This window comes from Undibacterium sp. TJN19 (genome assembly GCF_049339485.1).
Taxonomy (GTDB): Bacteria; Pseudomonadota; Gammaproteobacteria; order Burkholderiales; family Burkholderiaceae_D; genus Undibacterium.
On record NZ_JBMPPL010000002.1, the window covers coordinates 170,163 to 227,546 of the forward strand.

The window sequence follows — 57,384 nt, forward strand, 5'->3', positions numbered from 1 at the left end:
AAACTGGCAGAAGCCATGACCGCCAATATCATCCCCGGTCAGCTCAGCCTGTTTCAGTTTCCCATGCTGGGCTTGAAACCAGGATTTGCATGCCAGGTGCTGGGCATATGCTGATACCTTATTTATCGTGATGGACGGAAATCTCATGCGGTGCATTACAATGCAGCCTTGTCGTGCCAGCTAACCGGAGCTCAGAATTGAAAACCATCATCAAAACACTGACGGTCATTTTTGTCTTATTGTTGTCGCCCATCATCCAGGCACAATCCCTCACACCCGAAATGAAAAAGGCATTGCACGACTTTGTCGCCATACAAAATCTGGATAAGCTGTGGGCCACCATCATTGATGGTGAGGCAAAAAACGGTATCGAAGGAATAAAAAGGGGCGCGATAGAAAAGCTGGAGCAAGCCAGTTCCCTGACCGATGCGCAACGCGCCAATGCAAAAAAAATCATGATCGAACTGGCGCCACAGCTCGCCGATGAAGTTACTGCCATGCATAAAAAAATAGATATCGTCAGCCTTGTTACGGACATGACAGAAACGATCTACCCCAAATACTATACCGTGCAGGAAATTCGCGATCTAAGCAATTTCTATGGCAGTATGGCGTTTCGTAAAACGGCAGTATTCGGGCAGGAGGTTGCCGCAGAAAGCAAGCGTACTGGCGAAAGCAAAGAAATGATCTGGCGTAATTATGAATACCGTTTCAGCGAACAGGAAAGGCAATTCATGCTCGATTTCAACAATTCAGCAACCGGGAAAAAGCAAAAAACGATAGGCGCGAAAGTTAACGCCGAAAGTATGGATTTTTTCTATAACCGCACCATGCCCGCAATGGACAAGATCGCCGATCACTATGGCGAAATGCTGACGAAGCGGCTTAAAGAGACATCGTCAAACTAAAGGCGAATCGCTGCTTTCACTGGCTTGCCTTACTCTCACCGCATGAAGAAAATCTTTCAGCCATCTATGCTGACATCAAAGTCATTCGTCAAACTGATATTGACCACTGCTGCCTTCGCTTATACCTGCACCGTGACAGGTGCAGACAAGTCGCCAGTGCTTGCGAAACAAAGCGATCCACTAGCCCTTTGCCGCCTGCCAGAGATGGGTATCAGAAGCGATGTCGGCCTGGGTTTTCCGCGCATTACCAATCGCTTGCCGACTTTGGGTGATGTCCGTATCACGGTACTGTTCGTCGACTTTAGTGATGTGCCAGCGACTGCTACACCTCAGCAAGTGATGTCCATCATTTCGCCCGAAGCTGAAAAATATTTTGACGCCGTATCCTATGGAAAAATGCACTTGCGCCTGCTGCCCAGTTATCAATGGCTGCGCATGGGCAAGAGTTCGGTGGATTACCATTTTGGCCGTGGTGCCTCGTTTGAAACGCAACGCAGCTATCTGCAAGAAGCGGTCAACCGTGCAGGCAAAGGCATTGATTATAGCCAGACTGACGCGGTGCTGGTGATTGCCAACCCGGCAGTCAAGGCCATAGACTGGGGGCCTGCGTTTACCGCCAGGCCAGGTCTTGGCATACAGGCAGGCGGGCGTGAAATACTGAATGGTGCGACCTCAGGCGGCGACCTGAACATACTGGGATGGTCGTGGTTCAACCATGAATTCGGCCACGTCATGTCGCTGGTCGATCTGGCCGGGCCGCTGCCCAGTACGCAAGAATGGCATACCTATGTCGGCGACTTCAGCGTCATGGGGAACCCCGCTGGCAAGGGACGTGAGCTATTGGGCTGGGAAAGATGGCAACTGGGCTGGCTGGCCGACAGCCAGGTACTCTGCGCAAATACTGCCCAATTGCAGGCCAGGCTCAGCCCTATAGAACGCCGCGCTGACACGGATGGCAGCAGCAAGATCATCATTGTCCCTACCGGCAAGACAACTGCCATCATCGTCGAAAGCCGCCGTGCCGAAGGCTATGACAGCAGCATCCCCCAGCCTGGCCCATTGGTCTATACCATAGACACCCGTCTCAGTTCGCACGATGGCGCAATCCGCATCCAGCCTGTCAATGACAAGGACACCCGTCACCTGCAAGCCACCATGAAACCTGGCCAGGTCATATGGGTTGGCAAGACCACAATCCGTTTCGTCAGCACTGATGTGAGCGGGGATTTGATGCACGTGGAAACGGATGGATTTTAAACGCCTGCATCTGGTGAAGAATGACAGGTCAGCTAAGATGGTTCACCATGATAGCGCTGATAGAGCGAAAAATCTCAACGTGGGCCAAGACCTATAGCGCCCCCCAGGTTTTTGATTTGTTCTGATTTTTTCAAAGCGGCGAGAGCTAGCTGATATTTCGCCTCTTTCCGCAGCGCTTCGGAAGGCTCATCAGCACCGCGCATTGCGAACATCGCCATCAGGTTACCGAACAGTGCCGCTGGGGTAAATATAAATCCCCACGGTATTCCCCACCATCCTAGAAAAAAGCTGATCAGCATAGATTTTCGGTTGTCTTTTCTGGCACAGGTGAGGCAGCAGATTTTACTCTTGGTCTCGTAATTGCTCATAAAAATAACGGAAACCACTGTGTAGTGAGAGCGCACTTCAACTGGCGTAGTCCTGTTGTCACAAAGCGGGCACGCGCCTGCGCGTATCTTTCCGGCGGCCAGCTCGATCTCGACCTGTGTCAAATCCACTGCTGCCTCGCTTAGCCTGGCCTTGTAAAGGCAGGTTGTGGAACAGAAACGCTGCCCTTCATCAAGAACCGGATTCCGCCTTGCAGATGCAGTGCAATATTCGCATGCCGTAGCCCCATGTATTGCCTTGTATTCTGCTCTATGCGCCTCCTTACTCAAGCGTGTAATTTCTGTGACCGGCGTACCACGCGCCGCCAGAATGTCCCTGATCGCTGCCTTGGCGTTGTCCACCAGTTCATCACTGGATAGCTTGACCAGCAAATCTTCAGTATCAATATCAGAAAATTGTTCGATAAAAAATTGTTTTGGATACATGGGGCAAAATAGCAGCAGGGTTGGACAGGTCAGCCAGCTTGTGGCCCGTATTGATTTGCACAGCGTCTGCATTATCCCTGATGTGGCTACGTTTTGAAAAGCCAAAGCGCCTTCTAAGTGCATTTTCAAACCCGCGTTTGTAGCCGCTTTGGCAATTACAGGTAAAATCAACTTTTCTCTATTGATGGCCTTTTTGGTATCAGGCTAATGCACATGACAACGATCAATCCCAACGACATCCTGTTCAGCGTCCCCACTTTGTCGAATGAACTGGCAAGCCTATTGCCTGTGACAGCGCAGCCGACAGAAACAGATTTTCTGCTGCATGAAGATGAATGGGAACAAGTGGAATTTTTCCCCGGCAACAGGCTGGAAGAAATACAGGCCATGCTGGCCGAATACAAAAGCTTCGAAGCCACCCACCGTACCGAAGCTGGCTGGCGCAAAGCCTATGTGCGCGACCTGAAAAGAAGCAGCGTGCTTGATACCGACGTGCCAACGCTGGCCACCTTATTGGGATGTAGTATAGGCCCGGCCCCCATGCTGTATTACGGCAACACCCTCAGCGGCCAGGTGCAAAATGGCTTCAGCCTGGCGCTGGGTGGCAATGTCAGTCTCTATGGTTTTGCTGATGACCACGGCATCCCGGTGCTGGCTGTCAGCATGGGGCCGCAGGCCGAAAATGCCAGACTGATGGAGGCCTTCGCAAAATTAAACGCCAGCCACGGCCTGATCATGGTGGACTGGCGCTCGCAATTGCTGGTGCGCGCGGTGAATGCAGCAGGGCAGATGGATGTGTGGCGGGCTTGAGGTGCGTTGTAGCGTATTCAAATTTGCCCATGCTCCTAGTTTGAGATGGCGCGTGGGGCTGGGTAGCTTCCACTGGTTTTGCTATCCAGTACCGTAGGTTGGGCTACGGTTTATCAGCCCAACACTGGACGTTTGAATGACGAATGCTTCTAATAAAATCTAGTATTGATCTTGTTAATGTATATCGGCTTGATCAAAGGCTGAGTGTTGGGCTGGTGAAGCGTAGCCCAACCTACAATGTCTTAATTCATCACGCTGTTTTTTACTCCAGTTCAGGCATCGCCATCAAAGAAGCTATGTCACCCCAACCAGGATCGATCATTCCCTGAGCAATGAATTTATGCAGAGATGAATAAGCCCATGCGCTGGCTCGATCTGCATACCCATGCTTGACGGGATTGTAATGGACATAGGCGATGTGCTTTTCAAGATCATCGTCATCACGGATCATATGCTCCCAAAAACGGCGTTGCCAGATACCGCGTTCGCGTTTTTTCTCGCGGCTGATGCTGATGGCTTCCTGTTTGGGCAGGGCTTTGGAAAAAGTGGCCTTGATGAGTGACCAGCGCATTGAAAAATCAATATCACCTTCAGGTAATTGCCAAATAGCATGCAGATGATCAGGCATGACTACCATGGCGATGATTTCGAAGGGGTATTGGGTTTGCACTGTGCGAAATGCACTTCTTAATGCACCAATATGTTCGGTCAGTAGCTGGCTTTTCCGGTCTTGTAGATTGACCGTGAAAAAGTAAGTAGCACCTGGGACATTGGCGCGTCGGTAGCGCATGGTTTTAATTCGAGAGAAAATTAAGGGACATCAAATTATCGCAGATTTTTGGTATGGCGTAGGTTGGGCTACGATTTATCAGCCCAACACTCGGCGCATAATTAGCTTTGGCTTTCACCTTGCTGGGGAACAGATTTAATCAACCCTGTATTCCCCCACATACGTAATTCACGGCCCTGCTGGCTTTCTTATTAAAAAATGTAATAAGGTCTGACCGACACAGGTACCATTGAGAATCCAAGCGCAATAGAAATATAGTATCGATGAAAACCATCACGCACTGCCATGCAGTTTGAATTAGATTCAAAATATACTTCCAAAGCTGGAAGAGCAACACCTGAAGTAATCGCTTGCAAAATAGCGATTGTACGTTTTTCTCGAAGTCCTTCAACACCCGGATCGCGCCTTGGAGCGGCGACCTGCGATATTGCAACAACTTTAGTTGGCCATTCTGTAATCGAAGATGCAAAAAAAGATTTACTTTTCAGATCAAATTGTAGTGCATTACCTGCAATCCACCAGTCATCTGGTATTTCAAAGTCAAAGTTTTCAGAAGGATGAGTGAATTGCACAGTACTTGATCTACTTTAGTATTTTGGAGTCTATCTTCTCTAGACACTGGGTCATAAGAATTCGATAGAGAAAATATATTTATAGTATTCGCAAATCGAAAAAAATAATACTATACGACGTGTTACATAAGTTGTGCTACGGGGTATCAGTCCAACACTCGGCTTTTCAATAACGTATATGCTTATCAAAGGCCCAGTGTTGGGCTGATGATGCGTAGCTCAACCTACGAAAGATGACGACTTTAGCTGCCTCAATGCGCCTCTTCCCAATTCCCGCCCACACCTACTTCCGCCAATAGCGGCACATCCAGCTTGGCAACATTCGCCATCAGTTCAGGCAATTTCTGTTTGACCAGTTCCAGCTCGGCCTGTGGTACTTCGAGTACCAGTTCATCGTGTACCTGCATGATCATTCTGGATTGCAGCTTGTCTGTTTCCAGCCAGCCTTGTACCGCTATCATGGCGAGTTTGATGAGGTCGGCTGCGGTGCCCTGCATGGGGGCGTTGATCGCTGCGCGTTCGGCACCAGCGCGGCGGGGGCCATTGGGGGAATTGATTTCGGCCAGCCACAGGCGGCGGCCAAAGACGGTTTCTACATAGCCGTGTGCTTTGGCCTTGGTGCGGGTGTCGGCCATGTACTGGGCGACGCCGGGGTAACGCTGGAAGTATTTGTCGATATAGCTTTGCGCGGCAGAACGTTCTATGCCGAGGTTGCTGGCCAGGCCAAAAGCGCTCATGCCATAGATGAGGCCGAAGTTGATGACCTTGGCGTAGCGGCGTTGTTCATTGGTCACTTCGGTCAGTGCTGCGGCAAAAATCTCCGAGGCAGTGGCGCGGTGGATGTCTTCACCATTGGCAAAGGCGGCCAGCAGGCTGGCGTCGCCCGAGATATGGGCCATGATACGTAATTCGATTTGTGAATAATCGGCCGAGATGATGACGTTGCCCGGCCCAGCCACAAAGGCTTCGCGTATGCGGCGGCCTTCGGCAGTACGCACGGGGATGTTTTGCAGGTTGGGGTCATTCGATGCCAGGCGGCCAGTAACAGCTACGGCTTGCGCATAATTGGTGTGCACGCGCCCTGTCGTGGCGTTGACCATTTTGGGCAGCTTGTCGGTATAAGTCGATTTGAGTTTGGCCAGGCCACGGTATTCCAGCAAGACCTTGGGCAGAGGGTAATCTTCAGCGAGTTTTTGCAAGACTTCTTCGTCGGTCGATGGGGCGCCGGATGGCGTTTTCTTGACAACGGGCAGGCCCAGTTTGCCAAAGAAAATTTCGCCCAGTTGCTTGGGTGAATTCAGGTTGAAAGGCTGCTCTGCCAGTTCATAGGCTTTTTGTTCCAGTTCCAGCAGGCGTATGCCGATTTCATGCGATTGCGTTTCGAGCAGGTCTTTATTGATGTGCACGCCATTGCGCTCTATCTTTTGCAGCACGACCGAGGTTGGTAATTCTATGGTCTGGTAGACGCGCAACAGGTTCGCATCCGGTTCAATTTCTGGCCACATGGCCAGGTGCAGTTGCAGGGTGATGTCGGCGTCTTCTGCGGCGTAGGCAGTGGCGCGTTCTATATCGACCTGGTCAAAGCCGATCTGGCTGGCACCCTTGCCACAGACTTCTTCAAAACTGATGGTCTTCTTACCCAGGTGGCGCATGGCCAGGCTGTCCATGTCATGTGATTTGTGGGATTCAAACACATAGGATTCAAGTAAGGTGTCATGCGCGATGCCGCGTAATTGCACGCCTTGGTTGGCGAAGATATGGCTATCGTATTTGAGGTTCTGGCCGACCTTGACTTTGCTGTCATCTTCCAGCCAAGGCCTGAGTTTGTCCAGCACCAGTGCCTTGGGTAATTGATCGGGCGCGCCAGGGTAGTTGTGGGCGACCGGGATGTAAGCCGCATGACCCACTTCGCAACAAAGCGAAATGCCGACCAGTTGTGCTGTCATCGGTTCCAGTGACGTGGTTTCTGTATCCACCGAGGTCAGTTTGGCGGCGTTGATGCGGGCCAGCCATTCGTCCAGGGCAGCCTCTGTCAACACTGTCTCGTAATTTTGAACGACAGGGTTCGCGGGGTGATCAAGGTCTGTTGCATCGTCATTGAACAAACCCGCCTGCACTGAATTACTGCCACTGGTTGCTGCTTTGGCGGCAGGCAGAGGGGTCGCGCCAGCAGTGGCGTCGCCAGTCAGTTCACGCAGCCAGGTCTTGAAGCCCCAGCGGCCAGCGAAGCTGACCAGTTCTGCCTTGTCTTCTTCTTTTGCTACCAGGCTGTCCTGTATGGACGTGTAATGTCCTGCCAGATCGCAATCCGTCTTCACGGTGATCAGTACACGGCCCTGTGGCAGCCATTCCAGCGCACTGCGCAGGTTGTCACCAACCACACCCTTGATCTTGTCGGCATTGGCGATGACGCCATCCAGGCTGTCATATTCTGCCAGCCATTTGACGGCGGTCTTGGGGCCGCATTTAGCGACACCTGGCACGTTATCGACAGTGTCACCTATCAGTGTCAGGTAATCGATGATGCGGTTGGGTGGCACGCCAAATTTGGCCAGGACACCGGGTTCGTCGAGCTTTTCATTGCTCATCGTATTGATCAGGGTCACATTGGCATTCACCAGTTGTGCCAGATCCTTGTCACCGGTAGAGACGATGGTGTTCATGTTCAGTTTGGTGGCTTCCACTGCCAGCGTCCCGATGACGTCATCAGCTTCAACCCCTTCTACCATCAGGATAGGCCAGCCCATGGCCTTGACGGCAGCGTGGATGGGTTCTATCTGCAGGCGCAAGTCATCTGGCATGGGCGCACGCTGGGCCTTGTAGTCGGCATACAGGTCATCGCGGAAGGTCTTGCCTTTTGCGTCAAACACACAGGCAATGTAGGCTGCCGGGTAATCCGTGCGCAAACGGCGTAACATATTGATCATGCCATGTATGGCGCCTGTCGGTTCACCCTGGGCATTACGCAGGTCGGGCAGGGCGTGGAAGGCGCGGTACAGATAGCTGGAGCCATCAACTAACAAGAGAGTATTTTGCATATGAACGAAAACCGGAAAAATGTGACGAAGTTGCGCCAGATTATCGATCAGGAAAAGGCAACTTCGCTGAAAGCGCGTGAATCATGGCATATGTTCACGATTATGGCAGAATTTATCGAGTCTACCGAGCGCCTTTCAACTATCCGCCCTGCCGTGACGATTTTTGGGTCTGCCCGCATCAAGCCAGACGACCCTTATTATGAAATGTGTGTGGATTTGTCGCGCCGCCTGTCAGACGCGGGTTTTGCCGTTATTTCCGGCGGTGGCCCTGGTATTATGGAGGCTGCCAACAAGGGTGCCTTCGAAGGCACCTCGCCATCCGTGGGCCTCAACATTGAATTACCACATGAACAAAGCAGCAATCCCTGGCAAAACATCAGTTTGACCTTTCGCCATTTTTTTGCCCGCAAGGTGGCGTTTGTCAAATATGCCGATGCCTACGTGGTCTTTCCTGGCGGTTTCGGCACGCTTGATGAACTCAGCGAAGTATTGACGCTGATCCAGACCGGCAAGACCCGCCACATTCCCGTCATTCTGGTAGGCACGACGTTCTGGAGTGGCCTGCTTGACTGGATACGCATTCAACTGGCGGGCAAGGGCATGATCAACCCGGATGATCTGAATCTGGTGCAACTGATCGATGAACCCGCCAATATCGTCGATGCGATTTTTGCGTTCTACGAAGCCAGGGATATTGAACTGTCGGAAGCGGACAGGCAAAAGAGCATGTATTTGTAGGCAAATACGATGGCCCTGGATCGAGGGCGAAGCGCATTCGCATTTACAATGGCAGGTATATCATCCCTGTTCAAGCCACCACTATCATCCATGCCACATTTACATTCTGTGCCTGCAAGAAATCAAACACTGCGCCACGGCTTCATGCTGTGGCTGTTTTGTCTCAGCCTTGTGCTTGCTTTGCCACCACAAGCAGCACTAGCCCAGACCAATGCCGACCCCAGGCTATTGCACTTGCTGACGCTGATGCAGCAGCGTCTGGTGCTGGCAAAAGATGTCGCCATGTATAAGTGGAATGCCAAAGTTGCCATTGACGACCCCGTGCGTGAACAGCAAATACTGGATGCGCTGGCAAAACAGGCGCCGCAATACGGTTTGACACCAGACATGGCGCAAGGGTTTTTCAATGCGCAAATCGTGGCTGGCAAGATGATACAGGTAGCCTTGTTTGCTGACTGGCAAAAGCAGCAGCAAGCCAGTTTTGCCAAGCCACCCGACCTTAAAACCCAGATACGCCCGGCACTTGATCAATTGACGACGGCGTTGCTGACCGCCCTGGCTGACGCCCGGCCGGTGCTGCAGTCAACAGCTGGGCAGCAGGCGCTGGAGCTGGCGGCTCAGGCAGCAACATCGCAAGCTGAGGGGCAGGCTGCTATGCCAGGCTACGCCAAGGCATGGCAATATGTGCTGGATGACTTGCGAAAAACTGCGGTACCCTAAACTGCGGTACCCTAGAATGCAGGTTTACGACATGAATATTATTACTACGCCAGCTTGAGTTGCCTGATTGCGCTGATCCAGCTACGCCAAATAATTCACCCGCTCAAACTTCGCTCTAAAATCTTCAGGCATTTCCACTACGCGACCAGCCTTGTAATCAAAAAACACGAAGCCTGACTTTGCCATGGCGATCAATTTGCTGTCGGCAGGGCGGGTGATGCGGAAGGTGATGTCGCCACCATACTGATTGAAATCCATCACGCCGACTTCAAACAATAACTGGTCGCGGGCATGGGCTTCTGCCTTGTAGGTAGTGGCCAGGTCAGTGACGATGATGCCGCTGCCACCGTGAGCAGTTTCGCGTATGCCAAATTCGTATAGAAAGCGCGCCCGTGCTTCTGAAATCATCGAGATCATGGAATCATTACCCAGGTGATTTGCGCCATTGATGTCGGTTACGCGCACTGTCAGTTGGGTGGAGTAGTAAAACTGGTCTTCAGGGAAATGCAGTTGCAGGCGTGCCATGATGGGTGAAGATAAAAGCGGGGAATGCCAACATTTTACTTGGATTGTTGTGTCCAGTCACTTTGCTGTGCCTGGCAATGCATAGTGCGCGATGGGGGGAGAGGCGGCACATGCCTGTCGCCGCTGAGGTGCGATGTATTACACCTTATTGCCCAGCTTGCCAACTGGGCAATAAATCTTACCCCAGACTTTCGTATAGTGATAAAAAAATAAACAGCATGATAGCCTGACAATGTTGCCTGTCTATGCCTCCCTTGATGGTGCAGACAGGTAACTCCCCCTTGTATTGAGCAGGAGTTTACCTGGCACGGGATAAGTCCTGTGCCAGGTTTTTTTGTCAGAGAGATGCATCCAGCGTCCTGGCGCCGGCAATCACCGACGCACTGTGTATCAGGCCGTCTTTGACTTCATAAATGGCGATCATTTCCAGTTGCCCTGTGCCTTCGGGAAAAGTGCGTGTAATGTCTTCATAGTCAATGACCAGGTGACCGATCACTTCCCGGCGCACCAGCTTTGCATGAAGGTTATTTTCCAAAAAACGCTGTGCCATGCGCACACGGATTTCATCATGTCCGCTGGCGACCAGTTTGCCGGGAAATTCAAATTGCCGTGCGTCAGGCGCATAGGTTGTCAATATGGCGTCAACGTCACGGGCGTTATAGGCGTCCAGTTGACGTTGCACGACAATTTCTGGAGAGGGGTAGAGCTGGCTCATGGTTCTGCCTGAAAAGAGGAGTAAAAGGATTTATGGCGTGACTGCGGCATTGTGCAGATCAGCATCTGGCAAATTGTCCATCACCAGTTCGACGGTAGCACATTGCTGCAGGACCTCGACAATGACTGGATGTGGCTCACTCCAGATCTGGCGGCCATCCTGCTCATGTGGCGGGCGCACGGCAAATGCCAGTTGTTCTCGTGGCGGGCAGAACGCGGCATCCACGCCGGGTTTGTTGCCGCGCGCATCAATACGGTACCAGCCATGCGCAGGCAGGTACACGGCATTCAGGCCATGCAGGCAAAACGGCGGCACGTCGGTGATCGTCAGGCGCTGGTAACACAAGCCAGCAGGTATCTGGTTGGCACGCAGCAATGCCGCCAGCAAATGGCTTTTGGCATAGCAATACCCCGTACCATGCGCCAGCACATCAGATGCCTTGCAAGTGACCGGGTTTTGCCGGTAATCCCAGCTATGCCTGATCTCATCACGGACAAATTCAAAACAGCGGCGGGTGATTTCTTCTGCATCATCTGTGCCTGCGGCAAGTGCCCTGGCCTGTTGCAATACGGCAGGGTGTTGCCAGTCAATATAGGTGCTGCTAGCGAGAAATTCTTCCATGCTATTCATTGCCTGCATCATGTCTGTTGCCATATTTAAAGTGTCAAAGTGGTTTAAGTTCGCTAGCGTACGGATGTCCGTTCTCTACAAGTATATCTTTAAGCCAGTTGCTGGGCAGAGCCCAATGATGAAAAAATACTTCGGGGCTAAAAGCTTGTCATCTATAGAAAAAGGAAAATATCATGACACATATTATCGCTGGACGATTTCAAGAACAGCAACAGGTGCAGCAAGCTTTTTCGCAGCTAACGGCGATGGGCTTTGCGCGTGAGGAGATGACTTCGTTTTACCTGAACCCGCCAGGCCAGCATGACAGCTATCCTATCGGTGGTGACCGCGACGATTCGCCGGGTGCCAAAGATGCCGCGAATGGCGTGACAACAGGCGCTGCTACAGGTGGCGTTGTCGGTGCTGTTATCGGCTCGATAGGCATACCATTGACCGGGCCTATCAGTACGGCGCTTGGTGGCCTGGTTGGTGCGCACATTGGTTCGCTGGTGGGTAGCCTGTCGCAAATGAAAGAAAAGGGCGATGGTAATGAAGATGCAGAAAACGCTCATGCCGTGCGCAAGTCTGGCATGATCGTGGCCGTCAGCGTCAAGTTGCCTGCCAATGAAGAGGCCGTCGCCGCCTTGCTGAAAGGCGTTGGTGCTGATCATATCGAAATCGGCGAAGGTAATATTGTCGCGGGCCATTGGGATGATTTTGATCCCCTTAAACCACCCACCTTTGTGAAGACAGGCAATGAACAGCCTGGTGATATTTCACTTGCACAAAACACTGTCAGCGCTGTGCCTTCCGCACCTGCTGTCGTGATACCCAAGGTGTGATTGTCATGAATAAACCAATCCCGTCCACCCACCCGGCAGGCAACAAGGCCAGCCAGGCAGAAGTCAGCACTGATCAGCAGCCGCACGCCGATGATATCAAGATGCCGCATGAACGCGACGAAAGTCCTGAGCATGCAGCGCCACCGCGCAAGGAAATCAAACAGGCGCATGATGATCTCGAAAGCGGGCAAGTCGATACCGATATGCGCGGCCAGCGCGGTGCTGAAGCCGCAGTCAGTGGCAATTCAGGTAGCCACGGGGCGGACAAAGCAGCTGCGAAATCAGTGACGAAGACGACTGTAGCTGCCACTGACAGGCAAGCAGGCAAGACAGCAGAAAGTGTTGCACCAGTGAAGAATAAAACCGGCCATTGAAATGGACAGACTTTATCCATCTATGTTCGGTATCGAACTGATATTTTCAGATCTGCTGCGCATAATGACTCCTCAACTCACCCTGAAGGAAATGAACATGATTAATCAAGAACTCGATAGTTATGGCTTGACCGGCCTGAATGGCGGCAACGATCATAAAGGCCCCGGCCCCGAACTGATGGGCGCGAAAACACTGACTGGCGACAATGTTGTCAACCATGCTGATGAACATCTGGGCGACATCAAGGAAATCATGCTGGATATGCGTACTGGCAAGGTAGCGTATGCAGTCGTCGCTCACGGCGGCATATTGACCATCGGTGAAAAACTGTTTGCCGTACCCTGGTCTGCGTTGACGCTGGATACGGTCAACAAGCAATTCATTCTTAATATCGACAAGGAACGCTTTGAAAATGCGCCTGGCTTTGATAGCGATCACTGGCCAAACATGGCAGACCAGACCTGGGCTGACAGTGTGCATAGTTACTACCATCCACCGCTGTAATCCGCATCACGGGAAGTTCAGTGCGGTGGCATACGCTGTCGCATGATAGGAAGTAGCCGACCGCAAGAGGCTGTTGCGAAAATCAAGCTGGTATCATGACTACACTGACCAGCTTGATTTGGCAGCAGCTTCCAGCAAGTCGGCGTGTGACGGTCTGAAAAGGCCTGAAAAATAAAAGATAGGGAGATGATCATGGACTACACGGAAATGAATTTCGCTTTAAAGATTTATGAAAAAGCAGTATTGATCCGTAACCGGCATTTGTTCAGGACGCCAGAAGTGCAACGTGATGCCGAAGCAAAAAAATACACGCTGGAAATGGCCATCAATGAAATCGTTGCAGAAATCAAGAAAGTTGCTACCGTCATCAAAGCTAACGGCAATTAATGTTGCTGCTGAAAAAGACAAATCAAAAGTAAAAGCAGACGCCAAGCGATCATTGTGCCTTCGTAATGTACAAAGGCAAGTCAACTATAGTCACTGATTTTCAGCTGAAATTTGCCAGTGTTCCCGACAACTGTGCTAGATCAATCGGCTGACGAAGTGATGTTCAAAAACAGCTGTTTTGGAAAGCAAGCTGTCATATACTTGCCCTCATCCTGTTAATGCCATCAGCAATAAATATTCAGTCCTGGTATTGGCGCGTAATTGTTTTGCCAGTCCATAGCCATCCAAATCTGGCAAGCCCATATTGAGTACGATGACCTGGATATCTTCCTTTGCGACTCTGTCAAAGGCATCTTCGCATAGACTGCGACCATTACGTGACAACCCAGGGTTTCCAGTATCGCCATAAGCAAGATGGCCATATCTTCATTGTCGTTGATGATCAACAGCCGGCTTGCTTTGCCTTTACTGAGTGCCTTTGCATCCGGTACTTTGGTTGACTGTATGGTATCAGGGCTAGCCAACGGTAGCGAGATGGTAAAAGGCTAATTTGCCAGACCCTGGCTATGCGCAGATAAAATCATCCATGCAAGTTGCAGATGCCCCTGATCAGTGTCTCAGGCGCAAGCCACACTATCTAAGATCTGGCGTATTTTCAGCCGGGTGTCACGCAGGCAGCAGAAGATCTGATTGAGTTTCTGGTCAATAAGCCCGGGGACTCTGGCGCAAAAGTCACGCAATCAGGCAAGTAATAAATATACAATTATAGATATTGGCCGCTTCAAGTCTCCTGATTTGCAAAACAGCGAGCCCAGGGACTCGCTGTTTTGCTCTTACCGCATTCTGTATCTGCAATCAGCCTTTAGCAGGCCGGTCATACATTAAACCAGACCCAATATGGCAGTTTCTCCAGCCACCTTTATTTCACCTTGCGTTTAAAGGTCTTGCCTGGTGGTGGGGCGACAGGCGCTACCTTGGCATCAGCCAATAAATTTGTACAATCACTCTCTTTATCTGGCCCGGTATTGATCAGCGGCAGCAAAGCTGCAAATGGTGCCACCACGGCCAGGGCCACTGCGCCACCTGCACGCATGGCCATGACAGTTTTATCGATGCTGACTTTAGGGTGCATGAAGCTACCTTTTATATACAGGGGAGAACGCAGAGAGAACACCCGCAAACCCTTGCTGTTTGGCTTGATAGTCAAATTCAGTTGTTCCTGCGCCATATTCATGCTCCCACTGATATCGAGTATGGCTGCATCGGTATCGACCACGAAGCTGCGTATATTTGCCACGCCATTGCTGACTTCAAAATCACTGACCATACAATTCAGTTTGACTTGTTTGTCACCTGACAGGTGCGCCAATATCACATTACCTATATTCAGGCCCATTTCTTCAAGCAGCAATTTGCTGATGCTGCCGTGATTGATCACAGTCTTGATTTCACCATTTGATGCGCCCAGCAGGCTGGCAACAGAATTGCCGGTGGCAGACAAGGAAGCATCACCGTTAATTTCACCGACAGTGACTTCCAGTTTTTCCATTGAAGGGAACAATTGCTTTAACTTGATGTGGCGCGCCCCAAGCTGCATGACCGCCTTGATCGCATTGGCACCACTGCGGCCACTTCCATCTAGCTTGATGTCAGCGCTGATATGACCGCCAGCCAGTTCAAAATCCAGTGGTTTTAAAGTCATCACTCCATCTTGCATGGAAAGTCGGGTATGCAAATTTTTTATGGGTAATTGTTTTTCACGGATGAATTTCTCTGCGCTGAAATCAACATCGGCATCAATGCTGCGCCAGCGTTCGGTACGGAACGGTTCGACTGGCAAGAGCCTGTCACCTGGTTGCACCGCTTCAGCACCACGCTTGAGTTTGTTGGCGTTCGAGTCGGCACCAATCAATGGGCCAAGATCAACAAATTGCAAGGTGTGCGAGACGATCTTGCCCGACAATAAAGGCCGTGGTTGCCTCGACAGAAAATCCAGGTCGCCACCAATATCACTAGAGCCGACCTTGCCACTGAATTTTTCATATTTCCAGTGACTGCTGTGCTTGCCCATACTGCCAATTAAATGACCTTCAGTAGAAAACGGCGGTGTTTCCGGAAACGCGATACCGCTTAAGGCATATAAACGCGCCATGCTGATGCCAGACAATTTCAGACGCATATCCAACGCTGCCAGATCGCTGGGTTTGGTCAACGTACCCTCAACCGAGACCACCGTCTTGCCCATCTGCAAGTTTGCCATGATGGGGTAAGGCGCGGTCTGCTGTTGCAAGGATAAAATTGCCCCCGCCTTGCCCCCACCGGTAATGGTTTCATTATTGAGCTTGCCCTGCAACGTCCAGCTTACGCCATAGCCGGGGTCAGCATCGACGGTATTGATATCCATGGTGACATCGGCGTGACGCAGTGCATCTTGAAAATGCAGGCTACCCTTGCTGAAGACAATACGTTGTAATTGAAGCTGCCAGGGCGATTTATTTGCATCATGCTCAAAGGTCCAGTTATTCCTGCCGTCTGCTAGACGCAGCAAGTGAACGCTGGAATTGTGAAAGCGCAAAACCGGAATAGCAATTTTCTTTTCAATTAATGCCAGTGGGTTAAGTGAAAAACTGATTTCTTCTATCGACGCCATATCGCCGGTGACAGTAGTTGCAGGTTTGCCTGCTGCTTGTTTTGCGTCCGGGCTTGAAGTGACTTGTTCCGGCAAGGGTGAAAGTGTCGACGGTTGACCGACATGCACATCTTTGGCTAGCAAGTGCGGCCACGGGATGAAGGATTGCCAGCCCCCCGTCTCTGGTCCCGCATATTGTTTTTCCCAGGTCAGGCTCAGGTTACCCTGAATGGCAAAGGGCCGCCCCAGTGCCGCACTGGTGCGTGTATTGAGCCAGGGTTTGGCCCGGTTCCAGTCCATGTTCAGCAAGATTATCAATGCCACTGACAGTGTGACCAGAATGCTTGCCAGTAAAACCAGCGTTATCTTCAGTGCCTTGTTTTTCATTTATTTGGTTATTGGTGAGCGCTGACTTGAGCGCTTTATTACAGTATGACGCAACTCTTTTTCTGCCTGTCAGCATACCTGAATTTGTGCATCACCAATGTACGTTGGCGTACGAAGCTATTTTCAGATCGCCGGAAAATTGCCACTTATGTACGTTAGCGAACCGATTCAACTTGGTTTTGAGCTTATAAAGTAGGTACTGCCATATTTGGCGATAGCTGCTGGAGTTGATACTCCTTTACCGATGACCACTCATTCGAAAGCACATCATGCACGACGATAATAAAGTAAAACATGGCCTTGATACTGCCGCCATACGCGAAGCTGCAAGAAACATGGACCAAGGCCCCGTAACCGCGGGCTATCAGGCTAACCGCCAGCAAATCATCGATATGCTCAACGGAGCATTAGCCACGGAACTGGTCTGCATCTTGCGTTACAAACGACATTATTACACTGCATCAGGCTTGCAAAATGGCCCGATCAAGGCCGAATTTTTGCAGCACGCCATCGAAGAACAGGCGCATGCCGATCTGCTGGCAGAGCGCATCGTTCAGCTGAACGGCAAACCTGATTTCAATCCTGCCCATCTGACTGAAAATAGTCATGCTGAATACGATGATTCTGAGGATATCCAGGCCATGATCAAGGCTAACCTGATTGCTGAACGGGTTGCCATCGAATCCTATCGTCAGATGATCGCGCAGATCGGTGATACTGATCCGACCACGAAACATATGTTGATCGGGATCATGGCGATGGAAGAGGAACATGCGGATGACATGCGGGATTTACTGGAGTAGAAATGGATTGGCTGTTGACTCAGTCGACCTTTGTGAAGCCAATCCGGGTTTTGGCGCGGCGACCGAGGTATTTTCTTTGTTTTGACAAAGAAAATATTCAAGGAAAGGCAGCCGCAGACTTGTTCCCTTGGGGGGAAGCGTTTATGCAGTGTAAAAAATGGTGCAGTCCCAAGCGGGGCAAGTCAAAAATCGCAGCAACAGCAACATCAAATTCAGTGCAGCAATCGTAGCAGTCCTAACAATCGTAACAATTGCAGCACCAAAAAGTGACACCAGAAAGCAGTAACAGCGCGGCGCTTTTCTTATCTGCGTCGCTGAATCCGTAATCAACCAAAATAAAGGAAATCATCATGCTCGAATCAAATTTGCAAGCGGTCAATAACGATGTCAAAGTATTGCTTAAAGATGCGCAGGCTCTGCTGGCCTCCGCAGCGTCGCTGACTGGCGACAAGGCTGAAGAAGCGCGTAACCGTGGCATGCGTTTGCTGGAAGCAGCACTGTCCAAGGCGCAAGATGCACAAACCAGTGCCATCGCCGCAGGCAAGCAAATGGCCACGTCAGCCGATGACTATGTCAAAGAAAACCCATGGCGTGCCATTTCTGTTGCTGCCACAGCCGGCGTGCTGGTGGGCATGCTGTGCAGTCGCAAATAATCAGGTAGCCCGCCATGCCGGTTACCGGCTATTGATGCACCAGTACCAGCCTGATCTTCGCTTGTATCACAGCGTTTTTGGTTTGCGTGTCAGAAAAACCAGAATCCCTGCTACCAAAGAAGCAGCTGCCAATCCATACAGGCCACCCTGTATGGAACCGGTTTTCTGTTCCAGAAAACCGAAGGTCGCAGGTGCTACGAAGCCGCCGAGGTTGCCCAGTGAATTGATCAGGGCAATCACGGCGGCAGCGACACGACTGTCGAGATAGGCTTGTGGTATCGGCCAGAACAGCGATGATGCCGCCTTGAAGCCTATTCCAGCGAAACAGATGGCGACAAACGCGAATACGGGGCCACCTACAGTTGACGCCAGCATGCCGCAGGCTGCAATCGCGAGGGCTATGGCGACCCACATTTGTTGGTGCTTGAAACGCACTGCCAGCAAGGCAAAAAGATACATGGCGGCAATGGATATCAGCCAGGGTATGGAATTGAACAAGCCAACCTGGAAATCACTGAAATGCCCCATTTTTTTGATAATGCTGGGCAGCCAGAATGTGGCGCCATAAATTGTCAGTTGAATGGCAAAATAGATGAAACAGAACAGGGCAATGCGGCTGTCACGCAGCAGGGTGAAAGAGCTGACATGACCAGGCTTGCTGGCATCACGCTCTTTTTGTTCTTTGGTGATGACGGCTGTCAAGGCATTACGCTCTGCGTCGCTCAGCCATTTTGCGTCACGTGGATGCGAATCCAGAAAAAACCAGACGACAAAGCACAAGGCAATCGATGCCAGACCTTCGATAATGAACATCCACTGCCAGCCATGAAAGCCACCACCTTCTATCTGCAACAAGGCACCTGACAAAGGGCCGGATAAGACCGACGCCAGTGCCGACCCGCTCAGAAAAATCGCCATCGCCTTGCCGCGTTCGCGGTTTGGCAACCATTGCGTGAAATAATATACTGCACCCGGGAAAAATCCCGCCTCAGCCACGCCCAGCAAAAAACGCATGATATAGAACGAGGTTTCACCCTGCACAAAGGCCATGCCGGTGGCGACAATGCCCCAACTGGCCATGATACGTGTCAGCCAGGCCTTGGCACCAAAGCGTTGTTGCAGGATATTGGAAGGCACTTCAAACAGGGCGTAGGCGAGAAAAAATATACCTGCGCCAAAGCCAAAAGCAGCTGCGCCTATGCCCAGATCTTTTTCAAGATGGCTGCGCACGACCCCGATATTGACGCGATCTATGTAATTGGCGATGAACATCACCACAAACAGGGGAAGGATGCGCCATTTAATTTTGCTGACGGCACTGTCTAGTTCGCCTGATGCAGGCGCCGCCTGATCAGCCGTGGGAAATACGGTATGCATGTTGCTGTCTCCTGATTTCTTTCGATCGTCTTGGTTGCCTGTGGTCGCTTTTGTTTTTTTATCTGACCAGGCAAGGCATCTTGTTATTGAATTTCCAGTTGGGTATCAGGTATTGCATGGCGACGGCATCGTCGCGTGCGCCCAGTCCCATGCGCAGGTAAAGCTGGTGTGCGGCCTCAACTGCTTCCATGTCCAGGTCTACCCCCAGGCCTGGTCTGGTTGGTACCTGCACCATCCCGCCTTCTATCTGTAATGGGTGCTTCGTCAGAGCCTGACCGTCCTGCCAGATCCAGTGCGTGTCAATCGCGGTGATCTTGCCTGGTGCCGCAGCGGCCACATGGGTAAACATGGCAAGTGAAATGTCGAAATGGTTATTGGAATGCGAACCCCAGGTCAGGCCCCATTCATGGCACATCTGCGCCACCCGCACTGAGCCCTGCATGGTCCAGAAATGCGGGTCAGCCAACGGTATATCTACCGATTGCAAGCTTATTGCATGACGCATTTCGCGCCAGTCTGTAGCGATCATGTTGGTCGCAGTGAGCAAACCTGTGCTACGGCGAAATTCTGCCATCACCTCACGACCTGAATAGCCGTTTTCAGCGCCGCAGGGGTCTTCGGCATAGGCCAGTAACTCATGTTTATCACGGCATAGACGGATTGCGTCTTTCAGCAACCAGCCACCATTGGGGTCAAGTGTGATGCGGGCGTCGGGAAAGCGTTCAGCCAGCGCCGTGATGGCTTCCATCTCGACTTCACCACGAAATACGCCACCCTTCAGTTTGAAATCATTGAAACCATAGCGCTGATAGGCAGCTTCTGCCAGGCGCACCACGGCTTCTGGCGTCATTGCTGCTTCATGGCGCAAGCGCAACCAGTCGCCGGGGTCGTCGGCAGAGCCAGATGGCGCTGCTAGATAGGGCAGGTCTGTGGCTTTGCGGTCACCGATATAAAACAGGTAGCCCAGCATTTCCACCGCGTTGCGTTGTTGCCCTTCGCCCAGCAGGGCCGCGACTGGCACACCCAGGAACTGACCTGCCAGATCCAGCAATGCTGCTTCCAGTGCGGTGACAGCGTGCACGGCAATGCGCAAGTCAAAAGTCTGCAAGCCGCGCCCGCCAGCGTCGCGATCAGCAAAGGCAGCGCGCGCCTGGTTCAATATGGCGTTGTACTGGCTTATGGGTTTGCCAATCAGCAGTTCACGCGCATCTTCCAGAGTTTGCCGTATTTTTTCACCACCTGGCACTTCGCCGACGCCGGTATGACCGGCGCTGTCGGTCAGGATAATGATGTTGCGGGTGAAGTAGGGGCCATGCGCGCCGCTTAGGTTCAGCAACATGCTGTCATGGCCAGCGACGGGTACGACCCGCATGGACACAATGCGCGGGGTGTCGCCCCCGGCGGGGATTGCTTGTTCAGTTGACATCTTGACGTCCGGTTAGTGGAAATGAAAGAGGTGAAGTAAAAATGATTGCGCTGTCATTTTTAATGTTAGCGCTATCATTTGAAAATATCAAACTTTATTTTGTTAAGAAATGGACTGGTGATGAAAGTTGCCGGATCTTTTGATCTCTGGGGAATTAGTTAATTATCTATGAAAATGGGGCTTTTATATCGAACTTCATGAAGTGATAGCCAATTCCCTTACCGGGAAAAATGTATGTGTTTTTTTGCGCACAAGTTTTCTTTGATTATTTTTTCTTGTCATAAATCATATGAAATGCTATGTTTAAATAAAATAAACATCATTTTCAATCATTTTAGAAATAATAAAATGAATGGGGCTGACAGCGTTTTTCATTACTGACGACGGGAAAAGCAGCAAGCGATAGTGCGCGCCTTGTAAAATGGTGTCCAGCAATGATGAGCGCCATCCGGCAAGCCATCACCAGGGAAAGCATATGGAAAAAAAGAAAAACGATTTGCCGGAATTGCGTACTTTACGCACACAGAATGATGATGATCTGACCGTCAGTGGTGCCACCCTGATTGATGTCGCCAAGGTCGCTGGCGTATCACCGATTACCGTATCACGGGCGCTGAACCAGCCGCAACTGGTTCGCCCCAATACCGTCGCCAGGGTGCAGGCAGCGGTGCAGCAGACCGGCTATGTCAAAAACATGATGGCCGGGGCGCTGGCGTCCAACCGCAGCAAACTGGTGTCCCTGGTGCTGCCTACTATCTCCACCCCCATATTTGCCGACATGGTGCAAGCCGCCAGTGACCATCTGACGCAGCATGGTTACCAGGTGCTGCTGGGCTTGTCCAGCTATGAAGTGTGGCGCGAAGAAATTCTGGTCGAAACCATTCTCAGCCGCCGCCCTGACGGCATTATCCTGACCGGTTCTGTCCACACCGACAGCACGCGCCGTCGCCTGCAGGCAGCACGTGTGCCCGTGGTGGAAACCTGGGACATGACAGCATCCCCCATCGACATGATGATAGGTTTCTCGCATGAAGATGTAGGCCATGCCATTGCCCAGCATTTGCTTGAACGCGGTTATCGCCGTATCACCATCCTGACCATGCCAGACCCGCGCGCCACCCGCCGCAATCAGGGCCTGCAAGCCGCCTTGGCCAAGCAGGGCATACAGGTTGCCGCTGTGCAGGTAATGCCATTGCCATCGACCTTCCAGCTGGGGCGGGAAGGCGCTGCAACCCTGCTGGAAAGCTGTCCTGATCTCGATGCCATCGTCTGTAGTTCAGACACCCTCGCGCATGGCGTACTGACCGAAGCCATCAGCCGCGGTCTGCAAGTGCCTCAGCAAATCGCCGTCATGGGATTTGGCGACCTCAACTTTGCCGCGCATACGCATCCACCTCTGTCCACGGTCAGGGTCGATGGCAGCAACATCGGCAGGCTGGCGGCACAGGCGATTCTCGACAGGGTCGATGCTGGCAACAAACCCGTCGCGTCGAAAGTGACAGACACCGGGTTTCAATTGATACAGCGTGGCAGCACCTGACTGGTACGTGAAGAGGCGGGTTGGGCATGCCCTAATGTCGCCGTTCACCCCTCTGCCTCTGTCTTTTGAAATGAGCTCTGAACAGGTGCGATGCGCATGACTGCTTCACTTGGTATGATGTGCGCATGTCCAGATCGGAACGTCTATTCAAACTCTTGCAAGTACTGCGTCGCCACCGACGCCCGGTGAGTGGCATTACGCTCGCGGGTGAAGTGGGCGTCAGCATACGCACCCTCTATCGGGATATCGCCACTCTGCAGGCGCAGGGCGCTGGCATCGAAGGCGAACCAGGCATAGGCTATGTCATGAAACCCGGCTTCATGTTGCCACCCATGATGTTTGGTGCGGAAGAACTGGATGCACTGGTACTGGGCATACGTCTGGTTGTGCAGCGGGGCGACGCCACGCTGGCCCAGGGTGCATTGCTGGCGCTGTCAAAGATCAATGCCGTCCTGCCGGCAGAACTACGGCATGAACTGGAAGGATCTGGGTTGCTGGTGGGGGCTGGCGAACAGACCTTGCAACACGAGGTGACGCCGGCACTGTTGCGGCAGGCCATACGCTACGAGCGCAAGCTTTTGATTACCTACCTTGACCCGGCAGGTGTGCAGACCCAGCGCACAGTGTGGCCATTTGCACTGGTTTATTTTGACAAGGTGCGGGTGCTGATGACCTGGTGCGAACTCCGCCAGGGCTTTCGTCATTTTCGATCAGACCGCATCAGCCAGGCTGAAATCCTTGACCAGCGTTACCCAAGGCATAAACAGGCGCTGTTACGCGAATGGCGCAAGACTGAACACGTCGTCGGCCAAAGCCTACTGCCAGAAACTGACAGCATCTCTGGATAGAATGAAGTTCCATTCACCTGAGAAAGAACATCATGTCAGTCAAAGCAATCCCCCATCTGAACTTCCGCAACAGTGCCCGCCAGGCGCTGAGCTTCTATCACACCGTTTTTGGCGGCAATCTTTCCATCATCAGCTATCAGGATGCGGGCAATGTCACCGACCCTGCCGAGGCCAACAATGTCATGTGGGGCCAGGTCGTATCCGACAGCGGCTTTCGTGTGATGGCCTATGATGTGCCTGGGCATACCACATGGGAACAAGGCGACAAGTCTGTCTTTGTGGTCGTCGAGGCCGATACCGCAGAAGAGATTACCGCCTATTGGGAAAAACTCAGCGGCGATTCCACCATCCTGCAAGCCCTGGCACCCGCCCAGTGGGCGTCGCTTTATGGCATGCTGAAAGACTGTTTTGGCGTGGTCTGGGTGATGAACGTAGTCAGCCCTTACCAGGCATCGTGATCGGTGATCAAGGCAAGGTCATATTGACCTGCCCATATCGCTGAATGAAATGAGCTCATGTATGTAAGTTGTGCATGAGCTTGTCTTGCGTGTCGAGTCATTCCGACTATAACAATTGATTACAGCGTGTTTTGCTCGTAAATCCAATACACGCATTCGCACCAGATATTGCGCATGGCGGGAAAAGCATTTAAGCTCGGTAAAATATCTTTAGCTTCAAATCAGGGAGAGTTTGCTAATTGAGAATATTGCAGAAAATGTTTTTCTTTACCCTCGCGGGGCTTTGCTTTTTCGGGCATAGCATTGCTCAGGACAAAATCATCATCGATCATGCAAAGCCAATAGCTGCAAAGTTCCGCATGTCTGCAGCTGAATTTAAGATAAGTTATCTGGCCTACAATGAAATGATTAAGTTTCTGAATAAGAATAGTGAGGACATAGAAGACGCTTATCGTCACATAGATAATCATGATGTTGACATCGTCATCAAGAAATCTTCCTATGAAGTTATTTTTTATCGTCATGCATGGAATGGTTTGGCGGCGATGTGACCTTCAAGTTCAATAAAAATACATTCGCGCTTGAAGATGCAATAAGGATGAAATAATCTTGAAAATCTGATTTGTGAGGTCGTTTGTATTTCTGCAAGGCTTGGTAATAGGTATTTCAGATAAACGCAGATAAAAAATCTCAATACGCGTTTCTTATCTGGTTGACTGCGATTGCTATACTGCCTTTTGCAGTTCATTTTATTGCCTTGCAAAGTGAAGAATTCAAGGCTGCAAAAGATTATTTGTCCACTTCAAAAAAGCTCGCTGAAATAACAGGCGAGTCATTTCCTGCCATCGACCTTGGTTTGAAGAGTTTTACCTGAGACAAGGTAATACTGAAAAAGAAGCTTTGAGCAAGGCTTTCCTTACGATGTCCGTAAAAACAAATTCTGCCGAAATATTGGTCTACACAAATCTTGAGTTTGACGCCGGTGTCTGGGCAGTAAAATCTGCCCGAGTCAACAACAAGACGAAGCCCGATCTTGAATTATTAGATTAGCCAGGTTGGAACTCTTCAAAAAGCGTAAAAATGATATGAAAGTTTTTTTCGAATTATTGAAAGGCTTACACGCTGTTTTGTTGTTTGGTTTATGTGTGTATATACCCTTTGCGTCCCTGAAAAATACCTTATTGGTGGGACTATATTTTATTTTAGTCGACGCCTGCTCTAGAGTGAAAAAACATATGTCTGCTCCTGAGAAAAAATAGACTGGCTAGGTGACTGATAGTGGCTGTGAATGCATTGCCTTATGTGGCATGCTAGTTCTAATATTTTTCCGGCAGCATTTTCATGTTGACTTTCAATAGCATTATCGCTGGTTCGGTGCGTAACGTCGCTCCCTATTAAACCACCGATGAATTGATTGCGCAGGGTATGACTAGCTTGTTTTACCTAATCGCTTGGGAATGCTGATATCAATCACGCCATCGGGTAACTCTGAATAAATTAGTATTAGCACAGTGTGTCGTTAACTTCGGGGCTAAAATGAAATATCAGATCGTGGCACAGTCACTTTACTCTAAAGGGTTTTCAAGGACGTATTGCGACAAATCAAATTCAGATACGCCAGGAGCACCTGCTTCTAACCACGCTGAAAAATCTTCGGGGAACGAGTTAAACCATTTTCCATCCTTCCGAAGGGAGCCAGATTTGTTGCCAAATTCGGCGACAAATCTTAGGTGATGAATTGTCATCACCCACAAAGTACCTAACTCACGATCTGTAGGTGAACCTTCAGAATTTGGACTGTTATAGCTTGATTCACCTTCCATGATCATCAGCAAATCTAAGGCTCTACCGTTTTCCAACATTTTTTTTATTAGCTCAATTTTTTCCATCAGGACGATCACTTAATAAGAAAACGTAGCGGTATATGGTCATCCAATTGGATGGTAAAGAGTTGGGTGCAGTCTTATCCCTCACATCAGGGCAGCACGGCCATAGCATCGCCATGCAGATATACCGTGAAAAATTTTATGCAAATTAAAGAGTACTTGAATGACTGAGATTTTTCTTTTTTTAACACCCCCACAACGGTGGCGTTATTACAATAGCCGTAGTGGCCTCCCGCCAATCCTGGAATTCTCGGCGCCATGTATTTCTCTAAATCTGGGTAATCTATGAATATCGCTTCATCGATATTATCTCTGCAATCCTTGGATTCGATGAAGTATCCGACGCCACGCTTCATGACGAATATGCCATCAATGCTTACCTCTGTATCTATTAGCAAGGAACTGTTTTTTAAAATCTCACTCACTTTCATGGCTACTCCGCTAAGACGACTTGGCATATGTTACTTGTTCGATGATTTCTTGTGCGAACTCTTCAGTAGATAAAATACTAAGTAACAGTGTCCAAATCAGCCTGCATAGGCATGTGCATGATTTCCGACCTGCTTCGGTGTGGCAGGGGAACTACTCCTGGCAACAGTACCCGGCAACATCCTGTAGAGGCCATGGAAACCCGGCACTCATGAGCTATATTCATATGCTTATGCGGATTATCTATCTTATCAACACAGCTGATCTGCTTTATGATCTGTCACGTCCAGTGTCTTTGGTGATGATGCCGTGCGGCCTGGTTTTTCTGTAATTTCCCTTATTTTCCAGCTACCGGGGCCTTTTGGCCTCAGGCATCGGAGTTGAATGTGCTGATTGATGCTGTCCGTGTCGCCTTGCGACGTCCTTATACTTTCGTCGTGATGGCGCTGGTCATCCTGATCGTTGGCCCGCTGGCTGCCTTGCGCACGCCGACCGATATTTTCCCTGAGATACGCATGCCGGTGATTGCCGTGGCCTGGCAATATACGGGGCTACCGCCGGATCAGATGGCGGGGCGGATTTCCACGTTATTCCAGCGCAGCCTGACGACCACGGTCAATGATATTGAGCATATTGAAGCCAATACCTACCTCGGTGTCAGCGTGGTCAAGATTTTCTTCCAGCCGGGGGTGAATATTGCGGTGGCGAATGCGCAGGTCACGGCGATTTCGCAAGTGGCCTTGCGGCAGATGCCTGCCGGGACGACACCGCCACTGATCCTGAACTATAACGCGGCGACCGTGCCCATCCTGCAACTGGCTCTGTCTGGCTTGGGCATGTCTGAACAAAGTCTGTTTGACCTGGGCATGAATACCGTGCGTACCCCGCTGGTGACTGTGCCTGGTGCAGCGATACCCTTGCCCTACGGCGGCAAGCAGCGCCAGGTACAGATTGATCTGAAACCTGCGGCTTTGCAGGCGCGCGGTCTGTCAGCGCAGGATGTGGCAACCGCGCTGGCGGTACAAAACGTGCTGGTGCCAGTCGGCACGCAAAAGATAGACAGCTTCGAATATACGATACAGCTCAACAGTGCGCCGTCTGCGCTGGAAGAGCTGGCGCGCATGCCAGTCAAGGTCATCAACGGCAGCACCATTTATCTGCGTGACGTGGCCGATGTGCATGACGGTAATGCACCGCAAACCAATATCGTGCATGTGGATGGCGGTCGCTCCGTGCTGATGTCGGTCTTGAAGAACGGTTCGGCTTCGACTCTGGCGATTGTGGATAATATACGCGCCAAGCTGGTGACGCTGAAACCATCGTGGCCCGACGCTCTGAAGGTAGTAGCCATCAATGACCAGTCGCTGTTCGTACGTGCGGCCATCCGTGGCGTGGCGCTGGAAGGCGCGATTGCGGCAGCCCTGACCAGCGTGATGATCTTGTTGTTTCTGGGGAGCTGGCGTTCAACCGTCATCATCGCGATTTCCATCCCGCTGTCTATCCTGGGTTCCATCATTGCGCTGGCCGCCTTTGGTGAAACCCTGAACCTGATGACACTGGGCGGCCTGGCGCTGGCTGTGGGTATCCTCGTCGATGATGCGACGGTGACGATAGAAAACATCAACTGGCACCTGGAGCAGGGCAAGGATGTGGAAACCTCCATCCTTGATGGTGCGCAACAAATCGTCACACCAGCCTTTGTATCGCTGCTGTGTATCTGCATCGTGTTCATTCCCATGTTTTTCCTGGAGGGGGTATCGCGCTTCCTGTTCGTGCCTATGGCAGAAGCAGTGATTTTTGCGATGGTCTGCTCCTTCATATTGTCGCGTACCCTGGTGCCGACAATGGCGAATTACCTCTTGCATGCCCATACTGCTGATGACGTCCACGGTGAACATGGCGTGCCTTCGCGCAATCCGCTGGTGCGTTTCCAGCGTGGCTTTGAAGTGCGTTTTGAACACCTGCGTGAGGGTTATCGCGGCTTGCTGCAAAGTGCCGTAAACCGTCGTCAACCTTTTATCGTGGGCTTCCTGGCGGTGGTGCTGCTGTCGTTTATCCTGTTGCCTTTTATCGGTAGCAATTTCTTCCCGTCGGTGGATTCCGGGCAGATATTGATGCATGCGCGCACGCCAGTTGGTACACGGGTGGAAGAAACCGCCGCCCGCTTTGGCCGTATCGAACAGGCCATACGCCGCATCATACCGTCAGAAGAAATCATCACGATGGTCGATAACATCGGCCTGCCACCGAGCAGTATTAATCTCACTTATAACAATACCGGTGTCATGGGTTCGCAGGATGGCGATTTCCAGATTGCGCTGCGCGAAGGTCACAGGCCCACGGCAGAATATGTGCGTGAACTGCGTGAAGCGCTGCCACGTGATTTCCCTGATACGACCTTTTCTTTCCCACCCGCCGATATCGTCAGCCAGATCTTGAACTTTGGCGCACCGGCACCGATCGATGTGCAAATACGCGGCAACAATATTGACGGCAATTTCGCCTATGCGCAGCAAATGCTGAAGCGCATAAAAGCGATACCTGGTGTGGCCGATGCGCGTATCCAGCAATCCAACAAGGCACCGGTATTCAATGTCAATGTTGACCGTACCCAGGCACAGTTGCTGGGCCTGACGACACGCGATGTCATCAACAGCCTGGTTGTCAACCTTGCTGGCAGCAGCCAGGTGGCACCAACATTCTGGTTGAACCCGGTCAATGGTGTCAGCTACCCTATCGTCATGCAGACCCCGCAATATGAACTTGGTTCGCTGGCATCGCTCGCCAACCTGCCAGTCGGCAATGGTGTGACTGCCGATGCTGCCACCCTGGGCGGGCTGGCCAGTTTCGAGCGGGATACCGGCAGTGCGCTGGTCAGCCAGTACGATGTGCAAAACATGGTACAGATCCACGCTGCCACGCAGGACCGTGACCTCGGTGCGGTTGCCGATGAAATCCGTCGCACCGTGGCAGACATGGCGGGCAGTGCACCCAAGGGTACGACCGTGCAGTTGCTGGGTCAGGCGCGTACGATGGACCGCGCATTTTCTGGCCTGCTGTTTGGTTTGCTGGGTGCGATTGTGCTGATCTACCTGCTCATCGTCGTCAACTTCCAGTCTTGGCTGGACCCGGCGGTTATCGTGTCCGGCCTGCCGGCGGCATTGGCCGGCATAGTCTGGATGCTGTTTGCCACCCACACCACCCTGTCGGTGCCTGCATTGACCGGCGCCATCATGTGCATGGGCGTGGCGACAGCCAACAGCGTGCTGGTGGTCAGTTTTGCGCGTGAACGCCTGGCTGAACTGGGCGACGCCACAGCAGCGGCGCTGGACGCCGGTTTTGTACGCTTCCGCCCCGTATTGATGACAGCACTGGCGATGATTATCGGCATGTTACCCATGGCACTGGGCCTGGGCGAGGGCGGCGAGCAAAATGCACCGCTGGGCCGCGCCGTTATTGGTGGTCTGATCTTCGCCACCGTTGCTACCCTTGTTTTTGTTCCCGTGGTCTTCAGCCTCGTGCATGACCGGGAATCCCGCCGCGCTAAATCCTTGCCATCAGCGCCGCCACAAACTGTTGCCGGAGTTTCTTATTCATGAAAACTGATTCATCATCCCCTCGCTCACCAGCTTCTTATAAACTGCTGGGCATCTCGCTAGCCGTGATTGCCGTCATTGTTGTCGTGGCTGGCGTGGCAACCCGCCGCTCACAAGCCGGGCAAATCAAGGAGCGCGCAACGGAAGCCACCGTGCCAACAGTGTCGCTGGTGTCCAGCGCCAACAACGGTGCAGCCAAATTTGAACTGCCAGCCCGCATTGAAGCCTGGGCCCGCGTGCCCATCTATGCACGCGTTAGCGGTTACCTCAAAAACTGGTCTGTCGATATCGGCGGCACCGTCAAGGCTGGCCAGCTATTGGCAGAAATCGATACCCCCGATCTTGACCAGCAATTGCTGCAAGCCCAGGCTGAGGCCAATAATGCGCGCAGCAACCTGGCACTGGCCACCAGCACCGCCAAACGCTGGCAATCATTGCTGGCCAGCGATGCCGTATCAAAGCAGGAAGCCGATGAAAAAGCCGGTGACCTGGCAGGCAAGCAATCCGCAGTCAATGCCTTGCAGGCCAATGTAGAAAGAGTGCAGGCATTAAAACGCTATACCCGCCTGACTGCGCCGTTTGCCGGCGTCGTCACGGCGCGCAATACCGATACCGGTGCGCTCATCAACGTTGGTGGTGCACCCGGCAGCGAATTGTTTGTGGTGTCTGATATCCAGCGTTTGCGCGTGTATGTCAACGTCCCGCAAAGCCAGGTCGCGATGGTGCATGTGGGTGGTGTGGCCCAACTTAGTGTGCGCGAAAGACCGGGCCGTACCTATGCCGCGACGGTGCAGTCTCTCGCGCAGGCGATTGATCCGCGGTCAGGCGCCATGCTGGTACAGCTCGCAGTAGAAAACCAGAACAAAGAGCTGCTGCCAGGTGGCTTTGCCACCCTCAGCTTCGAGACTGCCGTCAACACCAACAGCCTTAACTTGCCGCCAGCTGCGCTGATTTTTGGCAAGAATGGTACACAGGTCGCTACGCTGGGCAGTGATAACCGGGTCTTGCTGAAACCGGTCACCATCGCCCGTGATTTTGGCAGCCTCATCGAAATCGCTGGTGGCATAGACCGCAATGACCGCGTCATCAACAGCCCGCCGGATGGCATCAGCACTGGTGAACTGGTACGCTTGTCTGCCGATAGCGGCAAGGCAGCAAATATACCTAACACGCCCAACCCCGCAAAGGCCAAGCCATGAGGTGCTACATTGTCGCTGCCCTGTCGGTCTGGGGTGCGGGTTGCACTCAGCTACCCACAGTGCAGGCACCTGTGATGCCGGTGGCTGCAAGCTATAAAGAAGCCCAGGCCTCCACAGCGGCACTGACAGCAGAAACTGCCCAGCCCTCGCAAGACTGGTGGTTACTGTTTAATGATGCCGAACTCAATGGCTTGCAGCAGCGCCTGATCGCCAACAGCCCTGATCTGGCCAGCGCACTGGCACGTTATCGCCAGGCGCAGGCTGCCACCGCGCAATTGCGTGCCACTGAATTGCCAACGCTGACGACGTCCTTGAATGTGCAACGTGACCGCCAGTCTGAACGTCGCCCTCTGCGTGTGCTGGGCCCGACTTCACCCAATGATTACAATAGCGCCACGCTGGGGTTCGATCTTGAATATGAAATCGATCTCTGGGGTCGTGTACGTGAACAGGTCAATGCCGGTGTTGCTGAAGAAAAAGCCGCCAGGGCTGACCTGGCCGCCGCCCGCCTGTCACTCCAGGCCACGCTAACAGATTCTCTGATCGCCTTGCGCGGTTTTGATGAAGAAGCAACCATGCTCAACGACACCATGGCTGCTTACAGCCGCGCTGTTGACATGATCAACCGCCGCCATGATGAAGGCATTGCCTCTGGCCTTGATGTAGCCCGCGTACAGGCGCAACTGCAATCAGCACGTTCACAGGTACAGCAAGTGCAGGCACAACGTGCCGTCATGGAGCATGCGATCGCTGCGCTGGTGGGCGCGAATGCATCCAGTTTCAGCATCGCACCCCGCGTCGTGCCGGCGGTGACGCCAGCGATACCCCTGGGCGTGCCATCGGCCTTGCTGCAACGCCGTCCGGATATCGCAGCCGCGCAATTGCGCGTGGCCGCCGCCGGGGCCAAAGTGGGCGTGGCGCAAGCGTCGTTTTTTCCGGCACTGACCTTAAGTGCCCTCGGTGGTTTTCAGAGCAGTGACATGGCGAAGTTCATCAGCATGCCCAATCTGTTCTGGGCAGTTGGACCGACACTGGCAACCAGCCTGTTTGATGGTGGCCGTCGCAAGGCCCAGGTCGCTGGCGCCGAAGCCGTCCTTGACGAAGCAGGGCAGCGCTACCGTATGACCGTGCTGGGCGCTTTCCAGCAAGTCGAAGACCAGCTTGCCCTGCTCAATCATTATGGTGAAGCCGCCAAAGAAGAAAGCCTGGGCGCATTAGCCGCGCAGCGCGCGTTGGACCTCGCCGATATCCGTTATAAACAGGGTGCCGTCAGTTACCTCGACGTCATTGTCGCCCAGACCAATGCCTTGCAAGCCCAGCGCAGCAAGCGTGATCTCAATACCCGCCAGCGCCGCGCAGCAGTACAACTGGTCAGGGCGCTGGGTGGTGGCTGGTCAGTGACGGCGGAATAGGAGAAGTCCGGGTAACGGCAATCTCAAGACCCAAAAGTACGCCACGGAGAAACAGGACACAGAGAAGTGCGGCGATAAGTTTGCTTTACGCCACATTTCGATGTGGCCCTGGCTTCCAAAGTGAGCGGTGTGTCAGTTATTTTAAGCTTCATATGCGAAGGATAGCCATCATTTATTTTGTACGTTAATACAGAATTTCTCTGTGCCCAGGTTGTACCCCAATTCCTCTGGGTTTTCTGGCATTCAACTCGAATACACGCCCGTCATTTCTTGCTTCGTCCCGCTACCGCTTCGCTACAAAATACCGCCAGATCTGCCACCACTTTTTGCACCGCCTGATTGCTGGCAACGACGCCGCCATACGGGTCGTCGCTGGGCGCAGCAATGCGGATGTCAAATTCACGCCAGGCGACAATATCGCGACTGGTGGCGGTAGATAAATAGGCGCGCAGTGTGAAATGGATCTGACTTGGGCTGCTGAAAAATTCCTGTTGCAGACGTTTCACTTCCAGGTCCAGCCGGTAATCGGCATTGGCGATACTGGGCGCCTGCATGACCGCCTTGAAGCTGCCGCTGCCTTCCAGCGCTGCCACGACCAGCGGCGGCAACATTGCAGCCGGTGGTTTGATCCACTGGCTTTCACGGAAGTACTCAAGCTGGTGCGCAGTGCGTACGTAGATCATCTGCGCACTGTCAAAACCGGCGTCGGCATGGGGGGTACTGACGATGATGCTGGGCGCATTGGCCGCTACCGGCGCTGGCGTAGTACTGCTTAGCCTGGTAGCAGCTTCATCAAGGGTATAGATGGAAGACGGCGGCACATTGGCCGGTTGCAATGCCGAGCAGGCGCTTAACGTGCACAGCAACAGGGCGGCAGCGGCAGTGCTGGTCATGCTGCGTAAGGATAAATTGATCATGGTGTTTTCTTCTCTCCTGGTCCATATGGTACGGGCTGGCGGCCCCGTATCAGGCTGCTGGGGTTTTGTTCGGTCTGTTCTGCCAGACGTTTTAAAGAGGTGGACAGGGCATTCATTTCTACCAGCAGACGGTTCAGTTCTGGCAGGGTGTCGCCGGTCAACTGGCGTACGCCACCACCCAGGTCATCCACGGTTTTCTTCGCGCTGTTGCTGGCGGCGCCGGCTTCTTTCGCCATCTTGTCGACGGAATCCGCGGCTTTGCCGATGCGGGCAATGACGGCATCCAGCTGGTCCGTGGCACGCGCTGTGTTTGCAGTCGTTCTTGCCGCATTGGAGATGCCCGTGCTCATGGCGTTTTTCTGCGCTGCCAAGGTACTCATCACTGTAGATGTATCAATCAATATCTTGCTTAAGGCCGTGCGGTTTTCCACATTCAGGATGGCGTTGACATTGGCTGCCGTGCGGTCTACGTTGGCCAGCACAGAACTCAGCACATTCTCCAGCCGTGCACTGAGTGATGCCTTGGTACGTATCAGCGGGTAGGGATGGTCATCGGTGGCGACCAGCACAGCGGCGTTGCGAGAGCCACCGCTCAGTTCCACATAGGCGATACCGGTCAGGCCCTGCGTCTTCAGCACTGCTTCGGTATCGGTCTTGACCGGTGTGCCTTCTTCAATGGCAAATACCAGGTGTACCTGCTGCGGGTTGTCAGGGTCAAGTTTGATGGCTCGCACTTTGCCTACATCCACGCCCAGGTATTTGACTGGGGCATCCACATTCAGGCCAGCCACCGATTCATTGATGACAGCCAGGTACAGCGCATAATGTTTTTGTTTCCCGAGTCCTACCGACAGCCACAAGATGCCTGCCACCAGCAAGGAAGCAAGCACCAGTACAAAGGCACCGACAGCAGCATAATTGACTTTGGTTTCCATAATGTTTCTACTTTTTCTGAGATGGTGTTGACGTGGGTGCTAAAGTTACTGCCGGCTCTGCGGTAGGCGTATGACTGGCTGCCTGTTCCTGCGCCGCACGCCCACGTGCCCCATCAAAATATTCCCGGATGATAGGGTGTTCCAGTTTTGATAATTCTTCCATTGAGCCTATGGCCAGCACTTTTTTCTCTCCCAATACAGCAACTCGGGTGGTGACCTGCCACAGCAAATCGAGGTCATGGGTAATCATTACTATCGTTGGCCGGTATAAGGCATGCAGGCTGCGTACCAGTGTATCCAGGCCAGTCGCGCTTGCCGGGTCCAACCCGGCGGTGGGCTCATCAAGGAATAACAATTCAGGGTCCAGCGCGAGCGCGCGTGCCAGTGCGGCGCGCTTTAACATGCCACCACTCAGTTCGGCCGGGTAGCGCTTGCCGGCCGCCGGTTCCAGCCCGCTCAGAGACAATTTCCAGGCAGCGATTTCGTCTATCAGTTGCTCATCCAGATCAGTATGCTCGCGCAGTGGCAAGCCTATGTTTTCCAGCACCGTCAGGGTGCTGAACAGGCCGCCTTTCTGAAACATCACGCCGCAGCGCTGGCGTAACAGGTTGGCACCGTCGTCGGATACCTGCGCCAGGTTCTGGTCAAACACGGTGATTGACCCTGAATCTGGTGTATGCAATAAAATCAGTTCACGTAGCAGTGTGGACTTGCCTGAGCCGCTGCCACCGACGATGGCCAGTATTTCGCCGCGGCGTATATCGAGGTCCAGATCCTGGTGTACGACCTTGTCACCAAATCGGGTGCAAACCTTGCGCATTTCTATGACATTGTCTGCATTCATTACAAATCCAGGAGATTAAAGATGACAGAGAAGACCGCATCAAGCACGATGACGGTAAAAATTGCCTGCACCACGCTGCGGGTGGTCTGGCGGCCTACACTGTCGGCGTTGCCTTCGGTACGAAAACCCTGGTAACAACCGATGATGGCGATCACCAGCGCGAACACCGCCGATTTGCCAACGCCCAGCAGCAGGGTCTTCAAGGGTATCTCGCTGGCGAAGCGCTCCAGAAATTCATGGAAACCCACTCCCAGTTGCGAGCTGGCCATGACCATGCCACCAAACACGCCTATCAGGTCGGCAAAGACAGTCAGCAGTGGCAACGCCACCATCAGCGCCAGCAATTTGGGAATGACGAGCAAATCGATAGGGACGATGCCTATGGTCTGCATGGCATCGATTTCTTCGGTCACCACCATCGTGCCTATCTGCGCCGCATAGGCTGAACCAGAGCGCCCGGCAATGATGATGGCCGTAATCAACGGTGCAAATTCGCGCAGCATGGAATAGCCGACCAGCTCCACCACAAAAATGTTTGCACCATAGTGCTTGAGCTGATCGGCGCCCTGATAAGCGACTACGATGCCCAGCAAAAATGCGGTAACGCCGACGATAGGTAAGGCTTCAAAGCCAGCTACCTGGATATTGTGCAGGATAGTGCGGCCACGCCAGCGGCGCGGATGCCGCAATACACTCAGCAAAGTGACGCTGATCTGTCCAATAAAACTTAACAGCGCCAGCTGCTCTTGAATATTTGTGACGGCAGTTTTGCCCAGTCTTTCCAGCAGCGATGGCGGCTTGATGACGTCAGTGGCCGGTGCCACTGGTACCTCGCTGACATTGTCCAGCAATTTCTGGTGACTGGCAGGCCAGGACAGCAGTTTGATTTTCACCCCTGAATCACGCAGTTTCTTCAGGCGTGCCTGCAAGATCCATGCACCTACGGTATCGATTTTCTGTATCTGCTGACCATCGAGTTGCAAGATGGTTTCATCATGCGCATGACGTAGTAATAAAGTATCGAGCTGCCGGTTGATGCGACCCAGATTGCGCGCTGTCCAGCTGCCTGACAGCGTCATGACGCCGGAGGAAGCCTGGGTAATCGCAGCAGGGGTATTCGGTATGGATGGCATGCCGTGCGCAGTCGAATGATAGTGACGCCAGCGTATCCCCGTCCTTTTTTTTCATCTGTACGTCAGCGTACAATAGATGGCTAATATATGAATAATAGCTGAAGATTTTCAGATATTTTTTCAGGTTTTTGATAATGGCAAAAATTCTGCTACAGAAAATCTGTCATGAATGACCATCATATGACAGAGACGGAAAACAGGTTTTTATATGGAGCAGGAAGTGACTATGATGCGCATCAATTAAAAAATCCTGTTGCGCTCAATCTTGTCATTCTTCAACTCGCGTGAAAAGGCAGTGATTTGCAGGGATAGGCTCTTATATGTAGGCCTGTAGATGACTATCTGAACAAAGTGACCAACGCATTGCACAGCAGCGTCGCATGTGTTGCCCAGCTTCTTGCTAACACCACATTCACACAAAACCACTCCAGCGACTTAACAGTAACAACAGTAACTTGCCGTAACTTTAGGTAACTGTAATGCCTCGCCGCGCCGTAGCATGCCAGAACGGTTTTGTGTCAAGGCAGTATCTATTATTTGTCGTTATGATGTCGCATGCAAGAAAACATTTCTGTGCGTTAGCGTACGAACATTCACAAAATTTGCACCGTCCAGTGATTGGAAACCACACTCGATATGGGAGTGCCTCATCTTGTTGTCTGGAGGTTAATAGCTCACGCCAAGCTCACGACATAGCCGACTACATAACTGCTGACAGTGGGCCTCAATACAAAAAATTGCCACAGCCCTACTAATGTGTGTTGGCGAACAGACTCTTTGCTGCAAGATGTTCAGAATCGAAGTCGATTGCATAGGTGTTTGGTGGGAGATAAAGCCTTGTGCAAGCGCTGTTTTAACAGGACAAAAAAAGCTGTGCCAATAAAAATATCTGCACTGCTTTTTGCAGCTTGTAATCATCGTAATGACAGTCATATGACTGGTATGACGCTCTGATAACGCAAGCAGTTAAGTCTTTAACCACTTTTTGAAAGAAAAATCATGCTCTATACAATCGCTGTCGTCTTAATCATTCTGTGGCTGCTTGGCATGGTGTCGGCTTATACCATCGGTGGCTTTATCCACGTCTTGCTCGTTATCGCGGTCATCATGATTCTGTTGCGTCTGATCAGTGGTCGAGGGGTCTGACGAGTGTGCCAGGCAATTTTGTACCTTTGTTAAGCAGTAAACTGCGTCCACCCGCATCAATGCGTTTGATGTGGGGGATGGTCAGCCGAACCATAGAAGAGTGGTTGCGCCATCGGGCATCCAGCAAGGGTGCGGCGCTGGCGTTTTATACCCTGTTTTCAATGGCCCCCATCCTGGTGTTGGTGTTGGCTGTCGCGGGCTTCTTTTATGGTAAGCAGGCTGCCCAGGGGGAATTGTTTAGCCAGATACAGGGTCTTGTTGGCCGCAGTAGTGCGGAGGCCATACAGGCTTTGCTGGCGGGTGCGCGCAACCCGGCTGACGGTAGGCTGGCAACCATCGTTGCCAGCCTGTTGTTGCTGGTGGGCGCGACCAGCGTGTTTGCCGAGCTGAAAGACAGCCTTGACGAAATCTGGCAAGTACCACCGCGCAGTACGGCCGGCTGGTGGCGCTTTTTGCGTACTCGCCTGCTGTCTTTCGGGCTGATACTGGTGCTGGCTTTTTTGATGCTGGTATCACTGGTGATCAGCGCCGTATTGGTCGCACTGGAAAACTACTGGGGTGGCAGCCGTGTGGCCGTGGCGTTGGTGTTTTTGCCTTTGTCGTCGATGCTTAGTTTTGCCGTCATTGCCTGCCTGTTTGCGGTGATCTTCAAGATGTTGCCCCAAGTGCGCCTGTCATGGCACGATGTTTGGACAGGGGCGCTGGGTACTGCAGGGCTGTTTTCCATAGGCAAATATGGCATTGGTGTCTATATCGGCAATAGTGGGGTCGCCAGCAGCTTTGGTGCGGCTGGTTCTATGATTGCTTTATTGCTATGGGTTTACTATTCTGCCCAGATTTTTTTGCTGGGTGCTGAGTTCACCCGGCAATATGCCTATACCCTGGGTAGCCTCAAAAACCAGGCCAAATTGCCACCTTAGAAACGAAGCCAGCTAACAATCTGTGATAGTTGACTTCGCCATTGTCAGTCTGACATATGGTAAATTGTTGTTGGTGCAATTGATGGAATCCGGTTTGGCAGGTTTGGTGTTTTAGAAAACACACAGGAAAGCGCAATGAAAGGCTTGGTTGACAAGTTAGAGACTGCTGTAAAGTCGGCCAGTTCCGCCTCAGGGTATGGGCATGCGCATGGCACCCGGTCTGTCCGGACCTATCTGCTGATGCTGGTGCTAGTGGTGTCGTTGCCGCTGGTGCTGGCGGTGGGCTTTGGCATTTATCAGGATTTCCAGCAATCCATCCGCAATACCAAGACATCGCTGAACAGCATGACCAACGTCATGTTGAAAAATACACATGCCAAACTGGCCCACGCGCGTCAGACATTGGAAGGGATAGCTAGCTTGCCCCTGGTGAGACAACTGGAATTGCAAGAATGTCCCGCCAAGCTCACTGATTTCGCCCGCCTCAACCCTGAATATGCGCACGTCACCATCAGTAATCTGGACGGCAAGCTATTATGTTCCGTACAAGGTAGCAGTAGCGATACCAGCCAGGATGTCAAGCAGGAACGTAACCGCCTCGAAGATATACAAAACACCATACGGCAAAAAAGCCTGACCATCGCCGCACCGCGCCACACGGAGTCTGCCGAAGCCTGGTCAACCACGCTCAGTACGCCAGTTTGGGATAGCCGCCAGCAGATGGTAGGCGTGGTATCCATGTCGCTCGATGTTGGCTTTTATGATCCCAATATCCCGGCCCAGTTCTTGCCAGAATCGAGCCGTTATGGTTTCTTTCGCGATGATGGCATTCTTGTATGGCGCAATCTGGACCCGGAAAAAGTGATAGGCATCCGGCCTGATGCAGACGCTGCCAGGCGCATCGTGGCCATCAAAAATGGTGAATTTGAAAGCCGTGCCGTTGATGGTGTGGTGCGCTTCTTTTCTGTGTCTGCTCTGCCTGAATATGGCCTGGTCTGTTTTGTCGGCGTACCGGCTGATACCATTTTTGCCCAGGCCAGGGAAAGGGCAGTGCAATCCATCGCCTTGACCCTGGTCATGATCGTCTTGCTGATCTTGCTGGCCCTGGCTCTGGCCCGCCGCATTACCAAACCAATTATCGCACTGGCCAGCACGGTTCGCGCCGTGCAGCGTGGTGACCATTTGGCCAGGGCACACATTAACGGCCCTGCTGAACTGCAGGCAGTGGCGCTGGAATTTAACCGCATGCTCAGCGCGCAGCAACTCAACGATTTGCAGTTCCGTGCGTTTCTTGACAACAGCGCCATCGTCGCATGGATCAAAGACAACAGCGGCCGCTATCAATTCATCAGCGATAACTTTACCCGCCGTTTTGCCCTGACGCGTGCACAGGTGATAGGCAAGACCGACCATGACCTGTTTCCCGCCAGCGTTGCAGACAAATACCATAGCGATGACATGCAACTATTGGCAGACCGCCATCAGCATGAAGCCATCTGGCCAGGGCAAAATGCCGATGGCACCAGTAGCTGGTGGCTGGTCAACAAGTTCGTGTTTATTAGTTCTGATGGTGTGCCACAGCTGGGGGGGCTGGCAGTAGATATTACTGAACGCAAACGCGTCACCGACCTTGACGAAATGATATTGCAAACTGCCATGGATGCGTATTGGCTGCTGGACAAGAATGGCGACCTTAAAGATGTCAACCAGACGGCCAGCAAGATGATGGGTTACAGCCGTGAAGAAATGTTAAGCATGAACGTGGCGGACATTGATATCGTCGATGAAGCACGTGGTAAAGAAGTCCCTGATAGGCTCAACAGTGTACGTGCGGCTGGTAGCGAACAATTTGAAACCCGTCACCGCTGCAAGGATGGTCGCATCATCGACGTCGAAGTGTCGGTACGCTATTTGCAGGGTCAGGAACTGTTCCCTGCCTTTGTACGCGACATTACTGAACGCAAACAGGCAGAACAAAGTCTGCACCTGGCGGCTACCGTGTTTGAGTCGCATGAAGGCATGTTTGTCACCAATGCCGCCAAGGTCATCCAGCAGGTCAACCGTGCGTTCACCGAAATCACAGGTTATAGCCGAGAAGACGCCATAGGAAAAACTCAGGGCATTTTAAAATCGGGCCGCCATGATGCAGAATTTTTTGCCAGCATGAACCGCCAGCTCGAAACCGAAGGCAATTGGCAGGGGGAAGTCTGGAACCGGCATAAAGAAGGCCATATCAGCCCGCAATGGCTGACCATTACCGCCGTGCGTGGCCGTAATAATGAACTACTGCATTATGTCGGCACCCTGGTCGACATTACCATGCGCAAAGCTGCTGAAGATGAAATCAAGACACTGGCATTTTACGACCCGCTGACCCGCCTGCCCAACCGCCGCCTGCTGACTGACCGATTGCAACAGGCCTTGCTATCGTCAACCCGTTCAGGTCGCAAGGGCGCGCTGATGTATATCGACCTCGACAACTTCAAAATATTGAATGATACCCAGGGCCATTACAAGGGTGACCTGCTGTTGCAGCAAGTGTCAGAACGCCTGATCAATTGTGTGCGCGATGATGATACCGTGGCCCGCATTGGCGGTGATGAATTTGTGCTGCTACTGGAGAATCTCAGCGTCACCGCTAGCGAAGCTGCCGCCCAGATAGAAATGGTCGGCAAGAAAATTCTGGTCGCGCTGAACCAGCCTTACGATCTGGCCGGTTATGAATGCCATAGCACACCCAGCATAGGCGTCACCCTTCTCGCCAATCATGAAAATGGTTTTGATGAACTGATGAAACAGGCTGACCTGGCCATGTATGCCGCCAAGACCGCTGGCCGCAACACCCTGCGCTTTTTTGATCCTGGCATGCAATCAGTAGTGACCGCCCGTGCCGCCATGGAAAAAGAATTGCGCGAAGGTTTGCGCAGCGGCCAGTTGCGCCTGTATTACCAGGCCCAGGTCGGTCGCCATGGCGAACTGATTGGTGTCGAAGCCCTGGTGCGCTGGCAGCATCCGCAACGCGGCATGATTTCACCTGCCGAGTTTATTCCGCTGGCAGAATCCACTGGCCTCATCCTGCCACTGGGACACTGGGTCTTGCTGACTGCCTGCCTGCAACTGGTCTGCTGGGCGCAACAAGAAGACAGTGCCCACCTGACCATCGCCGTCAACGTCAGCGCCCGCCAGTTCCGTCAGCCCGATGTCGTGGAACAGGTACTCGATATCATCAATCAGACCGGTGCCAACCCGCGTCTCTTGAAACTGGAACTGACTGAAAGCCTGCTTGTTGATGATGTGGAAGACATCATCCAGAAAATGATTGCCCTGAAAGCCGCTGGCCTGTGTTTTTCGCTGGACGACTTTGGTACCGGCTACTCCTCATTGACGTATCTGAAACGCCTGCCACTGGATCAATTGAAAATCGACCAGTCCTTCGTGCGCGATGTATTGACCGACCCCAACGATGCCGCCATCGCCCGCACCATCGTCGCCCTGAGCCAAAGCATGGGTCTGTCCGTCATCGCCGAAGGTGTGGAGAGCGCCGAACAAAGAGACTACCTCGCCAGCCAGGGCTGCCATGCTTACCAGGGCTATTATTTTGGTCGACCCATGCCGATAGGGGAATTTGAGACGATACGGATGAAGGAAATCTGCAAGGTGCCATGAGTTGTGTGACTTGGGTATCTTTGAAACCTCTTTCGTCTGGAAAATATGAAGTTCGAGAATCAGCGAAACCCATTATTGATGGGGATGCTATCTGCGTTACGATTAGCCTTAATTCATTCATCAGCGTAAATTCCATTGAAAAATTTAATCTTTCTTAGCCTTTTATTCGTGATTTCAGGACATGCTTTTTCTAACGGCGAAGCTCCGGCGAATGCGGCGGATTTGGCAAAAAAACAGACAAAAAAGATTTTAAAGAACCGGACTGTTGGTCCCATGTATCTTTCTAAAAGTGAAATCGATACCTTGATGACAGATGCGCTAAACGGCAATGGTATTGCTGCAAACAAACTGGGTATGTATTTTGATGTAGGTGACCGGAATTATGAAAAATGCTTGTATTGGTTAGGCATGTCCGCTGAATTGGGAAACGCGGTAGGTCAATATAATTACGGTTATGTCCTGTTGCGGACAAAAACTAAGAATAATGTGGAACAGGCATTAAAGTGGCTGGAATTGGCACAAAAAAATGGTCAAAGCTATGCGGAAGATGGAATAACAAGTGCGAAAGAATGGATCGAAAAAAATAAAAATGACTTTACCTCAATAGAACCAGCCATTGAGAAACCTTAATTGGAAAATGATAGTTTTTCTGTTGATGAAAGCTTTTTAAAGACGACTTCTATTCGTGATTGAACGCAAAAAGCGCTGCGACTAATCGCATCGCTTCCCGTTGAAAAAAGCGGTAACACAGCGAACTGATAATAAGCAATTTTCTCCGCGCTCCTCTGAGCCTCAGTGTCTCAGTGGCTCTGTGGTGAGGTTCTTGGTCTTCAAGTTGCATGTCAGTAGTTGCTATCAGCCGCACCACAAGCCACGCGATCAAGGCGTCGTCTTGGGCGTCACACGCCAGATGATATTGCCTACGTCATCGGCCACCAGCAATGCACCTGCGCTATCCACGGCGACGCCTACCGGCCTGCCGTTGGCGGTGGCAGCAGCGCTTAAAAAGCCGGTCAGCACGTCTTGTGGCTGTCCGCTGGGTTTGCCGTCAGTGAAGGGGACGAAGATAACCTTATAGCCGCTATGCGGTGTGCGGTTCCATGAGCCATGCTGGCCAACGAATGCGCCATTGGCATATTGCGCAGGCAGCAGTTTTCCGGTGTAGAAGGTCAGGCCCAGTGAGGCCGTATGCGCACCGAGTGCGTAGTCAGGTATCAACGCAGTGGCAACCAGGTCAGGGTGCTGTTCTTTCACACGGACATCGACATGCTGGCCGAAATAGCTGTAGGGCCAGCCATAGAAACCGCCATCCTTGACTGAGGTCATGTAATCGGGCACGAGGTCATTGCCCAGTTCATCACGTTCATTGACAGCTGCCCACAGTGCACCGCTTTGCGGTTGCCAGGCGAGGCCATTGGCATTGCGCAAGCCGCTGGCAAAGATGCGCATATGGCCGGTGGCGAGGTCAACTTCATGAATGGCAGCACGGCCGGCCTCTGCTTCCATGCCGTTTTCTGCGACGTTGCTGTTTGAACCGACGGATACATACAGGAACTTGCCATCGGGGCTGGCAACCAGATCCTTGGTCCAGTGATGGTTGATTTTGCCGGCTGGCAGATCCACCAGTTTGACGCCGGGTGCAGTGATGCTGGTCTGCCCTGCCTTGTAAGGATAGCGCATGATGGCGTCGGTATTGGCGACGTACAGGTAGTCACCCACCAGCGCCATGCCAAAAGGTGAATGCAGGCCGCTTAAAAAGACCGTGCGGGTACTCGCATTGCCGTTGGCATCAAGCCCGCGCAAGAGCGTGATGCGGTCTGCACTGGGGGCAGATGAGCCAGCCGATCTCATCACTTTTTTCTGTACCCAGTTTTTCACGGCCTTAATGCCGCCGGTTTCATCATGCGGTTTTGGCGTATCGCTTTCTGCCACCAGCACATCGCCATTGGGCAAGACATGCAGCATGCGCGGGTGCTTCAGGCCAGCGGCATAGGCATTGACTTGCAAGCCCAGAGCTGGCGTCGGCTTGGCACCTGTCGTCCAGCCCTTGGCGGGGGCAATATTGACGGTGGGCAGCAAATTGCTTTCTGGCTCTGGCAGCTTGGGGTTGGGGCCAAAACCTAGGGTCTTGTCATCTGCTGGTGTCGCCACTGCGCATGCAGCGAGACTGGCCAGCAGCATGGGAAAAACCAGTTTACGGGTAAACGGCAGGGAGCGGTGTGGTGTCATGTTTTTCATCTTGTTATCCCGATTTGTATCTGTTTTCTTATTTGTGGCTATGGGTGTAATTTTGACTACAGTAAGGACCTGTCATCGCGTCCAATAGTCCTGCCTTGTTTCATGTCAGCACTTGCGCATCCAGCGTGACGTTGGCCGTTACCAGTCTGGATACCGGGCAGTTCGTCTTGGCCTCGGCAGCGAGTGCTGCAAAAGCGGGTTTATCGGCATTGGCTATGCGGGCACGCACCGTCAGATGGATAGCGCTGATGACGAAGCCTTCTTCCAGTCTTTCCAGCATGACGGCAGCAGTGGTTTCGAGGTGGTCGGCAGTCATGCCGGCTTCATCGAGCTTGCATGCCAATGCCATGGTGTAGCAGCCTGCGTGGGCTGCGGCGATCAGTTCTTCGGGGTTGGTACCTGCGCCGCTTTCAAAGCGCGATGCAAAGCCATAGGGCGCCTGCTTCATTACGCCACTTTCGCTGGAAATATGCCCCTTACCGTTTTTCAGGCCGCCAGTCCAGGCGGCAGATGCGGTACGTATCATGATGGTTCTCCTTCGCGCAGAGAAGCGCGTACCCCTGTACCATAAGTCCAGTTCTTGTCAACGTCTGTTCGCAGGCGTACATAACGGACACGGCAGCTAGGGCAGATAGCCGGTGGGCAAGATGGGCATATCGATGAAGTGCTAGAATGTTTAGCGCTGGTACCCGGTTTTAGCAATGGAGAAACAAATGACTGAACCTATTCAACACGGCGTCAACAGCGCCGACAGAACAGAGCGTGATTCTTTTGGCGATATTGCAGTACCGGAACAGGCATTATGGGGTGCGCAAACCCAGCGTTCCCTGCATCATTTCGCCATTTCGACAGAAAAAATGCCCGATGCGCTGATCACCGCACTGGCCCGTGTCAAGCGCAGTTGCGCCCAGGTCAACAATGAACTGGGCTTGCTCGACGGCAAGCTGGCCGCCGCCATACAATATGCGGCCGATGAAGTGCTGGCGGGCCAACATCCGGATGCTTTCCCGCTGTCGATATGGCAGACAGGTTCCGGCACGCAAAGCAATATGAACATGAACGAAGTGCTAGCCAACCGCGCTTCAGAATTACTGGGTGGCAGCCGTGGCATGAGCCGTCTGGTACACCCAAATGACCAGGTCAACATGGGCCAGTCATCGAACGATGTCTTTCCCACCGCCATGCATGTCGCCGCCTGCGCCAGCATCATTCACGACCTGCTGCCTGCACTGGATGATTTGCACAGCTGTCTTCATGCCAAGTCCGTCGCCTTTGCTGACATTGTCAAAATCGGCCGCACTCATCTGCAAGACGCCACGCCGCTGACGCTGGGGCAAGAAATTTCTGGCTGGGTTGCCCAGCTGGCCCATGCAGGCAAGGCTATCAGCGCCACATTGCCCGCCCTGCATGAACTGGCCATCGGCGGCACGGCGGTCGGCACCGGCCTCAATACCCATGCAGAATTTGGTGAGCGCGTGGCTGCCAGCCTGGCAAACGATACCAATATCCATTTCGTCGCTGCGCCCAACCGCTTTGCTGCCCTGGCATCGCATGACGCCATGGTCAGCGCGCACGGGGCACTAAAAACCCTGGCTGTCGCTCTCATGAAAATCGCCAACGACATCCGCTGGCTGGCATCCGGCCCCCGTAGCGGCCTGGGCGAATTGCAGATACCAGAAAACGAACCCGGCAGTTCCATCATGCCCGGCAAGGTCAACCCCACCCAGTGCGAAGCTGTCACCATGGTGTGTTGCCAGGTCATGGGCAATGATGTGGCCATCAGCATAGGCGGTGCCTCGGGCAATTTTGAACTCAATGTCTTCAAGCCCATGATCGCCCACAACTTTTTGCAAAGCGTGCGCCTGCTGGCCGATGCCATGAGCAGCCTTAATGAACACTGCGTCAAGGGCCTGCAAGCCAACCGCCAGCGCATCGATGAACTGCTCAATAATTCCCTCATGCTGGTTACTGCACTGAACCCGCACATCGGCTATGACAAAGCCGCCAGCATCGCCAAGCATGCGCACAAAAACGGCACCACCTTGCGTGAAGCCGCACTGGCACTGGCTTATGTGACAGCAGAAGAATTTGATGCCTGGGTCAGGGCTGAAGATATGGTGTAGCTTGGGTTGCCATGTACTAAGCTTCGCAGAGTAAAATCGCATCAATGACCATGCGCTGAATGCCAAAAGGCAGACCACGGGGACGCAGTTAAGTGCAATGAGAAACCTGCGTCCCTTGTTTCTCAAGTTGCCGTTTTTCGCCGGAAAGCCGTGCAGTTGATTGCACTCTAAAAATTGCCGTATCTTGGGTGCGATCAATCGCACCATCGTATTTAATCCATCTATTCAGAAAAACCGAAAATGGTGCATGCGCACCTTTGATTAATCATCTGCATTCAAATGTGCAGTGATGACACTGTGTGCGATCAAATCCAGTGCCGGTCTGGCTTTACCTTGCTTGTCAGTCCACACTTTGGGTGTCAAAGCCCCCGATAATGACAGGCTGTCGCCATCACCCAGACCGAGCAAGGTATTGCGTATTGCATCATTGAATGCGATAACATTGCAGATGATAAATTCACCGTCATCTGTCGCTGCGCGTACTTTACAGGTCACATACACTGAACCATTCTGTCCTGACCGTTCTTCAACCTGGCCGTAGATACGTCCGGCGATTAATGCGTCTATCATAAATTCTTTCTTTTACTAATGATCAATCAATTGAGTGAGGGCGGATTTTAAGCTACTTGTACCAGACTGCTTCCTCCGGCTACTCGCTGAACCTGAATCCGTGTCGATATACGCTCCGTCATTTCCTGCACATGAGAAATGACACCTACCTTGCGGCCCTGGGCTTGCAGGCTGTCGAGTGCGTCCATCGCAATGCGCAGGGTGTCGGCGTCGAGACTGCCGAAACCTTCATCGATGAACAGAGATTCTACCTTGATGCGGTTACTCGATAGCGACGCCAGACCCAGTGCCAGCGCCAGCGACACCAGGAAGGATTCGCCGCCAGACAGTGAATGCACAGAACGCTGTTCATCACCCATGTCCTGATCAATGACCATCAATGCCAGCGTATCAGCCACACGTTGCAAGCGATAACGGCGTGATAGCTGGTGCAGGTGCTGATTGGCATAGGCCAGCAAGACATCCAGTGTGATTTGCTGGGCATAGTTGCGGAATTTTTTGCCATCTGCTGCGCCTATCAATTCATTCATTTGCGCCCACAGTCGTGTGAGGGCTTCCTGCTGCTGCATGTCGGCAATCAGGTTTTTGGCTTGTTGATGCCGTGCTTCGTCCTGTGCCAAAGCAAGTTGATGGCGGCTGTATTCTTGCTGGGCTTGTTGGCGTTGCCCATTCAAATGATTTGACAGGGATTGCAGATGAGCGGTCTCGTCTATTTCAGGCGCTGCGATCCGGGTTTCTCCCTGGGTTTCATCAGGTTTGATATCAACGTCAACAAAGCCTGGAGCAGCAGGGCGTTGCAGCAAATGCGCCTGCCTTTGCTGACTGCGTTCACGCAGGACAGTTGCAGCCTGCTCGACCGTGCTGGCAATAAATTGCATGGCCTGGCGTTCTTCTTGTATCCACGCCTGCGTGTGTAGTAACAACTCATGTAATTGTGTCTCGTCAAGCTTGGTTATGACTTGCTGTTGGGCTATCCATGCGCGCAGTTTTTCCTGCGTCTGTTGCTGATCATCTTTTTGCTGAATGATTCGCTTGCCGATCTGCTCTTGCGCTTCATGGAGGCGCGCCAGTTGCTGGCGTATCTCGTCATGTGTTTGCAGATGGGTTTGCAGTGATAATCTGGCCTGACTGATGGTCTGGCTGAATTGCGCTTCCAGGTCGGCGATGGCGCGTCCCTGAAATAAGCCTTGACGCTTGGCTTGCTGCTGTTTTAATTCTGTATCTGCTATCAGGTAACGTTTATTTTCAACTACCAATCGTTCTTCGAGCTGTTGTGCCTGTAACTGCAGTTTGTCCGCTTCTATTTGCAGTTTCACCAGTTGCTCGCCACTTTGGTTGTAGGCAAGTTGTTGACTCTGCCACTGTTGCACATGCACTGCGCACCGGTTCTGGAATTCTATCGGTGATACATGCCAGTTATCGCGCCAGCTGACGCTGTCCTCTGATTGCGCAGCAAAGGCGGGCTGTAACTGATCCAGTGCTTCGTCCAGTTTTTGCCGCGCTTCTTGTTCTTTTTCTGTGCTTTGAGTCAGTGCCGTAGTGATTTTCTCTGCTGCGTGGGCTAGGGTAGTGTGAGTATCTTTGTGTTCTTGCAGGGTACGACGTGCCTTTTCGCTATTAACCTGGGCCTGATCTCTGGCTTGTGTTGCCAGTTGACAGGCTTGCTCAGTCTTATGCGCATGATGTAACTGCTTTTGCAGTTCAGCCTGTTGCTGTTCCAGCCAGTGACTGACCTGGTCAGCTTCGATTTTCTGAGCCGCTATTTCAATGGCAATATCTTCTGCATGCCAGATGGCATCAGTGGATTGCTGTTGTTCCTGCAATGCCTTGAAATCTTGCGTCAACTGCTTAAGTTGCTGATGATATTGCTTGCTCTCAGCAGTGACTGTTGCCATCAGTTGCCGGCTTTCCTGTTCTGCCAACTGGCATTGCCTGAATTCGTCTTGCAATTGAGCGAGCAAAGCATGCAATTGTGGATTGCCCGTCTTGTATGGGTGATCCGTGGCGCCGCAGACCGGGCAGGCTTGTTCATCTTGCAGGGTTTCACGCAAGCTTTCTACATTGGCATGACAGGCTGCCTGAGTCAGTTGCAGACTTTTTTCTGCCTGTTCTTTTGCGCCAATCAAACCGGGTAATCGTGCCTGAATCTGAGCGATGCTCTTGTCTGCGCCCAGCATGCTCAACTGACAAGCTTGTTGTTGGTCTTGCAAAGATTGCTGACGCTGCGACTGTTCACGTATTTGTCTGTGCAAATTCATGGCAGTACCCAGCACTTCACGCCTTTGATCAAGTATCTCCCTTTGATTGTGCAAGGTAATTGGGTCGAATTGCGCCAGCTTTTTTGTGCTGTCTTCCCACAGTCTGTTTGCCAGCTCCCAATTTTGCTGGCTGACTTCCAGTAATTGCGCGCGCTCGACCAATAATTGCTCTTGGCTGTCTTTTTGCTTTTGCCAATCCTGTATGCTTTGCTGCTGATAACTGCGGTCTCTTTTAGCGCTTGCTGCCTGCTTCAATAATAATTCCCATGCCGTCCAGTTGTCGGCCAGGCTTTGCAGGCCTGCATGTTGGGTGAGCCATGCTTGCAGGTCTTGCTGCTTCTTTTGCAGTTGTGCCAGGTCAGCTTGTTTCGCCTTGTGTTGTTGCCGCGTTGCCGTTAATGCCTGTTCTGTCTGCATCCGGGTTTCTTGTGCTGACTGCCAGTTACTGCGCAAGATAATGAGGCTGCTGTCCAGGGCCTTGGCGGTATCAAGCAAGGGGCTGGCTTCGCGCAAGGCGTGTTCGGCTTGCTGCAGCTGTTGCTGCGCTAGCGTCAGACGTACGTATATTTCTTGCGCGTTGATAGTGCCTGTCTGTATGTTGTTGTGGGCAGTGGCGATGTCTGACTGACCTTGACTGATGACTTGTTGCAGCCGTTCCAGTTCTGCCACTAAAGGACGTGCTGCCTGCACGCTTTCTACTTCTTGCAGATGGATTTTTCTGGGTGTAGCGACGGCCTGCTCTTGCTCATGGATATGTAATTGCTGCTGCGCTGCGTGCTCGCTGTTCGTCAGCCTGCTGTCGTCAGCATGCCAGCGCAGGTGTATCTGCAATTCAGACAATTGCGCATCGAGTTGGTGTAGCCGGGTTTTGCTGATATCGAGATCACTCTCGAGTTGTGTGCGATCTTCTATACTGAGCGGTTTATTGTCTGCCAGACGCACGTGAAAACGCTCCAGAGCTTCGCGTTCCAGTTTTGCACGGGCAAAGGCACGTTGTGAAATCTGGCCATAGATGTCACTGCCAGTCAGGGTTTCCAGCAGCTCGCCACGGTCATTGTCATCGGTTTTTAAAAAGCTGGAAAACTCGTTTTGTGCCAGCAGGACAGCGCGGGTGAATTGTTCAAATTTGAGGCCAATTCGTTTGACTATTTCTTCCTTGATCTCGGCTTTCCCACCTTCTATGGGCTGTAATTGCGGCAACTGGTATAGCTTTAATGTAGGTGTTTGCAAGATGCCGGTTGCTTTATCGCGTGAACGGCGCACACTCCATCTTGAGCGATATGCATTGCCATCGGTACCGACGAAATCGACCTCGGCATAACCTTCTCCAGTACCGCGTCGTAGCAGGTTGCCCGTATTTTGCTGGGTAACGGCATCGTCACCATCTGGTAGTTTGGTTGTACCTGCTTTGATCAGACGTGGTGTGTTTTCATACAAGGCCATGCACAAGGCATCAAGCAGCGTGCTCTTGCCTGCACCGGTGGGGCCGCTGATGGCGAACAAACCGGCGGACTGCAAGGGTTCTTGCGTGAAATCGACGGCAAATTCGCCTGCCAGTGATGCCAGGTTCTTGCCGCGTATGGCGAGTATCTTCATTGCTCATCCCTGGCATGTAACAGTTCGCCAAAAGCATGCAGCAGTTCGGCTGAGGCATCCTGCTGATATTTGCCTTGATACAGACGGCGGAAGATATCTTCTGGTTGCAAGCGGTCCAGCGTGTCCTGGGTTGCCGCCTCGTCGCTATGATCATCCTGCGTTTTGCCGGGATAATGTGGATCTATCTTTAAAAGACGCAAGGGCTTGCCTTCTAAATAGCTTTCTATGCGCGTGCGCAGACCAGGTTCTGGTGCATCCAGCCTGACCCTGACTTCAAGATAGGGATCATATTGCGCGCCTTTGCTGGCATCCGTGATGCTGGTCAGATCAAGGCCGTCAAGTGCATCGAGTACGGCAGGTAAGGGTGCGGCTTGCCTGGGAATGCGCAATAGTTGCACTGATCTCGGCACGTATAATGGTGTTATGAGTTCCAGTTGTTCGTCCTTGATATCCACACTTAAAACCTGGTGTTGATAATCAACTTCAGAAAAAGACAGAGGCAGAGGGCTGCCGCAGTAACGCAAATGCGCTTGCTTGCCGACTTTTTGTGCGAGATGCAAATGTCCGAGGGCGGCATAAGTAATCTGATCGTCGAATATGCTGGCGGATAGTGCCTCGGTCCCACCGATGATGATGCGGCGCTCAGAATCTTCAGAAATTTCACCACCCACCATATGACAATGGCCCATGGCGATAATGGCCTGGCCCGGTTGGCGCAGCTTGACAGCATGCTCGCACACGTCTTTATACAGCTGGGCGATACCTGCCATGTAAGCATCGCTGGCGTTTTCCACCTTGGGTACATCACCAGGACGCAAGAAAGGTAAGGCCAGGCACCAGGCCACAACTTCATTGTTCCGACGTAAAGGTAGCACCATGCCTGACACATTGATGCTGCCATCGGCGTGACGGGGTACCATACCGACGACGCTGACACCCATTCCATTTAGCAAAGGGCCTGGCGCTTCCAGTCTGCCGGGTGAATCGTGATTCCCTGCAATGATGACGATATCCAGCTCTGGCAGGCGCGCTTTGGCTTGTTGCAAAAACCGGTAAAACTGTTTTTGTGAAGTCGCTGAAGGATTCGCATTGTCGAACACGTCGCCTGCGATCAGTAAAGCGTCGGCTTGCTGTTCTTCCAGCGTATTGATCAGCCAGTCAAGGAAATGCTGATGTTCAAGGCCACGCTCGGCACCATGCAAGGTTTGTCCAAGGTGCCAGTCGGAAGTGTGAATGAAACGCAAGTGAAGTCCTTAGCCTGTGCAGGTACAGATAGTAGAGCAAGGCAAGTGTAACCGTTTTTAAAGGGGGATGAAACTTGCTCTCAGCGCGCTGAGCTACGTTTATTGCGCGGACTTTTGCCCGGCCCAATTTCTGCGCAGTTTGCGCATCTTCAACATGGCGCTGCCAAGGTTTCTGCGCCAGCTATTGTTCTTCACGCACTGATATTCAACATATTCCGTCAGCGCAGGCCCCCAGCGGGTTTTGGAGACATCGTCACCAACCGACAGGTTGATGCGCTTATGCTTTTGCTGAATCGCCCATTGTATGATTTCAGCGACCAGGGTGGTCATGACACTATATCTGGCGTAAGCCATGTCATAGCCCGAATAATACAGATACAGTTCGTCGCCCATATCAAATGCCAGGCGCATGGCGACGATTTTGCCGTCCAGCTCCAGGCAAAAAAGACGGGTTTTGTCGATAAAACCTGTTTCCAGCAAGGCACGCAAAAAGTCACGGTGTTGTGGCGTAGCGAAATAATCGGGATGTTCAATGGTGTCGGTAGCCGCGGCCCTGGCTGCATGCAATGCAAAAAAATCCTCCAGCCTTTCTCTTGCTGCCACACCTTGCAGCACCTGAAGCCGGGCTTGCAAGCCATCCCTGGTCAGGGAGTTATAACAATGGCGCAAGGATTCTTTGATATTGCGTTTCAGGCCCGCCTTGAAGTTCGGCCAGTCGCTGTCCAGATGCAGGATGTAATTTGGGATGGCGCGTTCTTCCAGCGGAAAAACGGCAGCGTTGTTTGCCAGAAAATGATCAACCTGTGCTTTCGTATGGATAACTTGAAATTCAGTTAAACCAAAGGTTTCCTGTTTCGCCAGGTCTTCCCATAATTGCAAAATAGTTTTCGTATGCCCTGGCAGCGCCAGTGGGATGCGGATTTCTGTCAGGTTGGGGTCAGCACCAAACGGGCGTACGTAACGGTAAACAAACAGGCTGTGCAAGCCAACATGGGTGTTCGTCAATGGCATGACGGCGAGTAATTGTTCGCCATCACGCAAGGCGCAAATTGCCAGCTCATCTTTATGGAACAATGATGAATCAGAAAAAATCTTCCACCAGATACGGTTCCAGTCATAAGTCTGGAACGGCAATAAATTGGAAACCTGATTTTCCAGTGCGCGCCACGATACCGCCAGGGCATCGAACTCTGCTTCAGTGGTAAGAACAATTTTTTCTAAATTTGACATCTATGAGATAGTGGGCGTTGCGCAAACCTGAAGGCTGTCTTCCCCGATGACGACAGCTTAAATACTAGGCTTTGATGCAAGTTTCCTGTATTCAAGTCGGCGTTTATGCCATGCAACTGCGGAAAATGCAAGCAGATGATTGATCGGCGCTGAATCTGATATGCGGATAATAGTGCCATATTGGCATTGTGGCATTACCTGCCTGCTTTTTTTTTGCAGGTGTCCTTGCATATGTATATAAGAATTGCTGTTAACAGGTATCAGGCAGGATCTAGACCAAGGTGATCAAGTCGGTACAAAGAAGGGAGATGAAAACCATGCGCCGTTTTAAACGGCTGGCCAGGCGCATGGTCAGATACTGTCAATTAATCACGCAGGCTGATCAAAAGACGCAAGACATACCAGAGCATGAGCGCAACGGACGCGAACAATTCCAGTGCCGCGCCGACATAGCGGTCTTCAGGATAATGATGGATGACATTTGATGTGTCATACAAAATTGCCGCACCAGCGAAGCCTATCATCACGACATCGAAGAATATACCGAGCTTGAAGCCAAAAATTGCACTACAGACTATTAATGCCAAAGCCAGCAGACCACCCCATTTGAGTATCGCACCCAAAAAAGAAAAATCCTTGCGGGAAGTGTAGACGATAGCGACCAGGCCTATGGTTCCCAGTACCGTGATCAAACCTGCATTGGCGATGGCGCCGGGGGCGAATTTATCCGCGATGTAAAACATTGGTACGAAAAAAATGGATTCCAGGAAGATGTAGGCACCTAAAGCCGCATATTGAACCGGCAGACTTTCGACGGTATGCGCAGTGCGCGAAGCCAGCCATCCCAATAGGGTGAATGCGCCGATGATGAGCAGCCAGGGCAGGCCCAGCATGGTTTTGGCAATGCCTTCAGCAACGCCGGATTTAAATAAAATAACTTCAATCGCTACGAACGCCAGAAGCGCCGCACCAAGATGATTAAAAGTCTTGCTGATAAAGCGCTCACGCGCCGGACCGTAGCCTTGTTGTTGGGTGCTTGCCAGTTCCATGGATGTCCCTATCTTAAATGCGCCAGAATGAGCTGAAGACAGCTTAATGGCTGTGATGAATGAAACCTGCAAAAAATGCAAGTCTGTAATGATTTTATAATAATTGGGTAAGGCAGACAAATTCATGTTTCAAAGTGTTTCAAACCTGAAGCGACGTTTTTTTGAGATACAGGTCTGGACATGACGGATTTTTCTGCCACGGAAGCATTTTTTGTCGGTTTTTGAGCAATTAACCACAGTTCAAATTTGAAAATTGCCCGTTTCTTGCGCAGACTTCGTGTAACTTACGTCTATAATGCCCGCAGCAAAAAAGCGGGTTTTTTATTTATTTCAACGCACGCCTCCCCCCATGAATACTTTAATCTGGTTTGTCATCCTGTACTGGGTCATTTCTGTCGGCATCGGCCTGTACGCTGCCCGTTATGTGAATAACTCCAAGGACTATGCAGTGGCTGGGCGTTCATTGCCTATGTATGTAGTAACTGCGACGGTATTTGCGACCTGGTTTGGTTCGGAAACCGTATTGGGCATCTCGTCCACTTTCGTCAAGGATGGCCTGAAGGGCGTGGTTGCCGATCCTTTTGGTTCTTCCCTGTGTCTGATCTTTGTCGGCCTGTTTTTCGCCCGCCCGCTTTACCGCATGAACTTGCTGACCATTGGCGATTATTACCGTAACAAGTTTGGCCGCACCGTAGAAGTGCTGGTGACATTGTGTATCGTCGTGTCTTACCTGGGCTGGGTAGCCGCGCAGATCAAGGCGCTTGGCCTGGTGTTCAGCGTGGTATCTGGTGGTTATATTCCTATGGATGTCGGCATGATGATAGGTGCCGGCAGCGTACTGATCTACACCCTGATGGGCGGTATGTGGTCAGTTGCCATTACTGACTTTTTGCAAATGATCATCATCGTAGTCGGCATGTTATACATAGGCTGGGAAGTGTCAGGCATGGTGGGCGGTGCCAAAGTGGTCATCGAGCATGCGGCCAACGCAGGCAAACTGGAATTCTGGCCTTCGCCCACCGCCAAGGAATCTTTATGGTTCTTCGCCGCCTGGATTACCATGATGCTGGGGTCGATTCCCCAGCAAGACGTATTCCAGCGCGTTGCCTCATCCAAAAATGAAAAAATTGCCGGTAATGCATCAGTGCTGGGCGGCGTATTGTATTTTTGCTTTGCATTCATCCCCATGTTCCTGGCTTATTCGGCAACATTGATCGATCCCAAAATGGTGGAAAGTCTGATCGACAAGGATTCACAACTGATCTTGCCTACCCTGATCATGACCAAGGTGCCCATGCTGGCGCAGGTGATGTTTTTCGGTGCTTTGTTGTCGGCGATCAAAAGTTGCGCAAGTGCAACTTTGCTTGCGCCATCGGTTACATTTTCAGAAAATATTCTGAAACCCTTCTTTCCCAAGCAAAGTGACAAGGAATTTTTGCGCATGATGCGTGGTGTGGTGCTGGTATTTACCGTCATCATTACCCTGTTTGCCATGAATACGGAATCAAGCATCTATAAAATGGTGGAAAACGCCTATAAGGTCACCCTGGTAGCTGCCTTCGTGCCCCTGGCCTTTGGCCTGTACTGGAAACCCGCTACGACACAGGGTGGCCTGGCATCTATCCTGCTGGGTATAGGTTCATGGGTGGCTTTGGAGGTGTATCTGCCTGATGGCCTGTGGCCGCCACAACTGGTCGGCGTTCTCATGAGTATGGCTGGCATGATAGCCGGGTCTTTGCTGCCGCAATATACTGCAAAGAAAGTCCCGGTCTGATGGCCGCGCCGCACCCGCACAGCCACTTAGTCTGATGCAGTGCGCAAATTCTGGTGAAAAACCTTTATAATTCAGGGTTTTATCAGATTTTTGGGGCAAGATTATGCCGATTTATGCTTACCGTTGCGAAGAATGTGGTTTTGCCAAAGATGTCTTGCAAAAGATTTCCGATGATCCGCTCAGCGTTTGTCCTACTTGCGGCAAAGCCTCATTTAAGAAACAGGTCACTGCCGCGGGCTTTCAATTGAAAGGCTCTGGCTGGTATGTCACCGATTTCAGGGGCGGTAGCGGCGGGACTGGTACTACACCGGCGGCTGAACCTGCTGGCGAAGCTGCGGCGTCTGCGCCAGCAGCGGAATCGGGTTCTACTGCAGGGCCTACAGTGACTGCGTCGCCGTCATCTGCTGCGAGTACACCATCAGATGGCAATAAGGCCGCCTGATCGTTGTTAACCAGCCCGTTATTGTCGCTTTCACCAAGATTGAATTGATTACCATGCGTAAATACTTTATTACCGGCTTGCTGATTTTAGTTCCCCTGGCGATCACGCTGTGGGTACTGCATGCCGTTATCAGTACCATGGACCAGTCTCTGCTATTGCTGCCAGTTGAATGGCGGCCAGAAAAACTGGTCGGCGTCAAAGTATTGGGCATAGGCACGATACTGACTTTGTTGATTATTTTTGTCACTGGCTTGCTGGCACAGAACTTCATCGGCAATTACGTGGTCAGGGCCTGGGAAAGTCTGCTGCAACGCATTCCCATTGTCAGTTCCATCTATTCCAGTGTAAAACAGGTTTCTGATACCCTGTTTTCTTCGTCAGGCAATGCCTTTCGCAAGGCCGTGCTGATCGAATATCCGCGCCGTGATTGCTGGACCATCGGCTTTTTGACAGGTGTGCCGGGTGGTGATGTGGTCAATCATCTCAAGGGTGAATTTGTCAGCGTCTACATACCGACAACACCGAACCCGACTTCCGGCTTCTTTTTGATGTTGCCGAAAGATCAGGCGATAGAACTGGATATGAGCGTTGACGCTGCACTGAAGTATATTGTTTCCATGGGCGTGGTGGCTCCCGAACATCTCCCCACCAAATAAATGATGTGGTTACCCACCGCATCAAACCATTTTTAATTTTGAATACAGACAGGTAAGAAATATGTCCATGCGTACCCATTACTGCGGCCTCACTACTGAGGAATTACTCGGCCAAACCGTCAGCCTGTGTGGCTGGGTGCACCGTCGTCGCGATCACGGCGGCGTGATTTTTATTGACTTGCGTGACCGCGAAGGTCTGGTGCAGGTTGTTTGCGATCCTGATCGCGCTGATGTATTCAAAGCTGCTGAATCTGTTCGTAATGAATTCTGTTTGCGTATTACTGGTCTGGTGCGCAATCGCCCAGACGGTACTGGCAATGCCAACCTGAAATCCGGCAAAATTGAAGTGCTGGCGCATAATGTCGAGGTTTTGAATCCTTCCGTTACGCCACCATTCC

53 protein-coding genes (2 of these 53 running past the window's edge) are annotated in these 57,384 nt (G+C 52.1%); 29 read left to right on the forward strand and 24 right to left on the reverse strand.

Annotated elements, in window-relative coordinates; translation table 11 throughout:
* From ACO0LH_RS09010 to ACO0LH_RS09020, 3 genes are all read left to right on the forward strand, one after another.
* Nucleotides 1–114 carry the end of a serine hydrolase domain-containing protein gene (locus ACO0LH_RS09010; protein ID WP_422940740.1) on the forward strand. The gene continues 1,002 nt to the left of window position 1, outside the view, so only the last 114 of its 1,116 coding nucleotides appear in the window; its start codon lies beyond the left edge, outside the window; the stop codon is at nt 112–114.
* 83 nt (nt 115–197) lie between these two features.
* Nucleotides 198–908, forward strand: coding sequence for a hypothetical protein (locus ACO0LH_RS09015; RefSeq protein WP_422940741.1), 711 nt, complete (start codon nt 198–200; stop codon nt 906–908).
* A 66-nt stretch (nt 909–974) separates the two neighbouring features.
* Nucleotides 975–2,165, forward strand: coding sequence for a hypothetical protein (locus ACO0LH_RS09020; RefSeq protein WP_422940742.1), 1,191 nt, complete (start codon nt 975–977; stop codon nt 2,163–2,165).
* Between the two features lie 74 nt (nt 2,166–2,239).
* Here ACO0LH_RS09020 and ACO0LH_RS09025 read toward each other — a convergent pair whose 3' ends face one another.
* Nucleotides 2,240–3,148, reverse strand: a complete 909-nt coding sequence (locus ACO0LH_RS09025; protein ID WP_422940743.1) for a hypothetical protein — start codon at nt 3,146–3,148, stop codon at nt 2,240–2,242.
* 42 nt (nt 3,149–3,190) lie between these two features.
* Between ACO0LH_RS09025 and ACO0LH_RS09030 the strand changes: the two genes are divergently transcribed.
* Nucleotides 3,191–3,787: a hypothetical protein gene (locus ACO0LH_RS09030; RefSeq protein WP_422940744.1), complete on the forward strand. Its 597-nt coding sequence runs from the start codon at nt 3,191–3,193 to the stop codon at nt 3,785–3,787.
* 262 nt (nt 3,788–4,049) lie between these two features.
* Here the strand turns inward: ACO0LH_RS09030 and ACO0LH_RS09035 are convergent, their stop codons facing one another.
* The 3 genes from ACO0LH_RS09035 to polA all read right to left on the reverse strand — a co-directional run bounded on the left by ACO0LH_RS09035 (nt 4,050) and on the right by polA (nt 8,187).
* Complete coding sequence (locus ACO0LH_RS09035) at nt 4,050–4,577, reverse strand: REP-associated tyrosine transposase (protein WP_422940745.1); 528 nt, start codon at nt 4,575–4,577, stop codon at nt 4,050–4,052.
* A 191-nt stretch (nt 4,578–4,768) separates the two neighbouring features.
* Nucleotides 4,769–5,149: a hypothetical protein gene (locus ACO0LH_RS09040; RefSeq protein ID WP_422940746.1), complete on the reverse strand. Its 381-nt coding sequence runs from the start codon at nt 5,147–5,149 to the stop codon at nt 4,769–4,771.
* A 251-nt stretch (nt 5,150–5,400) separates the two neighbouring features.
* A complete protein-coding gene (polA, locus tag ACO0LH_RS09045; protein ID WP_422940747.1) occupies nt 5,401–8,187 on the reverse strand; it encodes a DNA polymerase I in 2,787 nt (928 codons plus the stop codon).
* Here polA and ACO0LH_RS09050 point away from each other — a divergent pair, their 5' ends adjacent.
* On the forward strand, nt 8,188–8,925 hold the full coding sequence (locus tag ACO0LH_RS09050; RefSeq protein ID WP_422940748.1) for a TIGR00730 family Rossman fold protein: 738 nt from the start codon (nt 8,188–8,190) through the stop codon (nt 8,923–8,925).
* A gap of 90 nt (nt 8,926–9,015) precedes the next feature.
* The gene (gene aroQ / locus ACO0LH_RS09055) at nt 9,016–9,645 is read left to right on the forward strand and encodes a gamma subclass chorismate mutase AroQ (protein WP_422940749.1); all 630 of its coding nucleotides are present in this window, start codon (nt 9,016–9,018) and stop codon (nt 9,643–9,645) included.
* An 81-nt stretch (nt 9,646–9,726) separates the two neighbouring features.
* Here aroQ and ACO0LH_RS09060 read toward each other — a convergent pair whose 3' ends face one another.
* The 3 genes from ACO0LH_RS09060 to ACO0LH_RS09070 all read right to left on the reverse strand — a co-directional run bounded on the left by ACO0LH_RS09060 (nt 9,727) and on the right by ACO0LH_RS09070 (nt 11,539).
* A complete protein-coding gene (locus ACO0LH_RS09060) occupies nt 9,727–10,170 on the reverse strand; it encodes a thioesterase family protein (RefSeq protein ID WP_422940750.1) in 444 nt (147 codons plus the stop codon).
* Between the two features lie 337 nt (nt 10,171–10,507).
* Nucleotides 10,508–10,885 carry a nuclear transport factor 2 family protein gene (locus tag ACO0LH_RS09065; RefSeq protein WP_422940751.1) on the reverse strand — a complete coding sequence of 126 codons (378 nt, stop codon included), beginning with the start codon at nt 10,883–10,885 and terminating at the stop codon, nt 10,508–10,510.
* 30 nt (nt 10,886–10,915) lie between these two features.
* Entirely contained in the window at nt 10,916–11,539 is a 624-nt protein-coding gene (locus ACO0LH_RS09070) for a transglutaminase-like domain-containing protein (protein WP_422940752.1), read from the reverse strand.
* A gap of 149 nt (nt 11,540–11,688) precedes the next feature.
* Here ACO0LH_RS09070 and ACO0LH_RS09075 point away from each other — a divergent pair, with 149 nt between their 5' ends.
* The 4 genes from ACO0LH_RS09075 to ACO0LH_RS09090 all read left to right on the forward strand — a co-directional run bounded on the left by ACO0LH_RS09075 (nt 11,689) and on the right by ACO0LH_RS09090 (nt 13,602).
* Nucleotides 11,689–12,336, forward strand: coding sequence for a hypothetical protein (locus tag ACO0LH_RS09075; RefSeq protein WP_422940753.1), 648 nt, complete (start codon nt 11,689–11,691; stop codon nt 12,334–12,336).
* Nucleotides 12,337–12,341: 5 nt separating this feature from the next.
* Nucleotides 12,342–12,710 (forward strand): hypothetical protein, encoded by a 369-nt coding sequence (locus tag ACO0LH_RS09080; protein WP_422940754.1) that lies wholly within the window; start codon nt 12,342–12,344, stop codon nt 12,708–12,710.
* A gap of 97 nt (nt 12,711–12,807) precedes the next feature.
* Nucleotides 12,808–13,215, forward strand: a complete 408-nt coding sequence (locus tag ACO0LH_RS09085) for a PRC-barrel domain-containing protein (RefSeq protein ID WP_422940755.1) — start codon at nt 12,808–12,810, stop codon at nt 13,213–13,215.
* A gap of 192 nt (nt 13,216–13,407) precedes the next feature.
* Nucleotides 13,408–13,602: a hypothetical protein gene (locus ACO0LH_RS09090; RefSeq protein ID WP_422940756.1), complete on the forward strand. Its 195-nt coding sequence runs from the start codon at nt 13,408–13,410 to the stop codon at nt 13,600–13,602.
* 207 nt (nt 13,603–13,809) lie between these two features.
* Here ACO0LH_RS09090 and ACO0LH_RS09095 read toward each other — a convergent pair whose 3' ends face one another.
* Both ACO0LH_RS09095 and ACO0LH_RS09100 read right to left on the reverse strand, forming a co-directional pair.
* Nucleotides 13,810–13,986 (reverse strand): hypothetical protein, encoded by a 177-nt coding sequence (locus tag ACO0LH_RS09095; protein ID WP_422940757.1) that lies wholly within the window; start codon nt 13,984–13,986, stop codon nt 13,810–13,812.
* A gap of 535 nt (nt 13,987–14,521) precedes the next feature.
* Nucleotides 14,522–16,618 carry an AsmA family protein gene (locus ACO0LH_RS09100; protein ID WP_422940758.1) on the reverse strand — a complete coding sequence of 699 codons (2,097 nt, stop codon included), beginning with the start codon at nt 16,616–16,618 and terminating at the stop codon, nt 14,522–14,524.
* A 269-nt stretch (nt 16,619–16,887) separates the two neighbouring features.
* Here ACO0LH_RS09100 and ACO0LH_RS09105 point away from each other — a divergent pair, with 269 nt between their 5' ends.
* Both ACO0LH_RS09105 and ACO0LH_RS09110 read left to right on the forward strand, forming a co-directional pair.
* Nucleotides 16,888–17,421, forward strand: a complete 534-nt coding sequence (locus ACO0LH_RS09105; RefSeq protein WP_422940759.1) for a ferritin-like domain-containing protein — start codon at nt 16,888–16,890, stop codon at nt 17,419–17,421.
* A gap of 350 nt (nt 17,422–17,771) precedes the next feature.
* Nucleotides 17,772–18,074: a DUF883 family protein gene (locus ACO0LH_RS09110; RefSeq protein ID WP_422940760.1), complete on the forward strand. Its 303-nt coding sequence runs from the start codon at nt 17,772–17,774 to the stop codon at nt 18,072–18,074.
* 66 nt (nt 18,075–18,140) lie between these two features.
* On the opposite strand, the gene ACO0LH_RS09115 is transcribed toward ACO0LH_RS09110, so the two are convergent.
* Together ACO0LH_RS09115 and gudD are read right to left on the reverse strand one after the other, a co-directional pair.
* Nucleotides 18,141–19,451 carry an MFS transporter gene (locus tag ACO0LH_RS09115; RefSeq protein WP_422940761.1) on the reverse strand — a complete coding sequence of 437 codons (1,311 nt, stop codon included), beginning with the start codon at nt 19,449–19,451 and terminating at the stop codon, nt 18,141–18,143.
* A gap of 58 nt (nt 19,452–19,509) precedes the next feature.
* Complete coding sequence (gene gudD, locus ACO0LH_RS09120) at nt 19,510–20,877, reverse strand: glucarate dehydratase (protein ID WP_422940762.1); 1,368 nt, start codon at nt 20,875–20,877, stop codon at nt 19,510–19,512.
* A gap of 475 nt (nt 20,878–21,352) precedes the next feature.
* On the opposite strand from gudD, the gene ACO0LH_RS09125 reads away from it, so the two are divergent.
* The 4 genes from ACO0LH_RS09125 to ACO0LH_RS09140 all read left to right on the forward strand — a co-directional run bounded on the left by ACO0LH_RS09125 (nt 21,353) and on the right by ACO0LH_RS09140 (nt 24,274).
* Entirely contained in the window at nt 21,353–22,417 is a 1,065-nt protein-coding gene (locus ACO0LH_RS09125) for a LacI family DNA-binding transcriptional regulator (RefSeq protein WP_422940763.1), read from the forward strand.
* A gap of 125 nt (nt 22,418–22,542) precedes the next feature.
* A complete protein-coding gene (locus ACO0LH_RS09130; protein ID WP_422940764.1) occupies nt 22,543–23,265 on the forward strand; it encodes a helix-turn-helix transcriptional regulator in 723 nt (240 codons plus the stop codon).
* A gap of 32 nt (nt 23,266–23,297) precedes the next feature.
* The gene (locus ACO0LH_RS09135) at nt 23,298–23,723 is read left to right on the forward strand and encodes a VOC family protein (RefSeq protein WP_422940765.1); all 426 of its coding nucleotides are present in this window, start codon (nt 23,298–23,300) and stop codon (nt 23,721–23,723) included.
* A gap of 257 nt (nt 23,724–23,980) precedes the next feature.
* Nucleotides 23,981–24,274: a hypothetical protein gene (locus ACO0LH_RS09140; protein ID WP_422940766.1), complete on the forward strand. Its 294-nt coding sequence runs from the start codon at nt 23,981–23,983 to the stop codon at nt 24,272–24,274.
* A gap of 1,014 nt (nt 24,275–25,288) precedes the next feature.
* Here ACO0LH_RS09140 and ACO0LH_RS09145 read toward each other — a convergent pair.
* Both ACO0LH_RS09145 and ACO0LH_RS09150 read right to left on the reverse strand, forming a co-directional pair.
* Entirely contained in the window at nt 25,289–25,612 is a 324-nt protein-coding gene (locus ACO0LH_RS09145) for a hypothetical protein (protein ID WP_422940767.1), read from the reverse strand.
* Between the two features lie 86 nt (nt 25,613–25,698).
* A complete protein-coding gene (locus ACO0LH_RS09150; RefSeq protein WP_422940768.1) occupies nt 25,699–26,040 on the reverse strand; it encodes a hypothetical protein in 342 nt (113 codons plus the stop codon).
* A 387-nt stretch (nt 26,041–26,427) separates the two neighbouring features.
* Between ACO0LH_RS09150 and ACO0LH_RS09155 the strand changes: the two genes are divergently transcribed.
* Genes ACO0LH_RS09155 through ACO0LH_RS09165 form a run of 3 tightly spaced genes read left to right on the forward strand, consistent with a single transcriptional unit; the run spans nt 26,428 to nt 32,245 of the window.
* Nucleotides 26,428–29,637, forward strand: a complete 3,210-nt coding sequence (locus ACO0LH_RS09155; protein ID WP_422941165.1) for an efflux RND transporter permease subunit — start codon at nt 26,428–26,430, stop codon at nt 29,635–29,637.
* Nucleotides 29,634–30,833 carry an efflux RND transporter periplasmic adaptor subunit gene (locus ACO0LH_RS09160; protein ID WP_422940769.1) on the forward strand — a complete coding sequence of 400 codons (1,200 nt, stop codon included), beginning with the start codon at nt 29,634–29,636 and terminating at the stop codon, nt 30,831–30,833. Before ACO0LH_RS09155 ends, ACO0LH_RS09160 begins: the two co-directional genes overlap by 4 nt.
* Entirely contained in the window at nt 30,830–32,245 is a 1,416-nt protein-coding gene (locus ACO0LH_RS09165) for an efflux transporter outer membrane subunit (RefSeq protein WP_422940770.1), read from the forward strand. Before ACO0LH_RS09160 ends, ACO0LH_RS09165 begins: the two co-directional genes overlap by 4 nt.
* Before the next feature lie 263 nt (nt 32,246–32,508).
* Here ACO0LH_RS09165 and ACO0LH_RS09170 read toward each other — a convergent pair whose 3' ends face one another.
* Genes ACO0LH_RS09170 through ACO0LH_RS09185 form a run of 4 tightly spaced genes read right to left on the reverse strand, consistent with a single transcriptional unit; the run spans nt 32,509 to nt 36,074 of the window.
* Complete coding sequence (locus ACO0LH_RS09170) at nt 32,509–33,162, reverse strand: ABC-type transport auxiliary lipoprotein family protein (RefSeq protein ID WP_422940771.1); 654 nt, start codon at nt 33,160–33,162, stop codon at nt 32,509–32,511.
* Entirely contained in the window at nt 33,159–34,097 is a 939-nt protein-coding gene (locus ACO0LH_RS09175; protein ID WP_422940772.1) for an MlaD family protein, read from the reverse strand. Before ACO0LH_RS09175 ends, ACO0LH_RS09170 begins: the two co-directional genes overlap by 4 nt.
* Nucleotides 34,098–34,104: 7 nt before the next feature.
* Nucleotides 34,105–34,941 (reverse strand): ABC transporter ATP-binding protein, encoded by an 837-nt coding sequence (locus ACO0LH_RS09180; protein ID WP_422940773.1) that lies wholly within the window; start codon nt 34,939–34,941, stop codon nt 34,105–34,107.
* Nucleotides 34,941–36,074, reverse strand: a complete 1,134-nt coding sequence (locus tag ACO0LH_RS09185; RefSeq protein WP_422940774.1) for an MlaE family ABC transporter permease — start codon at nt 36,072–36,074, stop codon at nt 34,941–34,943. The genes ACO0LH_RS09180 and ACO0LH_RS09185 overlap by 1 nt, the downstream gene beginning before the upstream one ends.
* Nucleotides 36,075–36,239: 165 nt before the next feature.
* Here ACO0LH_RS09185 and ACO0LH_RS09190 point away from each other — a divergent pair, with 165 nt between their 5' ends.
* From ACO0LH_RS09190 to ACO0LH_RS09210, 5 genes are all read left to right on the forward strand, one after another.
* The gene (locus ACO0LH_RS09190) at nt 36,240–36,362 is read left to right on the forward strand and encodes a hypothetical protein (protein WP_422940775.1); all 123 of its coding nucleotides are present in this window, start codon (nt 36,240–36,242) and stop codon (nt 36,360–36,362) included.
* A 711-nt stretch (nt 36,363–37,073) separates the two neighbouring features.
* Nucleotides 37,074–37,220, forward strand: a complete 147-nt coding sequence (locus ACO0LH_RS09195) for a lmo0937 family membrane protein (protein ID WP_422940776.1) — start codon at nt 37,074–37,076, stop codon at nt 37,218–37,220.
* Nucleotides 37,221–37,279: 59 nt separating this feature from the next.
* Entirely contained in the window at nt 37,280–38,140 is an 861-nt protein-coding gene (locus ACO0LH_RS09200; protein ID WP_422940777.1) for a YihY/virulence factor BrkB family protein, read from the forward strand.
* Nucleotides 38,141–38,275: 135 nt separating this feature from the next.
* Nucleotides 38,276–41,806, forward strand: a complete 3,531-nt coding sequence (locus tag ACO0LH_RS09205; protein WP_422940778.1) for an EAL domain-containing protein — start codon at nt 38,276–38,278, stop codon at nt 41,804–41,806.
* A gap of 135 nt (nt 41,807–41,941) precedes the next feature.
* Nucleotides 41,942–42,436: a hypothetical protein gene (locus tag ACO0LH_RS09210; RefSeq protein ID WP_422940779.1), complete on the forward strand. Its 495-nt coding sequence runs from the start codon at nt 41,942–41,944 to the stop codon at nt 42,434–42,436.
* Nucleotides 42,437–42,685: 249 nt separating this feature from the next.
* Here the strand turns inward: ACO0LH_RS09210 and ACO0LH_RS09215 are convergent, their stop codons facing one another.
* Both ACO0LH_RS09215 and ACO0LH_RS09220 read right to left on the reverse strand, forming a co-directional pair.
* A complete protein-coding gene (locus ACO0LH_RS09215; RefSeq protein ID WP_422941166.1) occupies nt 42,686–44,035 on the reverse strand; it encodes a PQQ-dependent sugar dehydrogenase in 1,350 nt (449 codons plus the stop codon).
* A gap of 109 nt (nt 44,036–44,144) precedes the next feature.
* Nucleotides 44,145–44,570, reverse strand: a complete 426-nt coding sequence (locus ACO0LH_RS09220; RefSeq protein ID WP_422940780.1) for an OsmC family protein — start codon at nt 44,568–44,570, stop codon at nt 44,145–44,147.
* 187 nt (nt 44,571–44,757) lie between these two features.
* Between ACO0LH_RS09220 and fumC the strand changes: the two genes are divergently transcribed.
* Nucleotides 44,758–46,167: a class II fumarate hydratase gene (gene fumC / locus ACO0LH_RS09225; protein ID WP_422940781.1), complete on the forward strand. Its 1,410-nt coding sequence runs from the start codon at nt 44,758–44,760 to the stop codon at nt 46,165–46,167.
* A gap of 261 nt (nt 46,168–46,428) precedes the next feature.
* On the opposite strand, the gene ACO0LH_RS09230 is transcribed toward fumC, so the two are convergent.
* The 5 genes from ACO0LH_RS09230 to ACO0LH_RS09250 form a co-directional block, all read right to left on the reverse strand.
* Complete coding sequence (locus tag ACO0LH_RS09230; RefSeq protein ID WP_422940782.1) at nt 46,429–46,737, reverse strand: single-stranded DNA-binding protein; 309 nt, start codon at nt 46,735–46,737, stop codon at nt 46,429–46,431.
* Between the two features lie 47 nt (nt 46,738–46,784).
* The gene (locus ACO0LH_RS09235; protein WP_422940783.1) at nt 46,785–50,591 is read right to left on the reverse strand and encodes an AAA family ATPase; all 3,807 of its coding nucleotides are present in this window, start codon (nt 50,589–50,591) and stop codon (nt 46,785–46,787) included.
* Nucleotides 50,588–51,835 carry an exonuclease SbcCD subunit D C-terminal domain-containing protein gene (locus tag ACO0LH_RS09240; protein ID WP_422940784.1) on the reverse strand — a complete coding sequence of 416 codons (1,248 nt, stop codon included), beginning with the start codon at nt 51,833–51,835 and terminating at the stop codon, nt 50,588–50,590. Before ACO0LH_RS09240 ends, ACO0LH_RS09235 begins: the two co-directional genes overlap by 4 nt.
* Before the next feature lie 99 nt (nt 51,836–51,934).
* Nucleotides 51,935–53,065: a GNAT family N-acetyltransferase gene (locus ACO0LH_RS09245; protein ID WP_422940785.1), complete on the reverse strand. Its 1,131-nt coding sequence runs from the start codon at nt 53,063–53,065 to the stop codon at nt 51,935–51,937.
* Nucleotides 53,066–53,430: 365 nt separating this feature from the next.
* Nucleotides 53,431–54,114, reverse strand: a complete 684-nt coding sequence (locus tag ACO0LH_RS09250; protein WP_422940786.1) for a Bax inhibitor-1/YccA family protein — start codon at nt 54,112–54,114, stop codon at nt 53,431–53,433.
* Between the two features lie 349 nt (nt 54,115–54,463).
* Here ACO0LH_RS09250 and ACO0LH_RS09255 point away from each other — a divergent pair, with 349 nt between their 5' ends.
* The 4 genes from ACO0LH_RS09255 to aspS form a co-directional block, all read left to right on the forward strand.
* Nucleotides 54,464–55,888 (forward strand): sodium:solute symporter family protein, encoded by a 1,425-nt coding sequence (locus ACO0LH_RS09255; protein ID WP_422940787.1) that lies wholly within the window; start codon nt 54,464–54,466, stop codon nt 55,886–55,888.
* 103 nt (nt 55,889–55,991) lie between these two features.
* Nucleotides 55,992–56,330, forward strand: coding sequence for an FmdB family zinc ribbon protein (locus tag ACO0LH_RS09260; protein WP_422940788.1), 339 nt, complete (start codon nt 55,992–55,994; stop codon nt 56,328–56,330).
* Between the two features lie 53 nt (nt 56,331–56,383).
* A complete protein-coding gene (locus ACO0LH_RS09265; protein WP_422940789.1) occupies nt 56,384–56,986 on the forward strand; it encodes a DUF502 domain-containing protein in 603 nt (200 codons plus the stop codon).
* Nucleotides 56,987–57,047: 61 nt separating this feature from the next.
* On the forward strand, nt 57,048–57,384 hold the start of the coding sequence (aspS, locus tag ACO0LH_RS09270) for an aspartate--tRNA ligase (RefSeq protein WP_422940790.1). It continues 1,466 nt past the right edge of the window; 337 of the gene's 1,803 nt are visible here — the first part of the coding sequence; its start codon is at nt 57,048–57,050; its stop codon lies off the right edge, out of view.

Excerpts from the sequence above, each read along its gene's own strand:
- ACO0LH_RS09185 (WP_422940774.1), bottom strand. The coding sequence starts at position 36,074 with ATGCCATCCATACCGAATACCCCTGCTGCGATTACCCAGGCTTCCTCC.
- ACO0LH_RS09135 (WP_422940765.1), top strand. The coding sequence starts at position 23,298 with ATGTCAGTCAAAGCAATCCCCCATCTGAACTTCCGCAACAGTGCCCGC.
- fumC (WP_422940781.1), top strand. The coding sequence starts at position 44,758 with ATGACTGAACCTATTCAACACGGCGTCAACAGCGCCGACAGAACAGAG.
- ACO0LH_RS09165 (WP_422940770.1), top strand. The coding sequence starts at position 30,830 with ATGAGGTGCTACATTGTCGCTGCCCTGTCGGTCTGGGGTGCGGGTTGC.
- ACO0LH_RS09265 (WP_422940789.1), top strand. The coding sequence starts at position 56,384 with ATGCGTAAATACTTTATTACCGGCTTGCTGATTTTAGTTCCCCTGGCG.
- ACO0LH_RS09205 (WP_422940778.1), top strand. The coding sequence starts at position 38,276 with ATGAAAGGCTTGGTTGACAAGTTAGAGACTGCTGTAAAGTCGGCCAGT.
- ACO0LH_RS09110 (WP_422940760.1), top strand. The coding sequence starts at position 17,772 with ATGCTCGAATCAAATTTGCAAGCGGTCAATAACGATGTCAAAGTATTG.
- ACO0LH_RS09050 (WP_422940748.1), top strand. The coding sequence starts at position 8,188 with ATGAACGAAAACCGGAAAAATGTGACGAAGTTGCGCCAGATTATCGAT.
- ACO0LH_RS09130 (WP_422940764.1), top strand. The coding sequence starts at position 22,543 with ATGTCCAGATCGGAACGTCTATTCAAACTCTTGCAAGTACTGCGTCGC.
- ACO0LH_RS09190 (WP_422940775.1), top strand. The coding sequence starts at position 36,240 with ATGAATGACCATCATATGACAGAGACGGAAAACAGGTTTTTATATGGA.
- ACO0LH_RS09035 (WP_422940745.1), bottom strand. The coding sequence starts at position 4,577 with ATGCGCTACCGACGCGCCAATGTCCCAGGTGCTACTTACTTTTTCACG.
- aroQ (WP_422940749.1), top strand. The coding sequence starts at position 9,016 with ATGCCACATTTACATTCTGTGCCTGCAAGAAATCAAACACTGCGCCAC.
- ACO0LH_RS09125 (WP_422940763.1), top strand. The coding sequence starts at position 21,353 with ATGGAAAAAAAGAAAAACGATTTGCCGGAATTGCGTACTTTACGCACA.
- ACO0LH_RS09115 (WP_422940761.1), bottom strand. The coding sequence starts at position 19,451 with ATGCATACCGTATTTCCCACGGCTGATCAGGCGGCGCCTGCATCAGGC.
- ACO0LH_RS09075 (WP_422940753.1), top strand. The coding sequence starts at position 11,689 with ATGACACATATTATCGCTGGACGATTTCAAGAACAGCAACAGGTGCAG.
- ACO0LH_RS09220 (WP_422940780.1), bottom strand. The coding sequence starts at position 44,570 with ATGATACGTACCGCATCTGCCGCCTGGACTGGCGGCCTGAAAAACGGT.
- ACO0LH_RS09195 (WP_422940776.1), top strand. The coding sequence starts at position 37,074 with ATGCTCTATACAATCGCTGTCGTCTTAATCATTCTGTGGCTGCTTGGC.
- ACO0LH_RS09030 (WP_422940744.1), top strand. The coding sequence starts at position 3,191 with ATGACAACGATCAATCCCAACGACATCCTGTTCAGCGTCCCCACTTTG.
- ACO0LH_RS09250 (WP_422940786.1), bottom strand. The coding sequence starts at position 54,114 with ATGGAACTGGCAAGCACCCAACAACAAGGCTACGGTCCGGCGCGTGAG.
- ACO0LH_RS09140 (WP_422940766.1), top strand. The coding sequence starts at position 23,981 with ATGTTTTTCTTTACCCTCGCGGGGCTTTGCTTTTTCGGGCATAGCATT.
- ACO0LH_RS09180 (WP_422940773.1), bottom strand. The coding sequence starts at position 34,941 with ATGAATGCAGACAATGTCATAGAAATGCGCAAGGTTTGCACCCGATTT.
- ACO0LH_RS09215 (WP_422941166.1), bottom strand. The coding sequence starts at position 44,035 with ATGACACCACACCGCTCCCTGCCGTTTACCCGTAAACTGGTTTTTCCC.
- polA (WP_422940747.1), bottom strand. The coding sequence starts at position 8,187 with ATGCAAAATACTCTCTTGTTAGTTGATGGCTCCAGCTATCTGTACCGC.
- gudD (WP_422940762.1), bottom strand. The coding sequence starts at position 20,877 with ATGTCAACTGAACAAGCAATCCCCGCCGGGGGCGACACCCCGCGCATT.
- ACO0LH_RS09245 (WP_422940785.1), bottom strand. The coding sequence starts at position 53,065 with ATGTCAAATTTAGAAAAAATTGTTCTTACCACTGAAGCAGAGTTCGAT.
- ACO0LH_RS09090 (WP_422940756.1), top strand. The coding sequence starts at position 13,408 with ATGGACTACACGGAAATGAATTTCGCTTTAAAGATTTATGAAAAAGCA.
- ACO0LH_RS09150 (WP_422940768.1), bottom strand. The coding sequence starts at position 26,040 with ATGAAAGTGAGTGAGATTTTAAAAAACAGTTCCTTGCTAATAGATACA.
- ACO0LH_RS09065 (WP_422940751.1), bottom strand. The coding sequence starts at position 10,885 with ATGAGCCAGCTCTACCCCTCTCCAGAAATTGTCGTGCAACGTCAACTG.
- ACO0LH_RS09175 (WP_422940772.1), bottom strand. The coding sequence starts at position 34,097 with ATGGAAACCAAAGTCAATTATGCTGCTGTCGGTGCCTTTGTACTGGTG.
- ACO0LH_RS09170 (WP_422940771.1), bottom strand. The coding sequence starts at position 33,162 with ATGATCAATTTATCCTTACGCAGCATGACCAGCACTGCCGCTGCCGCC.
- ACO0LH_RS09070 (WP_422940752.1), bottom strand. The coding sequence starts at position 11,539 with ATGGCAACAGACATGATGCAGGCAATGAATAGCATGGAAGAATTTCTC.
- ACO0LH_RS09255 (WP_422940787.1), top strand. The coding sequence starts at position 54,464 with ATGAATACTTTAATCTGGTTTGTCATCCTGTACTGGGTCATTTCTGTC.
- ACO0LH_RS09230 (WP_422940782.1), bottom strand. The coding sequence starts at position 46,737 with ATGATAGACGCATTAATCGCCGGACGTATCTACGGCCAGGTTGAAGAA.
- ACO0LH_RS09235 (WP_422940783.1), bottom strand. The coding sequence starts at position 50,591 with ATGAAGATACTCGCCATACGCGGCAAGAACCTGGCATCACTGGCAGGC.
- ACO0LH_RS09100 (WP_422940758.1), bottom strand. The coding sequence starts at position 16,618 with ATGAAAAACAAGGCACTGAAGATAACGCTGGTTTTACTGGCAAGCATT.
- ACO0LH_RS09105 (WP_422940759.1), top strand. The coding sequence starts at position 16,888 with ATGCACGACGATAATAAAGTAAAACATGGCCTTGATACTGCCGCCATA.
- ACO0LH_RS09060 (WP_422940750.1), bottom strand. The coding sequence starts at position 10,170 with ATGGCACGCCTGCAACTGCATTTCCCTGAAGACCAGTTTTACTACTCC.
- ACO0LH_RS09085 (WP_422940755.1), top strand. The coding sequence starts at position 12,808 with ATGATTAATCAAGAACTCGATAGTTATGGCTTGACCGGCCTGAATGGC.
- ACO0LH_RS09260 (WP_422940788.1), top strand. The coding sequence starts at position 55,992 with ATGCCGATTTATGCTTACCGTTGCGAAGAATGTGGTTTTGCCAAAGAT.
- ACO0LH_RS09020 (WP_422940742.1), top strand. The coding sequence starts at position 975 with ATGCTGACATCAAAGTCATTCGTCAAACTGATATTGACCACTGCTGCC.
- ACO0LH_RS09160 (WP_422940769.1), top strand. The coding sequence starts at position 29,634 with ATGAAAACTGATTCATCATCCCCTCGCTCACCAGCTTCTTATAAACTG.
- ACO0LH_RS09145 (WP_422940767.1), bottom strand. The coding sequence starts at position 25,612 with ATGGAAAAAATTGAGCTAATAAAAAAAATGTTGGAAAACGGTAGAGCC.
- ACO0LH_RS09080 (WP_422940754.1), top strand. The coding sequence starts at position 12,342 with ATGAATAAACCAATCCCGTCCACCCACCCGGCAGGCAACAAGGCCAGC.
- ACO0LH_RS09200 (WP_422940777.1), top strand. The coding sequence starts at position 37,280 with ATGCGTTTGATGTGGGGGATGGTCAGCCGAACCATAGAAGAGTGGTTG.